The organism is Ruegeria sp. CDSA236, assembly GCF_059611285.1.
This window is the reverse complement of sequence record NZ_JBXWPG010000010.1, coordinates 114,491-166,725: the sequence shown is the minus strand read 5'-3', so window position 1 is coordinate 166,725 and position 52,235 is coordinate 114,491. Positions and strand designations below refer to the sequence as shown.

Sequence of the window (52,235 nt, the reverse complement as noted above, 5' to 3'; positions counted from 1 at the left end):
GTCTTGCCGTGGTCAACGTGCCCAATCGTGCCAATGTTGACGTGCGGCTTATTACGCTCAAACTTTTCCTTTGCCATTCCTCAGGCGCCCTTTTGTGCTTTGGGGGACCCTTGGTCCCGTGGTTACATCTGCGCGCGCGAGATATTGGGTTCAAAGGAGAAAATCAAGCACATCCTGCGGGAAATGCCGTTCTTTAAGCCGGATTTTGCGTTGCTTCACCTGAATCGAGTGGCTGGATCAGTTCGGGACGCCGGTCGAACCAACCGTTTTCCAAATGTTCCTCGGCCAACCATTCTTCGACTCGGTCCGCAACTTTCAGAGCCAGCCCGCTCATTTGCTCTTGTTTCGTCCGTTCATGACCCGACCCTTTCAGGGCACTGCCACCGGTTGTGTCTTCCAGCACCTGGAATTGCTTACCTTTGGCAAGAAATTCTTTCTTGTTCACGTCATAAACGTTGACCAGAACAATCGCAGTGCTCTTGGGGTTGTAGATCACCGGAATTCCGGGAGGGGCCAGCATGTAGCCCTCGAGGCTGATTCCGATGTCGTATTCCTGTGCGCCCGTATAGCGCCCAAGGCGGATGTCCACCGCGTTTTGAATGGCCGCAGTCCATTCGTCTGGCGTCGCATCCCGGCTTACCGGCCCCTGCACCGCCTTATCGGCAAAGGCATAGTTTACCCGCAACTTGAATTCGCCCAGCGACTCAGGCTCTTCGTAAACCTGCGTTTGGGTGCAGGCGCCCATCAGGGCCAATCCGGTGATCAGTGTCAATATGCGCAACATGTCTCGTCTCGATAGGCCTGTTTTTCTTTGATCTAACGCACCGATACGGCTTGTGCCAAGCCGTATCGGCATAAATCCTCTGTGACCGGGCCTGATCAGGAGAATTTAAAATCACGCGGGAAGCCGTATGGCGGCTTTTTCCCGACGCTGGCACGCTTGGCCAGCCATTGCGAAAGATCTGCCTCGTGCCGGGTCTTGTCGCCACCCATGGACCATTTCAGGCCCTCTTCCCAGTTGAAGGTGGTGATATCTGACAGCCCGCCGTCCAATTCCAGCGTCCCCTGCCGCCCGCGCGCCATATTGTATTTCTGCAGGCGAACGCCCTTGCCGCGGGTCATTTCAGGCAGTTCCTCGGTCGGGAAGACCAGAAACTTGCCGTTCTGAGAAACCACTGCAACGTGGTCACCTTCGATCGCCTTACAGATAATCGCTGTTTCGTCGCCTTTGACGTTCAGCACCTGTTTGCCGTTTCGGGTCTGTGCCAGCACGTCATCCTCGGGCACGGTGAAGCCGTTACCCGCATCCGAGGCCACCAGCAGCTTGCGCCCCGGTTTGTGGATCAGGATGTCGATTATCTGCGCCTCATTCGGCAGTTCGACCATCAGGCGCAGCGGCTCGCCCATACCCCGACCGCCGGGCAGATTCGCGGCGCTGATCGTATAGAATCGACCGTTCGAGGCAAAGACCAGCAGCCGATCGGTGGTTTCCGCATGGAAGATAAACCGTGGCCCATCGCCATCCTTGAACTTCAACTCGCGGTTCAGGTCGATATGGCCGGTCATGGCGCGAATCCAGCCCATCTGAGAGCAGACAACCGTGATCGGTTCGCGGTCGATCATCGCCTCAAGCGGGACCTCTTCGACCTGACCGGCTTCGGCAAACTGGGTGCGACGCGCGCCGCCCTCATAATCCTTGCCGAACGTTTTCTTGGTCTCTTTCAACTGCTCGGCGATGCTGGCCCATTGCAGGCTTTCGTCGGCTAGAAGATCTTCGAGATTGGCACGTTCCAACATCAGCTCATCGCGTTCGCGAACCAGCTCCATCTCTTCCAGACGACGCAAGCTGCGCAGACGCATGTTAAGAATTGCGTCGACCTGGACCTCGGACAGCTCGCCCTCGCCCCGTGTGGGCGAGACATAGTCGGCCTCATTGGTGGCGCGGACATGGTCGATGCCCCAGTCTTCGCGCATCAGCGCAGCCTTGGGGTCATCGTCATAGCGGATAATGTCGATCACGCGGTCAAGATTCAGGAAGGCAACGATAAAGCCCTCCAACACCTCCAGCCGATGGTCGATCTTGGCCATCCGGTGGCGCGACCGGCGCAGCAGAACCTCTTGCCGGTGATCAAGGAAGGCGCGAAGCACTTCTTTCATCGAGCAGACTTTGGGTGTCACCCCGTCGATCAGCACGTTCATGTTCAGGCTGAACCGCACCTCAAGGTCCGAGTTGCGATAGAGCATGCCCATCAGAACCTCGGGGTCCACATTCTTGGAACGCGGCTCAAGGATCAGGCGGATGTCATCGGCGGATTCGTCACGAACGTCGCCAAGGATCGGGATTTTCTTGGTCTGAATCAGCTCGGCGATCTTTTCGATCAGCTTCGATTTCTGAACCTGATAGGGAATCTCGGTGACGACGATCTGCCACTGACCGCGGCCCAGATCCTCGACCTCGAACTTACAGCGCAGGCGGAATGACCCGCGCCCGGTGCGATAGGCCTGCGCGATATTCGCAGGCGGTTCAACGATTACGCCGCCGGTTGGGAAATCCGGTCCGGGCACGTAGTTCAGAAGCGTATCGTCGCGCGCATCCGGCGTCTTGATCAGATGCAAACAGGCGTCACACAGTTCCGAGATGTTATGTGGCGGGATATTCGTCGCCATGCCCACCGCAATACCGCTGGAGCCATTGGCCAGCAGATTCGGAAATTGCGCGGGCAGAACCACCGGTTCGGTCAGCGTGCCGTCATAGTTGTCACGGAAATCGACAGCATCCTCGTTTAGACCCTCAAGCAGAGCCTCGGCCACGATGGTCATCCGAGCCTCGGTATAACGAGAGGCCGCCGGGTTATCGCCGTCGATATTGCCGAAATTCCCCTGCCCGTCGACCAGCGGATAACGCACGTTGAAATCCTGCGCCAAACGCGCCATCGCGTCATAAATCGCGGCATCGCCGTGCGGGTGATAGTTACCCATCACATCGCCCGAGATTTTCGCCGACTTACGGAACCCGCCCGTTGCACTGAGTCGCAACTCGCGCATCGCATAGAGGATTCGCCGATGCACCGGCTTCAAACCATCCCGTGCATCGGGCAAGGCCCGGTGCATGATGGTGGACAGCGCATAGGTCAGATAACGTTCACCAATCGCGCGGCGCAGCGGTTCGGCTACTTCGCCCCCGTTTTCGGGGGCCACCATATTGGGGTCGTCGATCGTATCATTCATAGATGATGTGATACGACGCAAGGGCGCGCGGGTAAAGCAAGCAAGACATATTTTACTGGGGACAAGTGGCGCTTTTTGCAACAGGGGGAGGCAACCCCCCGATTTCCCCCGTTTTTCGACTTGGGTCGCGAATTATGCTAGGATGTCTGACATTAGTCTGCTGCCTTTTTTTGTTTTGATTGATCGACCGGGGGATGCGCCATGACGCGCCTGATTGTAATGAGTTTCGCTGCACTTGGCTGGTGCTTTTACGTCATGAGTGGCGGGCCTAATTTCGAGCCGCGCGGTGTGCGGTCGGAACAGCCTGTGCGAGTCGCCTCGAAAGCGGCCCCCAAAAGCGTAGCACCGTCTCCGGCAAAAGAGCTTGTGACAAATGTCGCTATGCGCTCGCCGGTCGTGCGCGAGCGCCCGATTGATCCCCAGCCAGCAGTCGCAGCGATTGTCGCAGAACCTGCCAGTCTGGACACTTTCAACGCGCTTTCGGTGTTTGACGATCAGACTGCCAGCATCACGCTTGCGTCTCTGGAAGACGGTGTAACTGGCCTGAAGCAAATCACCAAGGACGTGCAGCCTGAACCCGCCGCCCAGCCTGAACCCAGGAAAGATATCCGGGAAATCTCCGGGACCCGCGTGAACATGCGTGACGGCCCTGGAACGATCTACCCGATTGTTGGCAAAGCGCGCATCGGCCAGAAGGTCGAGGTGCTAAGTGACTCGGGCACCGGATGGTTGCGACTGCGCGTGTTGCCGCAGCAACAGGTGGGGTGGATTTCGACCTCTTTGGTCAGAAAAACACCAGACTGACGTGGAGCAATGATTGTTCCCATACTCTGTGCACCCTAGCTTGGGGCTGGTTCAGAATCGGGAAAATCATGCAGAAAACCATTCTAATTACTGGCTGCTCATCGGGCATCGGACTGGATGCGGCGCATGGGATGCGCGCGCGGGGTTGGCGCGTGTTTGCCTCGTGCAAACAACAGCGCGATTGCGACCGGTTGCGGGCGCAGGGGTTTGAAAGCCCGCGCATTGATTATACCGACACGGCCAGCATATCGTCGGGTTTGAACGAAGTGTTGGAGGCCACCGGAGGCACCCTGGACGCGCTGTTCAACAATGGCGCACATGGCCTGCCCGGCGCGGTCGAGGACCTGCCGACCGAAGGCCTGCGTCAGATTTTCGAGGCGAACTTCTTTGGCTGGCACGAACTGACCAGACAGGTCATCCCGATAATGCGCAATCAAGGACACGGGCGAATCGTTCAGAACTCTTCGGTGCTGGGTCTGGTGGCCTATCCGTGGCGCGGCGCCTATGTGGCCACGAAATATGCAATCGAAGGGCTGACGGATACACTGCGCCTAGAACTGGCTGATACGGGGATCAAGGTCATTTTGATCGAACCCGGCCCGATCACATCTAAAATCCGCGAAAACTCGATCCCGTTCTTCGAGCGGTTCATCAACTGGCAAAACTCGGCCCTGCGCGAGCGTTATGAGTCCTCTTTGTTGAAAAGACTGTATGAATCGTCGGGGCCGGATCGGTTTGAACTGCCCGCATCAGCAGTTACGACCAAGCTGGCCCACGCCGTAGAATCCAAGCGCCCGCGCCCCCGATACTATGTGACAACACCTACATTTATCGCCGGTTGTTTGCGCCGCATCCTGTCGACACGTGCGATTGACCGCATCCTTGCAGGGGTCTGAGGCGAAATAACCCGTTCGCTTTTGGCACGCACGGGGCTAGATGATAGCCCTAGGCAAACAGAAACGCGGACGGTGTACTCATGGACCTAATGATGGTCATTTTGCTTTTGGCCATGGCGGCGGTTGTCGTCGTATTGGCGCTTGGCATCTCGAATTTTGGCAAAAGCGGCAGGGACGCGGCACTGAAAAGCAACAAGTATATGCGCCTGCGTATCCTGTTTCAGTTCATCGCCGTGATTCTGATCGTGCTTTACGTCTGGCTGCGCGGTCAGGGAGGTCAGTAAATGGTCGTATTGAACAAGATTTACACCCGCACCGGTGATGATGGCAAAACCGCTCTCGGCAATGGCGAACGCGTTGCCAAATACTCGGGCCGCGTGACCGCTTATGGCACCGTGGACGAGTTGAACGCCTTTGTCGGCGTCGCCCGGACCGAGGCAGATGGGGATGTCGAAGCTGCACTCGCCCGCATTCAGAATGACTTATTTGATCTGGGCGCAGATTTCTGTCGTCCCGATATGGAAAAGGATGCCGAAGCAGACTATCCGCCTCTGCGCATCGTGCCCTCGCAGATTGACCGGCTCGAGGTTGAAATCGACGCGATGAACGAAGCCTTGGAACCGCTGCGCAGTTTCATCCTGCCCGGTGGCTCGCGTCTTGCGGCGCATCTGCATGTATGTCGAACCGTATCTCGCCGGGCCGAACGGCTTGCGGTTGAGCTGACCAACATGGAGCCGGTCAACGAAACCGCAGTCAAGTACCTGAACCGTCTGAGCGACTGGTTCTTCGTCGCAGCCCGTTGTGCCAATGAAAACGGAACCGAAGATGTTCTGTGGGTTCCGGGCGCGAACCGCTGAAAGCGGCGTTGCGTCCAGTGGACGCGGCGGCGACCGGAAGGGCGAAGCCCCGGCCCGACGGGCGGGCGCAAACCGATAGCTTCCTGCCTTTTTGGGTGGGTGTGTGGTGCTTGGTCACGTCAAAAATAGCAAAACGCGACGTCCGTTGCAGATGACGTGACGATTTTGCCCTGTTGCCGCCTGAATTGAATCGCTATTCAAGCCCTCATGAACATTGGTGGAGTCGCGACGCGGCTTGCCGTTTTTTGTGAGGAGCTAGCGCAAAATGAAGGTACTCGTGCCTGTCAAACGCGTGATTGACTATAACGTTAAAGTTCGCGTCAAAGCGGATGGCAGCGGTGTCGATCTCGCCAATGTCAAAATGTCGATGAACCCGTTCGACGAAATTTCTGTCGAAGAGGCAATCCGTCTGAAAGAAGCCGGCAAGGCAGACGAAGTCGTCGTTGTTTCTATCGGCGTAAAACAAGCCCAGGAAACACTGCGCACTGCGCTGGCCATGGGCGCGGACCGTGCCATCCTGGTCATTGCTGCAGATGATGTCCATCAGGACATCGAACCCCTGGCCGTTGCCAAGATCCTGGCCAAAGTGGTCGAGGAAGAGCAGCCCGGTATCGTTCTGTGCGGCAAGCAGTCTATCGACAACGACATGAATGCAACTGGTCAGATGTTGTCAGCTCTTTTGGGCTGGTCACAAGGCACCTTTGCGTCCGACATCGACATCGACGGCGACAGCGCAAAGATCACTCGCGAAGTCGATGGTGGCATGCAAACCATCAGCGTCAAAATGCCGACAATCGTGACCGTGGACCTGCGCCTGAACGAGCCCCGTTACGCGTCGCTGCCCAACATCATGAAGGCGAAGAAAAAGCCGCTGGACGAGAAAACCGCCGCCGATTACGGCGTCGACGTCTCGCCGCGCCTGGAAGTCGTCAAAACCGAAGAACCACAGGCACGTGCCGCTGGCATCATCGTCGGCTCGGTAGACGAGCTTGTCGCGAAACTCAAAGAAGCGGGGGCTGTGTAATGGCTGTTCTTCTTCTCGCCGAAGTCAACAATGGTGAACTGGCGCTGGACGCAACCGCCAAAGCTGTAAACGCAGCAAATGCACTGGGTGATGTAACCGTTCTGGCCGCAGGCGGTTCCGCTGCTGCTGCCGGTGAAGCTGCCGCCAAGATCACCGGCGTCTCAAAGGTTCTGGTCGCCGAGGACGAATCGCTGGGCCATCGCCTGGCGGAATCCACTGCTGCGCTGATCGTAGGTCTGGCTGATGGTTACGAGCACATCGTTGCCCCCGCCACCACCGATGCCAAGAACGTTATGCCGCGCGTTGCCGCGCTGCTGGACGTCATGGTCATCTCGGACGCGTCCGGTGTCGTCGACGGCTCGACCTTCGAACGCCCAATCTATGCGGGCAACGCGATCCAGACCGTCAAATCTGTGGACGCCAAAAAAGTCGTCACTTTCCGAACCGCAAGTTTTGATGCTGCGGGCGAAGATGGCTCGGCAGCCGTTGAGACCATCTCGGTCGGCGAGAACCCCGGTCTATCGTCCTGGGTCGAAGACAAGGTAGCCACAAGCGACCGCCCCGAGCTGACTTCGGCTGGCGTTGTTGTGTCGGGTGGCCGTGGTGTCGGTTCTGAAGAGGACTTCAAGCTGATCGAAGGTCTCGCTGACAAGCTGGGGGCCGCAGTAGGCGCATCGCGCGCCGCAGTCGACTCGGGCTATGCTCCGAACGATTGGCAGGTGGGTCAGACCGGCAAGGTTGTTGCCCCGGATCTGTATGTCGCTGTCGGCATCTCGGGTGCGATTCAGCATCTGGCAGGTATGAAAGACTCGAAAATCATCGTGGCAATCAACAAAGACGAAGAAGCGCCGATCTTCCAGGTTGCCGATTACGGTCTGGTCGCCGACCTGTTCCAGGCCGTTCCGGAACTGACCGAGAAACTCGGCTGATCAACGGGCTAGACTTTTCCACGAAGAATCTTGCATTGGGCCCGCCATCGGCGGGCCCTTTTCATTGCAGGTTTCTGATCGGACCGACCAAGGCGTCAGCAATCGACCTGTGTGCCGCAGGACCTATCATATATTCCGCCATGGGCTGTTGCAGTGTTCCAAACAGCATATCTTCAAGCTCATCGGACTGCCCCGACACGCTGACCGTCACCTCAACGATCTCGGCGCTGAGAGGGCGCAGGGCCTCGATCATCTGTGGCGTGATCCGAATATCAGCACCGTGCTTGGGCTGATCACTTTCTGCCTCACGCAGGACCTGCAAATTCAACAAGACAACAGGCGCTTCAAGCGCCTCAACAAGCCCCCCAATGCGGTCGATCCAATTCCGTCGCAGCTCTTCTGTGATTACCTCGAACCGCGCATCATTGCGGCCCTGCAACAAAATCATCAGGTGATGTACGAAATGGACATCGGCAAAGTCGATCTCGGGATAGAGAGATTTCAGATCCTCTGTCGGAGCCAAAAAACGGTCGTTGCGTCGGGGATGAACCCGGTAGAATCGATTGGACTGCCCCAATATGTCGCTAAGCTGAACCAAGCAGAGCTCTGCTTGGTTCAGTAAACCCCTCAACTCCGTGTCATCGCACAGCGCATCTACACCGCAAAAAAGACTTCCGAAATTCAGGCATCGTCTGTCCAACCTCTCTTCGAGAACTGCCGCGAATGGCTGCTCGACGAATCGCCCGAATGTTTCGGTCCCACCTGCGCAGGCCACAAATGACGTCTCCAGCGAACGCATTGGCCCACGAAACCACAATCGTGACTCACCGTATTGGCACACGTCATGCTCGAGTCGCCCCGAGCCAGCTTGATGATAGCTCATATCACTCACCCAATTTTCACCCGGATGCCATCTTGCAGCCGCAAGTCTTGAGAATCTCCTAATGTGCGCATTTGAAGCAAAGTCGAACGGTCTGATCCCCTTGCCGCCCGCCCCGATCTGCCGATAGTGTCATCCTACCCCGTGGCACAGAGGCATCAAAAAATGGATGTAAAATCAGTCGGAGTGATTGGCGCAGGCCAAATGGGCAATGGTATCGCCCACGTACTGGCTTTGGCGGAATATGACGTTCTGCTGAACGACGTTAGCCAGGACGCGCTGAACAGCGCCATGGCGACGATTGAAGGAAATATGGCGCGCCAGGCATCGCGCGGAAAAATTTCGGATGAGGAGATGCAATCCGCGCTGAAACGCATCACGACTACAATGGAGCTGCCAAAGCTGGGCCAGACTGACCTGGTGATCGAGGCCGCAACCGAGCGTGAGACCGTCAAACAAGCCATTTTCGAAAGTTTGCTGCCACATCTGCAACCGCATACAATCCTGACGTCAAATACGTCATCTATTTCGATCACACGTCTGGCGAGCCGAACAGACCGGCCCGAACGCTTTATGGGTTTTCACTTCATGAACCCAGTTCCGGTGATGCAACTGGTTGAACTGATCCGGGGCATTGCTACGGATCAACCAACATTTGCTGCCTGTAAGGCCGTTGTAGACCGCCTGGGCAAAACCGCCGCCAGCGCCGAAGATTTCCCGGCTTTCATTGTCAACCGCATCCTGATGCCGATGATCAACGAGGCCGTATACACCCTGTATGAAGGCGTGGGGAATGTTCAGTCGATTGACCAATCGATGAAATTGGGCGCAAACCACCCGATGGGACCGCTAGAACTCGCTGACTTTATCGGCCTAGACACCTGTTTGGCCATTATGAACGTGCTGCATGATGGATTGGCCGATACCAAATATCGCCCTTGCCCGCTGTTAACGAAATATGTCGAAGCGGGCTGGCTGGGACGTAAAACGCAGCGTGGTTTTTATGACTATCGGGGCGATGCCCCGGTGCCGACCCGGTAAAGGCCACCGCCCGGAATTCATCCGGGCGCAGCCACGAGATTGTCCTGATCAGGTGAAATTGCAGGTCAGAGCTTGGTTGCCTGCCCCAGACCCAGCGTGTGTTTTCTGAGCCAAGCCATAAAGCCGCGCGGATCTCGTTCCAGCAGCTGCATATCCTCATCCGAGATCGGTTCTCCGATCACCGGGGATTGCGGTTTGTTGCAGGATCGAACGATCTCGTGCAGCAACAAACCCTGGCGCAGAATCGCAGAAAGCTTGTTGGCGATCTGGTAGGCACGCGAATTCCTGCCAGGGAAAAAGATCGGCAGGACCTGCGCGCCGGATCGACGGATCATTTTGGCCGTGAACACGTTCCACTCACGCTCGATCACCGGCCCGAACCAGTCATCCGAAGACATCACGACGCCTGAAGGGAACAAGGCCACAACACCCCCGTTTTTCAGATGCTCCATCGCATTGCCGCGCATCTCAAGCATCTTGGCCTGTGCCTCGGGATCGTGCGGGAAGGGCACCGGAATCATGAACGACGTCGCCGCTTCGTCCAAACCTGTCAGAACCGAACGGGTCAAGATCCGATAGTCGCTGCGGACCCTGCCGATCAGCTCTGCCAGAATCATGCCGTCGACCATGCCATGGGGATGGTTGGCTACGACGACCACGGGCCCCGTTTTCGGAATACGCGCGATCTGTTCCTCTGGCGTGGTCAGGTCGATGCCCATTATGTTAAGCGCACCTGCCCAGAACCGTTGGCCGCGGAATTGTTCATTCTGCTTCTCGAACTTGTTAACCATACCCAAAATGGTCAACTTACCCGTACACCATTCAATGGTGCGGATCGCTGTTGCAGTCCAAGGGTCGTCGAACGAGTTTGCGTAGGTCAGGGTTTTACGATCATAGATCTCGCCCTGGTCCTTGGTCCCATCCACCACCGGGCCTGTCTTGGTCTCGTGCGTTGTTTCCGCCAATTCCTGGTTATCCCGTTCTTCGTATCACGGCGGGTGCGGTCAGAAACCTTCTCCGAACTTGTCGTTCACCAGAGTCTCCAACGCATCAGCCAACGCCTCAGCATCCGGTCCGGACGTCTCGACGTCAATAGTCGTTCCACGAGACGCTGCCAACATCAAAAGACCCATAATGCTGTCGCCGGATGCGGAAAGCCCGTCTTTCGACACCTCGGCCTGAGCGTCGAACCCTTCTACCAACTCGACCAGCTTGGCCGAGGCGCGGGCATGCAGGCCCTTTTCATTGATAATTTTCAAGCTTCGGGTGGTCATTCTTTATCTGTCCGGTTCTCGTCAAACGTCACATTTTGCGCATTGATATACTTACGTCCAGCTTCCATTGCCTGCCGCACGGCTTCGCCAATCGGCAGGTGGCGGGATTTGGCCAGTTTTATCAACATGGGAAGATTTGCGCCGTAAAGGATACGGCGATCCTGCGGCGCGCAGGCACGCAGGCTGAGATTCGACGGGCTTCCGCCAAACAGATCGGTCACGACGACAACACCGTCACCAACATCGACACTGTCGGCGGCCGCACAGATTTCCGATTGCTTCGCTTCGCGATCATGATCGGCCTCGATCGAGATCGCGGCCAGGCCGGGCTGATTGCCGACCACATGCTGCATCGCGGCCAAATATTCTTTGGCCAGCCCACCATGTGCTACGAGTACGATCCCGATCAATCCGGCCTCACATTCAACGATCGTCTTTCCATTTCGCGATGCCTAACTGCCACCTGCTGCCCCCCCTCTGCAAGGGCCTTTGCAACCGCTTCGGCCATTGCAACCGATCTGTGTTGCCCTCCGGTACAGCCAAAGGCCACGGACAGGTAGGCTTTGCCCTCGGCCCGGTAGGCGGGCAACAACAAAGTCAGCAGGTCAACCACCCTTTCGAAGAAAGGCGCATAGTTCGCGTCGGTTTGAATATAGCTCGCCACATCCGAATTGCGACCATCTTCGGCCCGTAGCTCGGGACGCCAGTACGGGTTGGTGAGAAAACGGCAGTCAAAGACCATATCCAATCCGCGAGGCAAACCACGCTTATAGGAAAATGATTCGATGGTTACCGCCAGATGCCGCCCACCCTGAGGTGCAAACCAGCGCTCAACCTCTTCGCGCAGTTGGTGAACATTCAGTGGCGTGGTGTCGATCAACGTATCTGCGAGTTCACGAATTGGGGCCAGCGACTCTTTTTCCTGGCGCACTCCGGTTTCAGGACTCGCATCCGCAGACACCGGGTGACGTCTGCGGGTTTCCGAATACCTGCGCAGAAGGACTTCATCGCTGCAATCGAGATAAAGCGTGGTCAGGTCAACCTGTTCCATCCACCGAAGCTTAGCCAGCAATTCGATGACGCCAATCGTGGAAAAATCGCGGTTGCGTGCATCAATACCCAGCGCCATGGGACGGTCGGTTTTTGGCCCGTCTAATAGACGCAGTAAAAGACCCATGGGAAGGTTGTCGATGGCCTCGAACCCCAGATCCTCTAACACACGGATTGCGGTGGACCGGCCTGCGCCGGATGGGCCGGTGACAAGTACGATGCGTCTTTGGGTCGTCATTGATTGGGCCATTCCGGGTCTGCGCACCCGTTTTTCATCAGTAGCAAGAGCGCTGCTGGTAAATTGGAGACGCCAGCGCCCCGAAGCAAGGGAACAGTTTGCCTCAAGATAAGAATTGAACGGGGTTCTGGCAGGCGCTCGGGTTCTTCTTGCGCCATGTCCACCACAAAGCCAACCGGCACCGGCCCAACCGAGACTGCCCGTAACAGGCCAAGACCTCTTGCCTCGATCAGTCCACCGATATTTGGAGCCGCCTCTGCCAGGGCGAGATTGCCATCCATATACAACCGAACCCGATCGTCCGCGACCAGATCGGCCCCCAACGCCATCATCTGCAAAGACAGCGCTGACTTCCCGGTGCCCGAAGGTCCCACGATCAAAACGGCACGGTCTGCTACCGCGACGCAAGAGGCGTGAACGATGGCAGTATCATGGTGTTCAACAGAGGAGAGTGCGGACGTGCTCACCGCATCAAACCGGCAGGCCCACGACAAATCGCGCGCCTTGAGGGTCTGATGTTATGTCCGCTTCGGTCGGGCGGATATTTTCGGCCCAAATCACCCCGCCATGCGCCTCGACGATCTGCTTGGAAATTGCCAGACCCAACCCCGAATTATTGCCGAAATGCTCGGCTGGCCGCTGGGAATAGAATCTTTTGAACACTTTGGTCAGGGCTTGCTCGGGGATGCCTGGGCCGGTGTCTTCAACAACAACCAGAACCCGATCCTCGCGCCGGCGTACCCACACACGTATGGCATCGCTTTCTTCGCAGAAGGAAATCGCATTGGTGATCAGGTTTACGAACACCTGCGCCAATCGCGCCTCAAGCCCGGTCACGGTGATTGGTTCGGGCGGCAGATCAGTGATGTAATCGATTCCCTTGGCGCGCGCATCCTCGCCCAGATACTGACCGAGGTTTCCGATCAGGTTCAACAAATCAAATGGCTGCTCTTCCTCCTTGACCAATTCGGCGTCCAGGCGCGAGGCGTTCGAAATGTCGCTGACCAGACGATCCAGCCGACGGACATCATGTTCGATCACCCCCATCAGCTTGTCGCGCTGGTCGTCTCTTTTAACCATGCGCAACGTGCCCACAGCGGATTGAAGGCTGGCTAGGGGGTTTTTGATCTCATGCGCCACATCTGCCGCGAATTGTTCATTTGCATCAATCCGGTTGTACAGCGCTGTAACCATGCCGCGCAAAGCTCGGCTGAGTCGTCCAATTTCGTCCGGTCGCGCGCTCAGATCGGGGATGCGGATGCGGCCCGGGTTGACCCCCGCACCGCGGTCTTTGCCCATCTCGGCGGCGGATGCCAAGTCGGCCAACGGATTGGCGATGGTCGATGCAAGGACAAGGCTCAATCCGACTGACACCAAAAGCGCCACGACGAACATGCGCAGGATCCGCTCTTGATCACGGCGGGCCAATGCGTCGATTTCTCCGGCGGGACCGGCCATGGCAACCGCGCCAACGGGCTTTCCATCCAATTGGATCGGGGCCGCAGCAACGATAACCGTTTCGCCTGCGTCATCCTGAACCGCCTGAACCTGAATATGTCCGGTCAGCGCCTGTGGAATGATGGCCTGAACGCGTTGGGCCAAGGTTGGCGCTTCGCTGGCTTCATCTTGTTTGAACACTTTGGACAGCCCGGTCCAGACCGCGTTCAAGGCATCACTGATCAGTGTGCTTCCAGTCTGCGCATCAGCTTCTGAGCGCAGCATGACCGGCATCTCTGAGACCGCAGGCGCGCCGCGCGTCCAACCAATCAGCGTCCCTCGGGCATCGTAAACAAAGACTTCACCGCCGACCGGCAGGCTGAGACCAGCCAACGTATCTTTGACATCCAGGATGGCCGCGTCGCGGGTAATGCCAGTCACATTCTGTCGCAGCTGGGTTTCAAATACGTTGCTGACCAACTGCGCATCACCAACCAGGTTCCGGGCGGTCTGCTGCACCTGTTCTTCTCGCGAATTATCCAGATATAGCAATCCGGTGACCAGAATCACCAATGCAATCATGTTGAATGTGATGATCTTGCGCGCCAGAGGCGAGCCCCGCAGGGAAAACAGATTGCGGCGGCCGCGTGTGGCCCTGAGTTCGGCGGAATCGTCGCTCTGGGGGATGACCCAGTCATCCCCAAGAACGACGTCACCGTCGCGTAACTCGTTTTCTTGCTCAGTATCGCGCACGAGACCCAGTAACCCCTTAACTTAGGCCACGCTTATTCTTCGTTGTACCGATACCCAATACCATACAACGTTTCGATGGCCGAAAACTCCGGATCAGCAGCGCGCATCTTTTTGCGCAGACGCTTGATGTGGCTGTCGATCGTGCGGTCATCTACATAGACCTGATCGTCATAGGCAACATCCATCAGCTGATCGCGGCTTTTGACAAATCCCGGACGCTGCGCCAAGGCCTGCAGCAGCAGGAACTCGGTCACTGTCAAAGAGACATCCGATCCCTTCCAGCTCACCGCGTGGCGCAAGGGGTCCATCCGCAATTCGCCCCGTTCCATCACCTTGGCGTCGCCTGTGTTGGCAGCCACGGGATCACCCGAGGTCGCTTCCTGACGGCGCAGCAAGGCCCGTATCCGTTCTACCAGCAACCGTTGCGAAAAGGGCTTTTTGACATAATCATCAGCACCCATACGCAAACCCAGAACTTCGTCGATCTCGTCATCTTTCGAAGTCAGAAAGATCACCGGCATCTGAGTCTTCTGCCGCAGTCGCTGCAGCAAATCCATGCCATCCATACGCGGCATCTTGATATCCAGCACTGCCATATCGGGCAGCTTCTTGTTAAACGCATCCAGAGCAGCCTGCCCGTCGTTATACGTTTCTACCTCGAAACCCTCGGCTTCGAGCGTCATGGATACGGACGTCAGAATGTTCCTGTCGTCATCCACCAGTGCAATCTTTGACATCGGGTTAACCCCTATTCCTGCTCTCATACGAAACAATTCGCTTATTTGTAGGGCATTTTTGTCGTTTTTATGGCCGCGAATCAATCGCCATCTACGAATCGTGCGATTGTTGTCACACACATGCGGCAAAAAAGCCGTTAATGGTCTTCGAAAAGTGTCTGTATTTCCGGCAGAAAAAACATGGTGGCGCTAAACCTGAACTTGGTTGCGCTAACTGCGCCAAACCGTCCTGTTCACGCCCTAAACGACCATGATAAGACCCGCCCAATCGCCGGTTTTCCCGGTACACTGCCCCAAGAGCGCACCTTGGCCAATCTGCCGCCGCGCCGCCACAGGAGAAGACACACATGACATCTGGACGGGTGAACCCGCAATTCCGCCTCGAAGATCAGGGCATCGAGGGTCTGGGCAATGTCTATTACAACTTCATGGAACCGGCACTGATTGAAGAAGCCCTCAAGCGGGGTGAAGGTACACTTGGCAATGGCGGAGCTTTTCTTGTCAGTACCGGCAAGTTCACTGGCCGTTCTCCCAAGGACAAACATGTTGTCCGCACCGACAGTGTCGCCGATTCGATCTGGTGGGAAAACAACGCCGAGATGAGTCCCGAGGGTTTCGAAACGCTTTATGCCGATATGATCGAGCATATGAAGGGTCGTGACTATTTTGTGCAGGATCTGGTCGGTGGCGCCGACCCCGCTTATTCGATCAACGTGCGCATGGTCACCGAACTGGCATGGCACAATCTGTTCATCCGTCACTTGCTGCGCCGCCCGGATCGTGAAGACCTGGATGAGTTCATCGCGGATTTCACAATCATCAACTGTCCCAGCTTCCAGGCTGATCCGGCCAAGCACAACTGCCGTAGCGAGACAGTGATCGCACTGAACTTCGACCGCAAATTGATTCTGATCGGCGGCACAGAATATGCCGGCGAAAACAAGAAGTCCGTCTTCACCCTGCTGAATTACATGCTGCCCGAAAAAGGCGTGATGCCGATGCATTGCTCGGCGAACCACGCGGTCGGCAATCCCGTTGATACCGCAGTCTTCTTTGGCCTCTCGGGAACTGGCAAGACCACCCTGTCCGCTGATCCGGCCCGCACCTTGATTGGCGATGACGAACATGGATGGTCAGACCGTGGCACTTTCAACTTCGAGGGCGGGTGCTATGCCAAGACGATCAACCTGAACGCCGAGGCCGAACCCGAGATCTATGCAACCACCAGCAAATTCGGCACCGTGATCGAGAATATGGTTTTCGATCCCGAGACCAAGGAGCTGGATTTCGAAGATGACTCGCTGACCGCAAACATGCGTTGCGCCTATCCGCTCGAGTATATCTCCAATGCCTCGAAAAGCGCGTTGGGCGGGCATCCGAAGAACATCATCATGCTGACTTGTGACGCGTTTGGTGTTCTGCCCCCGATTGCGCGGCTGACCCCGGCTCAGGCGATGTACCACTTCCTGTCGGGCTTCACCTCGAAGGTTGCTGGCACAGAGCGCGGCGTGACCGAGCCCCAACCCACATTCTCGACATGCTTTGGCGCGCCGTTCATGCCGCGTCGCCCAGAAGTCTATGGCAACCTGCTGCGCGACAAGATCGCCCAGCACGGCGCGACCTGCTGGCTGGTGAATACCGGCTGGACTGGCGGCGCCTATGGCGTTGGCAGCCGGATGCCGATCCGTGCGACCCGCGGTTTGCTGACTGCCGCTCTGGATGGATCGCTTCGGGATGCGGAATTCCGCAAGGATGCGAATTTTGGCTTTGACGTACCGGTTTCCGTCCCCGGTGTCGCCGAAGTTCTGCTGGATCCGCGTCGCACCTGGGACGACCAGGCCGCTTTCGATAAACAGGCTGAGAAGCTGGTTCAGATGTTTGCTGAAAACTTTGAGCAGTATCTGCCGTTCATCGACGAAGACATCAAAGCCGTAGCAATCGGCTAATGTTGCAAAAGGGGGGCAAACCTTTCCCCTTTTTTCGGACAGCACATCTGTTGGCAATCGTCCTTATACGTCTAACGTAAGGTGTCCTTACAAATTCGTTGCCCGATTTGCCGGTTTAAGCTATCCAATGATGTCATTAAGACAAATTCGCCCGACGCAATCGCGCCGGGCGTTGTTTAAAAATACCTTGGGTAACTCAGCCGCGCACTCACATTCGCGAATTGAGGAACCTAATCAGATAGCAAGTGTATGCCAATGGGGATGAGTGTCAATATGAGACTTTCTGAACATTCAGATTTCAGTTCGTCTCATACCGCTGCTTTGTCGCAGCGCGTGACATGGGAAACGACAGGTAACGAAATGACTGAAATCTTGAAACTGACCGAACTGCGCAAACTGATGCAAAGCATGGAGCGCACGCTGGGGCTGGAACAACTCTCACCGGTAGAGCGCGATATCTATTACGCCGCCGAAGAACTGTCCAAAGCTGACCAGGAAGTTCGGACATTTGGGTTGATTGAACACACGCTTGTGCAAAGCGTCTCGCGCCCGACCTTTTTTCGTGCGCTGAAGTCGCTGGTGCAGAAGGGGTATTTGTCACAAAGCGGTAGCGCGAACCGTGGACGGTATGTTGTGCATGCGCCTAAGTAATAAAGCGTTTGATCTGCGCATTGCTGGCTGACCGCCGTGCGCAGATGGGCCTCTGAAACGTTCTTTGCCTCACTGGCCTACGTGATTGCCTCGTTCCTTACGTTCGAGGTTCTGATGCCACTGCAGAACGTATTCTTCCCCGAATATCCCAGCAAGGCCAGCTTGCTGTTTCTCCCGCATGGTGTGCGTGTGCTCTCTGCTTGGTTGTTGGGGTGGCGGGCGATTTTTGCGCTCTTGCCCGGTGTCTTTCTTGTCTTTGCCTTTCTCGGCGGAAGCGACGTCTTCCTGCCCAACCGTCTGGCCGCCATTGCAATCGCCGTCACAACCGTTCCTGCTGTATTTTACCTATGCAAATGGGTCGGCTTCGATCTGTTTCCCCACCCGGATCGCAAACCATGCTGGTCCTGCGTCATGGGGGTCGGGATCGTCACGTCAATATTGGTGTCCGTGCTGACCAATCTGGCTTTTGGCAGCGGTGGGTTGGAATATATCGCCTTCCTGATCGGCGATATCTCGGGCCTGTTCTTTCTGATGCTGGGGCTTTATTTCACGCTGCGCGCGATAGATCGGCGTGCCTAGCCCATCAGCCCGCGTCGCAACAGGTTCAGCCCTGCGATAAGCAGCACGAACAGGGTGATCTTGCGAAACAGCGCCTGATCTATGCGCGACTGCAGTTGCAACCCCACCCACATGCCCGCCAGCCCCGGCAGCACCAGAGCAGCCGAGAACGGAGCGGTTTCGGCGCGGAAAATCCCGGAGCCCATATGCGCGAACAGCAACGCCAACGCCCCCAAACCATAGATGACCCCCTGCACACGCATCTGCACCGCTTTCGGGGTGTTTAAGGCGGTCAGATAGGCAACGGTTGGTGGTCCCCAAATTCCAGACATCCCCCCGACAAAGCCTGCAACCGCGGCGATCATGGCCTCTATTCGGGCAGATGGGCTGGCCAATTTCAGACGCAGACCCAATACCTGGATCAATGCAAAGACTGTCACCGGGATGCCAATCATCAACAAAAAAGTTGATGCTGGCACAGCGCTGACCAACTGAGCACCAATCAGCAGAAACACCAACCCGACAACCAGAAATACACGGAACTGACGGATCGAGGACACGGCGGCCGGAACACCCCCGCGCAATGCCTGCACCCCATTTGTCACCAGGGTTGGCAGAATAAGCCCCGCGATCGCCATATCCGGCGAAAGGAACATGCTCAGCCCCGAGATCAGAACCATTGGCATGGCAAACCCGACCATGCCTTTGACCCAACCGGCAATGAAGGCAACCCCACAGGCCAGCAGCAGTTCTTGGGCAGAGAGCATAGAAAACAACGTCATGTCCCCCTGATATCACTCCTAACGGGTGCTGCACTGCAAAAATGATCAAGCAACTTTAGAACTTTTCAGTCGCATAATTCGTATTTTTGTTGCGCTGCACGTGCAGCATGATATGACCAGACAACTTTAGGAGAAAGCTGATTCATGGCCCATGACGGACAGGATATGACCCAGATGATTACATCCGCGATTTTGCCCGAGCTTCTAACGCTGACACGTGCGGCTCTGCCCGCCGTGGAGACCGTATTCGAACGCGCCCGCGAGTCGGTTCGCGCGATGGTGACAAAAGATGGTCGCGTGTCCGGCGCTCTGATCGAGGCCAATCAGACCGCCGCTCATGGGTTGGCATGGCTGGCGACATACAACCAGTCGCTGCTGCAAATGCAACGCTGGGCCGATGCTTTGGAGGCAGAAGGCAAATTCGGCGAGATCGAACAGCTGCTGCACCAAATCGCCTTTGGTGAATACTTGCATCAGGTCGCGGGCGGCATCCCAATGAACCAGGGCGAGATTTTGCGTCTTCAGGACATGGGTCTGGGCTGGGACGCGCTGTCCGGTTTCCAAAGCGCCGAAGTTCAGACACTGATGGCACAGGCCAATTCACAGGCCGCACGCGGTCGCTTGGTTGAACTGATGGAAGAACAGGCCGGTGCCACGATGTTCGGAACTTCGGGCTTGGACGAAGAACTGGAAATGATCCGCGACCAGTTCTGCCGCTATGCCCAGGAAAAAGTCGAACCAAACGCCCATGATTGGCACCTCAAGGATGAGCTGATCCCGATGGAGATCATCGAGGAACTTGCCGAGATGGGTGTATTTGGCCTGACCATCCCCGAAGAGTTCGGAGGGTTTGGCCTTTCCAAAGCCTCGATGTGCGTGGTGTCCGAAGAATTGTCGCGCGGCTATATCGGTGTCGGTTCGCTGGGCACCCGGTCCGAGATTGCGGCCGAGTTGATCATTGCCGGCGGAACGGATGAGCAGAAAGCCCAGTGGTTGCCCAAGATCGCCAGCGCCGAGATTCTGCCGACGGCTGTTTTCACCGAACCCAACACGGGCTCGGACCTGGGCAGCCTGCGCACCCGTGCGGTCAAGAATGCGGATGGTGATTACGAAATCACAGGCAACAAGACCTGGATCACCCATGCGGCGCGAACCCATGTGATGACTTTGCTGGCACGCACCAACTCTGACACCTCCGATCATCGCGGCCTGTCGATGTTCCTGGCGGAAAAGACGCCCGGCACGGACGACAACCCCTTCCCCACCCCCGGCATGACTGGCGGTGAGATTGAAGTGCTGGGTTACCGCGGCATGAAGGAATACGAGCTGGGCTTTGATGGCTTCAAGGTCAAGGGTGAGAACCTTTTGGGTGGCGAAGAAGGCAAGGGATTTAAACAGCTCATGGAAACCTTCGAATCCGCCCGCATCCAGACCGCAGCCCGCGCCATCGGTGTGGCCCAAAGCGCGCTGGACATCGCCATGCAATATGCGCAGGACCGCAAACAGTTCGGCAAGTCGCTGATCAACTTCCCCCGCGTGTCCGGCAAGCTGGCGATGATGGCCGTCGAGATCATGATCGCACGACAGCTGACCTATTTCTCGGCTTGGGAAAAAGACAACGGTCATCGCTGCGATCTTGAGGCCGGGATGGCCAAGCTGCTGGGCGCCCGCGTGGCCTGGGCTGCTGCCGATAACGGCCTGCAGATCCACGGCGGCAACGGCTTTGCACTGGAATACAAGATCAGTCGCGTGCTGTGTGACGCACGTATTCTCAATATTTTTGAAGGGGCTGCCGAAATTCAGGCACAGGTGATCGCGCGGCGTCTGCTGGGCTGACCTGTTAAAGCAATCCTGTTTCCCCAACTCGACCCGGCGCACGCGCCGGGTTTTTTTGCCCGCAATACTACAATCTTCTGTTCCCAGTATTATTATTGTTACCTGCCCTCATGTCCACGCTCGACCATGACCAGCCGCAGCACAAACTTCCCCCTATCACTGCGTCGATTATCCCGGTAGATCAGCGATTGATCACGAACCAGCGGCGAACACATGACCCGATCCATTCTTGTCCTTCTGGCCACGCTTGCGGCACTGGCCCTTGCCGGCTGTGCCACCCCTCAACCGACCGCAACGCAGAACGACATAGACGAGCTGGCGCTCGCCATCCGTTCTATGGGCCCTGAGGTTGATCCAGCCGAGGCACAGAAGGCGGCCACCATTGCCTATACCTATTCGCAGCGTCTGGCCCGAGAATGGCAGGTCACCGACCCGGCCATCATCCACAACGCCAAGGTCATTAACGGATTTCGTGAGCGCGGCCTGTGCAACGACTGGGCCGAAGCGATGACCAGCCGTTTAAGGGCAGAAAACTTCCGCACCCTGGAAATGCACTGGGCTACATCACCGCCAACGCCGCTGAGGATCATCCACCATTCCGCAGTGATCAGCGCAAAGGGCGACACGATGTTCGAAGGCATCATCCTTGACCCATGGCGCAACAGTGGCGCGCTGACATGGGCGCCAACGCGCGAAGATACGCGATACAACTGGCGTACCCGCATGGAGGTGCGCACCGCTTTGCTAAATGGAGAGCAACCCTACTGAGGTCAGGACGGGGTCTTACACTGGCTGATCCGTTCCGCCACCACGGGCAGCATCCGCGCAGCCACCAGCTTTGACCCTTCGGGCGTCAGATGCGTGTAATCGACATACAGCACCTTGTCTTTGTGGAGTGGACCGCCGATCTCGGCAATATCGGTGAAAGGCACATTGGCCTCTTCAAACAAAGCAGGGAAATCGACCCGCGCGCGATGCATCAGATCTTCGCGTCCCGGCTTGTACCAATCCCGCGTGAGCTGGGCGATTTCGCGGTCGGTCTCGCTTAGGACATTGGTGTCCTCATAGACGACCTCAGGCTGCAAAAAGACGTGATAGCAAAACCCGTGGTAATCGCCGAATGTTTCGATCAGCTTGTAATTGCGCAAAAATCCGACCTTTGCAGTCTGTGCAAGCTCAGCTGAAAAGTCTCTTTGCAAGGCGGTAACATCCCCATACGTGATATTTTTGGGGATTTCATAGCGGTCGAACAAGCCTTGCGTAAATTTCGAAGCCAGTTTGAAGGTATAGGAATACTGCGCCGGGTACCGCAGGAACGCATAGGCTGAAAAGAAGGGTTTGCGATCATTCAAGGCGTCAATCATGCGTGCGGACGAGTAAGCATAACTTTGGACCGGATTATCGACCCCAACATTGTAAAAATCATTGTGGCCATCCAGAAACACAATCATGTCCGGGCTGTACTCATATAGCGTCTCGTACAGGTACAACACATGTTGAAAACTGTGATACGCAACAACTCCGGCGTTGATCACCTCAATCGTCACACCGGGCATCTGATCGCCCAACCGCTCGCGCAGGTCCTGCTGCAGGAAATACGCAACCGTTTCCTGATTGGCGAGCGTTGGGTGGTCAGGATAAATACTGCCCTGCGATCCGATGGCATAAGCAGTTGAGCCACCCATCAGAAAAATGCGGAACGTGTCGTCGGGTTTTGGCTGTTCAATCAGCGTATCGTGGCGGAACCCTTGATCGGAATGGATACGCTGCCCGCCAGTATCAAATCCTCGCTGATAGTCTGGGTTCAGTTTGTGACCACGGATCGAAGAGTATAGATGTCGCTCTGCCGTATTGCCCAGCGTGTTGTCATACACATAAACCACGGTGAAATACGAAAGCAGTTCAACCAGCAGGAAGAGAAAGAGGGCATAGATCAAAATCATAAAAAACTTGGTTACAGGTCGCATCCGCCCCATGCCAACATCATCATTTCCGCTCACTACGAAGCTCCAATTCTATCAGGTCAAAATCAAATAAACCTGGCGTATATACCGGTGTAAAAATTCCACCTAACTGCCCAAATCTTAGGAAAGGCCCGTTATTCGCTTTCAATATGTCCAAGATGTTTTGCAAGTCAACGGTCACCATTGTATCCGATTCTTTACCTAGTCGGTTCAAAACAATGCGTCCAAGCCCAGGAAACTGTTCTTCGCTGAATTCAGGAATTCTGCCATGTTGCGTTACATAATGCTGCTTTCCCTTTCCGGATTACTCCAATGTCAGAAGGATGAAACCGTTGCGGCCTATGGCGCTGCCGAACGGGAATGGGCCCTGCAAGAGATCAACGGTCAGCCCTACAATGCCAGTGCCTTATTGCGATTTCTGGAAGAAGGCAAAGTAGCGGGCAACGCCCCCTGCAACAGCTACACGGGCAGGCTTAACGCGCCCTATCCATGGTTTGAGTTGACCGGCCTGACAGCAACCCGTGCCGCCTGTGCCGGGCTTGAGGCAGAAGGGATCTATTTCGCCGCCCTGCTTGCCATGACCCAATCCGAAGTATCAGGGAACCTGCTGATATTGCGCAATGAGGACGGGCAGGAAATGGTGTTCAAAGCTGCCGATTGATCTGATCAATAAACCGCGCCCGTGCGCCGGGCAGAGGGTTGTTCCCCAACGACGGAGCAACATGGTTCTCTAGAAAATGTCCGGTGGTCAACAATCCTTGCACCAATTCGGTATCCGGCGCGTCGCCCACGCCACGCAGGCAAGGCGGCAAGGGAAGCAACCTATCCACCCAGTCCCCTGCCCCATCAGCGCTGACCGCACGACCTGTTTTCGGAGAAACATAATCCAAACCTTCTGTTACCCCCGTCACGGCACAGCGTGTCAGGTCAAGGCCAAACCCCAGCTCTTCCAGCAGCGACAATTCCCACCGCAGATAGGCAAGCACCCAAATTTCATCCTGACCCAGCAGGTCCATCAACTGTTCGGTTTGTTTATAGATGCGCGGATGCGCTTCGCGCTCAGGCAAACAGAACGAGAGCAGGGCCACCACCGTATTCAATCCAGCCAGCGCAAGCCTACCCGAAAACGCCGCCGCCGCCCGCGACCGCAGGGGCTCGACCTGAAAAGTGCCGATATGCTCCTCGAGCCGTGCGCGCCAAAGCACATCTAATTGCGCCCCGGGCTGCAGGATCGGCGCAATCTTGCGGCTGGTTCCACCACGTACGACGCCGGCATGACGACCGTGGCCTTCGGTAAAGACCTCGATAATTGCCGCCGTTTCGCCATGGCGGCGTGAAGTCAGAAGTATGCCGTGGTCGCGCCAGTCCAAAGCGTGTCCAATCTTGTGGGTCAGTCCTGCCCGAGCAAAAGAACGCAAAGCCGGGACCACTGCAAGAGAGACCGGGAAATCGTCGACCTATTGTCAGAACGTGACCCCCGCGTGGATCAGGATACCCAGGACCATAAGAAGGTTCAGCACCATAGAAATGCCGTTGCCAACATAGATGGGCAACTTCTTGACGATCAGACCGTAGATGAACCAAAGCAAAGACAACGCCGCATAGAGCGACCACGTTAACAGCGATTGGCCCGACGCATGTTGAGAGTGGGTAAAGAAGAGCTTCACAAGCTGTGGAAGCGTGGCAAATGGGCCTAAAATGCCGACAAATACCATGAAGCCCTCGAAGTGCTTCATCACAAGACCAAGGTTTGACTTTATGAACTTCTGACCAATTGTTTCAGCCAACGTAAGACCTCTATCCTTGTCATAGGCTGCAACGACCCGTTTCCGCACCATCCGTTAAATACGCATACGAATAGCGAAAATGGACCATCTTACCAAGACCTATGACATAACTTTGGCAGAGGCCTGCACCGCGTCTGTGCTAGTACCGCTAATCCAGACCGTCCTCACCCAGCAAATGGCGCCCCTGCCGGTCTTCGACCTCTATCACCCAGAGGTCAGGGTCAAAGCTGCGCTGGCGTTGGATCGCCTCGTCCACATCGGCCTCGGGACCAGAGGAGAGTTCAACCCACTTGCGCTCACCGCTCATCAGATCAAAGCTGCGCTGAAAGGCTGTGGCCTGACCGTCCAACGTGTTGAGCTTGATCAAAACCGCGCCGGCTGTGTCGTCACCATGGGCCACAACAAAGGCCGGTATTTCCTGAAATCGCAACCGTGCCAGATAGGCGTGAACCCAGAAGTCTGCCGTCAGTCGCGTCATGCGTTTCCGTCTTTGAATTCCAGACCCATTTCCGAATAGCGCTCGGATTCCTCCAGCCAGTTTGGCCGGACTTTGACCTGCAGGAACAGGTGGATCTTGCGATCAAGGAACTCTTCCAGCTCGGCACGGGCCGCCTGACTGACGGCCTTGATGGTCTCGCCCTTTTTGCCCAGAACGATACCTTTATGGCCGTCGCGCATGACATAGATGATCTGGTCGATCTTTGCCGACCCGTCCTTGCGCTCTTCCCAATTCTCGGTCTCGACGGTCAGCTGATAGGGCAGTTCCTGATGCAGCCTCAGGGTCAGCTTTTCGCGTGTCATTTCCGCCGCAATCATACGCAATGGCAGATCAGCGATCTGGTCTTCGGGATACAGCCACGGGCTTTCGGGCAATTCGCCTGCCAGCCATTTACGCAGATCGTCAACCCCATGGCCTTTCTCGGCCGAGATCATGAAGGTCTCGGCAAACGCGTAGCGCGAATTGAGGTCGCTGGTCAGGGCCAGCAAAACTTCGGACTGCACCCTGTCGATCTTGTTGATGGCCAGCGCGACGGTGCGGCCCTGCCCGATCTCATTCAGACCTTCAAGGATGCGCTCTACGCCCTCGGTAATGCCACGATGCGCTTCGACCATCAGGACAACCACATCGGCATCCGCGGCCCCGCCCCATGCGGCGGCCACCATTGCCCGATCCAGACGGCGGCGCGGTTTGAAAAGGCCCGGCGTGTCCACAAAGACCAGCTGTGCATCACCTTCCATCGCCACGCCCCGGATGCGGGCGCGGGTCGTCTGAACCTTATGTGTCACGATCGAGACCTTGGCCCCGACCATGCGATTCAGAAGGGTGGATTTGCCTGCGTTGGGCTCTCCGATCAGGGCGATAAATCCGGCGCGTGTCGTCATCTGGGGTTTGATCCTGTTTGCAGATGGGCCTCCCTATCGCAGAAAGAGGCAGCGGACCAGAGCGATTTGCAGCTTTGGCACTTGCGTTCAGGATGGCATTGGGTGGGGTATGGTGAGCGACCCATCACCGGATAGGATCCGTGTTTGACCAATAGGCATTTCCGGCCAGCCCTCAGGAGACCGACTATTTTTACCCGGTAGACTAATTCTGCAAACGGTCCAGCAACGACTTGGCAGCCGCCTGTTCGGCCTGACGCTTTGACCCTGCTGTTGCCTGCTCTTCTGCCCCGTCCTGAAGACGCGCAGCAATGGTGAAGACCGGCGCATGGTCCGGGCCAGAGCGTCTGACTTCGACATAGCTGGGCGGTTTCTGGCCCCGTGCCTGCGCCCATTCCTGAAGCGCCGTTTTGGCGTCACGGGCGTCGGCCTCGACATCGTGGATGCGATCACCCCAGAGTTTTAGGATAACGGCGCTGGCGACCTCGAACCCGGCGTCGCGATAAACCGCAGCAATGACTGCCTCCATCGCGTCGCCAAGCAAAGCTTGTTTGCGCCGCCCTCCGGACAGCATTTCAGATCGGCCCAGTTTCAGTACAGCACCCAAATCAATCTGCAGCGCCACATCTGCACAGGCCTCTTTGCGCACAAGCGCATTGAACCGGGGTGCAAGCTGACCTTCGCTCGCTTTTTTGTCCGCCTCCAGCAAGGCCGTCGCCATCACCAGACCCAGCACCCGATCACCCAGAAATTCGAGCCGCTGGTTGTCCGGGCGTGTGGCGGACGAAACCGATCCATGGGTCAGCGAACGCACCAGCAGCTCGGGGTTGGCAAATTCATGCCCCAGACGTTTTTGAAACGCCTTTATTTCGGCGGAAAGCTTCAATTCACAGCCTTAAAGAAGCGGTCTCCGCGCCAGGTCCAGAAGAACAGCATCGACCGGCCAGCGGATGAGAACATGATACGATCTGCACGACCAATCAAGTTTTCATAGGGTACATATCCGACACCCCCGGCCGATTGCGGCAGGCGGCTGTCGCTGGAATTGTCGCGGTTATCGCCCATAAAGAAGTATTCGCCTTCGGGCACTGTATAGACGCCGGTATTGTCCGACCCCTGATTACCGATATTGAGCACATCATAGGACACCCCGTTGGGCAGGGTTTCGATCATGCGGGATTTCTCACACACGCCACCACGGCCAACCGGGCCGTTTTCACAGCGCGGGCGCAACCCTTGCGGACCTTGCGGCGCCGCGACCTCGGTGAAGACGCCATCGGGTTGCTGCGGAACCGGAGTACCGTTCAGGATGATCTGGCCCTCGATGATCTGGATACGATCGCCGGGCAGGCCGATCAGGCGTTTGATATAATCGCGGCCCGTTACCGGATGACGGAATACGATCACATCACCGCGCTCGGGATCGCCGGCCCAGATACGGGTGTTGTCATCACTTTGCATCCAGCCACAAACATCCTCGGCGTCGATATTGAGGCCGACGCTTGGAATAATCAGACTGGGGCAAGAGGCATAGGAATATCCATAGGCCATTTTGTTGACGAACAGGAAATCCCCGATCAACAAGGTCTGTTTCATCGACCCTGACGGAATCCAGAACGGCTGAAAGAACAGGGTACGGAAAACGCCCGCGATCAACAGCGCATAGACGATGGTTTTGATCGTCTCCCACACGGGATTTCCGGTTTTGACGTCCTCGGCCATACTGCTCTCCGGTCCTTGGTTTGTTGGGGTGCTACATGCGCGGCGCGGCGGGGTTAGTCAAGACAGAGCGCTGCGTTCGCGAATTGGGCGCGCCTCGATCACCACGAAGGCCTGCGCCCAGGGGTGGTCATCGGTTAGGGTGACGTGGATGATCGCCGCATGACCCTCGGGGGTCATATCGTTGAGCCGTTCCGCCGCCCAACCGGTCACATGCATCACTGGCTGGCCGGTTTTAAGGTTGGTGACAGCCATGTCCTTCCAGGAAATCCCCATACGAAGCCCGGTGCCCAGCGCCTTGGAGCACGCCTCTTTCGCGGCCCAGCGCTTGGCGTATGTGCCTGCTGTGTCGGCGCGGCGTTCGGCCTTGCGTTGTTCAGTGTCGGTAAAAACGCGGTTACGGAACCGGTCACCAAACCTGTCGAGCGTGCCCTGAATGCGGTCTATGTTTGCGAGGTCTGTGCCGATGCCTAGGATCATGACAACCGAACCGTCAAAATCTTGTAACTTGCCACCCCAAAGAACCCGGCAAAGGCAAAATCGAACCAGCGGCGGGCGCGGCGGTAGGCGCGGACTGTGCGTTCGGAAGAGAAAAGGAATGCATAGCTGATGAAAATGAGCAGCGAGCCCGCGTAAAGCAGGCCGAAATAGCCAAGCAGCATCGACAAGCTGGCGTCATTCGGGGCAACGATAGCGTAGATCGAGCCCCAGCTGAGGATCGCCTTGGGGTTGGTCAGGTGAATCGCCGCGCCTTTGGCAAAGATGGTGCGTAGCGAGCCGGTGACCGGGTTGCCCAACGCCATCTCATCCGATGACAGCGCCCGTTTCAGGGCCTTGAGCGCCAGCCAGCCCAGATAGGCTACACCAACATAGCGGATTACTTCGAACACCCAGACATTGGCCAGCATGATCGCCGACAGGCCCAGCGCGGCGGCGATGCCCCAGGCAGCGGACCCCGCACAGATGCCCAGTGCAAAGACCAGACCGGCGCGGCGGCCTTCGTTCATTGCAGTTCCGGCGATGCCCATGGTTGCCGGACCGGGTGAGCCTCCGGCCATCAGCCAGGCGATCCAGATTGCTATGAAACCCGAGGTTATCATCCCCGCGCCTCATCCATCAGGCGGCGCATTTCCTGAATGGCGGGGGTCATGCCCAAAAAGATCGATTCGCCAATCAGAAAGTGACCAATGTTCAACTCGCGCACCTCGGGGAAAGCGGCGACAGGTTTGACCGTGTCGTATGTCAGACCATGTCCGGCATGCACTTCGAGGCCAAGCGAATGGGCAAAGGTGGACATGTCGCGCAGGCCTTCCAGCTCTTGCGCTGCCTCATCCAGTTTGCCTTCGGCATGGGCGTCACAATAGGCGCCTGTGTGCAGTTCGATCACTTCGGCGCCGATGCGATGCGCGGCCTCGATCTGGCGACGGTCGGCGGCGATAAAGATCGACACGCGACAGCCCGCATCACGCAAAGGTGCAATGAAATGGGCCAGTTTGTTTTCTGCGCGCGCGACTTCCAGCCCGCCTTCGGTGGTCCGTTCCTCGCGCTTTTCGGGGACGATGCAGACCGCGTGCGGCTTATGGCGCAAAGCGATTTGTTGCATCTCGGGCGTGGCTGCCATTTCAAAATTCAGAGGTACCGAAAGAACCTCCATCAACCCGTCAATATCTGCGTCCGAAATATGCCTGCGATCTTCGCGCAGATGGGCAGTAATGCCATCTGCACCGGCTTGCTCGGCCAGCGTGGCCGCGCGCAAAGGGTCGGGATAGACCCCACCACGTGCATTCCGCACTGTGGCCACATGGTCGATATTCACACCGAGACGCAAACGGTTCTCAGACATCCTTTGATTCCTTTCCCAAATCCTGGCTCGAGCCTAGTTGGTTTGACTCTGGAACGGCAGCCTCGGATTCAGCCAGACGTTTGATTTCTTCAAACTTCTTTTTGATCCTGTCGCGACGCCGTTGCTGATAGGTGTGGACCAGCGGCAGGCTGAGATAGTAGCAAACCACCCCAGCCAGCAATCCGGGAAGAATGCCGCCAATCAGGTACGGAAAGAAAACCTCGTCGTAGAAAATTCCCAGCCCGTGCCAGTCAGCCACCCGGTCGGTGAATACTGCAATCAGGTTGTCTTTGAGATCACCGATCGCATTGGCAAACTTCCCCATAAGCCCATGGGTGTCGCCCTCTTCAAACTCGGTGCCCAACAGGAAATGCCCGGTCTGAAGGCAAACCACCCCGATGGGCACATAGGTCAATGGGTTTCCGAAAAACGTACCGCTGAGTGCAGCCAGCATATTGCCGTTGAACAATCGCGCAGCCAGGGCGGCAATGCCAAAATGCAGCCCGTAAAAAGGTGTAAAGGCCGCAAACACTCCAAACCCTACCCCGCGGGCGATGCGTTCAGGTGAATCCGGCAATCGCCGGACGCGGTGTTTCACATAGTGAAAGGCCCGGGTCCAGCCACCACGAGGATAGACGAATTCCGATGCGATCTGGACAGGCGAGCGTCGATCTCGGCGCTTGAATACCACTCCTGATCACCCCTTCTCAGCCAGCCGCAACTGCGGATTTAGCTCTGTCTCTGAAACGTTCAACCGCTGCAACATCGCTTTCGGCCTCAAGCATCAACATCAACGAATGCAACTGCTCAAGGTCGCGCAGTTCTACGTTGACCAGCAGGCGGTAAAAATCCGGTTTGCGATCCACAAATTCTAGGTTCGAGATATTGGCCTTTTTCTCGCCGATCAATGTACAAATGCGACCCAGCACACCTGCGTCATTGCCAATCGTAACATCAATCGTCGCCCCGTAGACAGCAGGGTGAGTACCCGAGTGCCAGTGCAGATCGACCCAGCGCTTGGGCTCGCTCTCGTATTCGCTCAGGCGATCACAGTCGATTGCATGCACGACAACACCTTTGCCGCGATAAGTGATCCCGACGATCCGTTCACCCGGCAATGGCTGGCAGCAAGGGGCGCGGTCAAACTTCTGCCCCGGCTCAAGACCGATCACGGCCCGGCGCATCGGAATGGCATCACCATCATCCTGCGTCAGTTCCGGGTAGACGGCGCTGACCACATCATGGGCAGTTAGTTCTGCACTGCCCAGGCGCGCCAGCAGCTCATGCCGGTCTTTCAGGCGTAGATGCTTGGCAGCAGTGTCCAGCGCCTTGTCGGTCGCTTTGCGCCCGACATGTTCAAATCCCGATCGCGCCAGTTCTTTGCCCAGCTTGATGAACCGCTCTCGGTCAACCTCGCGCAGGGCGCGACGAATGGCTGTACGGGCTTTGCCGGTGACGGCAATTTCCAACCACGTGACTTGGGGAGTCTGACCGTCAGCTGTTATGATATCCACCGACTGACCGTTTTTGATCCGGGTCCAAAGTGGCACGCGAATACCATCAACCTTGGCCCCTACACAGGCGTGCCCGATGCGCGTGTGGATGGCATAGGCAAAGTCAATCGGCGTCGCACCACGCGGCAGTTTCACCACGTCCCCCTTAGGCGTGAAACAAAAGACCTGGTCCGAATACATCTCGAGCTTGACTGCCTCGAGGAAATCCTCGTGATCCTCTTCGCTGTCGAATTGTTCAGTCAGGTTGGCGATCCACTTAGCCGGGTCGACGGCAAAGGGGTTTTCCGAACGCACGCCATCCCGATAGGACCAGTGCGCGGCCACGCCGGTTTCGGCGACATCATGCATCTGACGGGTGCGGATCTGAACCTCGACCCGCTTGCCGTCACGGCCTGAAACGGTGGTGTGGATCGACCGGTAACCGTTCGATTTCGGCTGACTGATATAATCCTTGAACCGCCCCGGCACGGCGCGCCAACGCTGGTGGATCGCGCCAAGGGTTCGATAGCAGTCTTCTTCGCTTTGCGTAATGATGCGGAACCCGTAAATGTCGGACAGACGCGAGAACCCCTGGTCCTTTTCCTGCATCTTACGCCAAATCGAATAGGGTTTCTTGGCACGGCCAAAAACCTCGGCTTCAATCCCGGCCTTTTCAAGTTCGTGCCGCATGTCGCCGGTGATCCGGTGGATCACGTCACCCGTTTCGCGCTGCAGCGTGATGAAGCGGCGGATGATGGACTGTCGGCCTTCAGAGTTGAGAACGCGGAAGGCGAGGTCTTCCAGCTCTTCCCGCATCCATTGCATACCCATACGGCCTGCAAGCGGCGCGTAGATATCCATCGTCTCGCGCGCTTTGACGATCTGCTTTTCGGGCCGCATCGCCTTGATTGTGCGCATATTGTGCAGACGGTCTGCCAGCTTGACCAGAATGACCCGCAAATCCTTGGACATCGCCATAAACAGCTTGCGGAAGTTCTCGGCCTGTTTGGTTTCGCGGCTGGACAGCTGAAGGTTTGTCAGTTTGGTGACCCCATCAACCAGCTTGGCGACTTCTTCGCCAAACAGCTCAGACACTTTGCCGTAATTGGCCTTGGTGTCTTCGATCGTATCGTGCAGCAGCGCCGTGATAATAGTCGCATCATCCAGACGCTGTTCGGTCAGGATGGCGGCAACGGCAACAGGGTGGGTGAAATAGGGCTCGCCAGAATGGCGGAATTGCCCTTCATGCATCTGCTTGCCGAACTCATACGCCTTGGCAATGCGGTCTGCATTCGTTTTTGGATTGTAGTTGCGGACCAGCGCAATCAGGTCTTCAGCAGAAATCATCCGGTCCGCACCTTCATTTGTGGGGATTACCCCTGGCCTTGAGCCTCCATCAGAGCGCGCAGCAGCTTTTCTTCGGACATGTCGTCATCCGCAGGCTTGTCTGTTTCCGCACCCATCAGCAGCGCCATCTGGTCTTCTTCGGGCTCGTCGACCTCGATTTGGGTCTGGTTGGCCTCGATCAGCCGCTCGCGCAGCTCGTCAGCGCTTTGAGTCTCGTCAGCGATCTCACGCAGAGAAACAACCGGGTTTTTGTCGTTGTCACGGTCAACGGTGATCGGACCACCGGCGGAAATCTCGCGCGCACGATGGGCGGCAAGCATCACCAGTTCAAACCGGTTCGGAACCTTGTCTACGCAATCTTCAACCGTCACGCGGGCCATGGGGCGCTCTCCGTTACTGAATCCATGTCAGGAAGAGGTTTATCTAAGGGCGAATCCCTGCCTTGACAAGCAGGAAATGCTGCAAATGCACCAATCATAACGGGGTAACTGCCGCAATATCGCCTGAAGGAAGCCCCGCAAGCATTTCCCTGACGGTCTGATCCAGTATTGGATGCCTCCAGTTCGGGGCAACATCCGCCATGGGAACAAGCACAAACGCACGATCCTGTACCCTTGGGTGCGGCAGGATCAACTGATCCGGCGCCTGCTGTTTCTGATCTTCGGGCGGCAGCGATAACCAGCTTTGAAAAACCTCGCGGTCGGGCAGAACCAGATCATCGTAACAGACCAGGTCCAGATCCAACGTCCGCATTCCCCAGCGCTGAATCCTCTCGCGCCCGTAATCATGTTCAATTCCATGCAATATCTGCAGCAACTCAGTGGGTGACCTTTCAGTCTCGATCAACACGGCCGCATTCACATAGTCAGGGCCCGCGCCCGCAGGAAAACAAGGGGTCGCATAAAAGCGGCTTTCAGCCCGAATCAACAGCCCCTGGCGCAAAATCGCGTCAATGGCATGCCGTAGCGTCAGATGGGGCTCAAAACCTCTCACTTTGAGATTTGCACCGAGGGCAAGCACTGCTTTTGAGGTGGTTTTGCGCATCCTACTCCCTATATTCGGCGAATTGCATACTTGCGATACACCATAAAACCCCTAATTATGGAGATATCAATGCGCTGTATTTTCCCAAGACTCACTCACGTAACACGCAGCGCGCTGATTTGTACCGGAAGGACCTATTTATGTTTTATAAAGACGAACGGCTAGCGCTGTTCATCGACGGCTCGAATCTTTATGCAGCCGCAAAAGCACTGGGGTTTGACATTGACTATAAACTGCTGCGCCAGGAATTCATGCGCCGCGGTAAGATGCTCAGAGCTTTCTATTACACAGCGCTACTTGAAAATGACGAGTATTCGCCCATCCGTCCACTGGTTGATTGGCTGCATTACAATGGCTTCACCATGGTTACGAAACCGGCAAAAGAATACACCGACAGCATGGGGCGTCGGAAAGTCAAAGGTAACATGGATATCGAACTGACCGTCGATGCCATGGAGCTTGCACCACGTGTAGACCATATCGTGCTGTTTTCCGGCGACGGAGATTTCCGCCCGCTGATCGCAAGCCTGCAACGTCAGGGGGTACGCGTTTCTGTGGTGTCGACCATCCGCAGCCAGCCACCCATGATCTCGGACGAATTGCGCCGCCAGGCCGACAACTTCATCGAGCTGGAAGATCTCCGCGACGTGATCGGTCGTCCGCCGCGCGAAATGCCGATGGAACCGCGCACCGTTGCCGCAGGCGGGTAGTAACTGGCCCCAAAGCAAACTCGGTTGAAAATTAGCGCGGTCAGGGGAAACCCTGGCCGCGCTTTTTAAACAAAGATCAGGTGCTGAAAACACCTATTGGCTAGCATTGAACCATGTCGGATCAATGACATTGTCCTGACTGGACCATGGCCGTGAAAAGACTTACCTGTGTCGGTAAGGAGAACGCGACATGACCAAGCCCCCCCTGACCCTCTATCTCGCCGCCCCGCGCGGGTTCTGTGCTGGTGTCGACAGGGCCATAAAGATTGTCGAGATGGCGCTGCAGAAATGGGGCGCCCCGGTTTATGTTCGGCACGAGATTGTCCATAACAAATTCGTGGTCGATGGACTGCGTGCCAAAGGTGCGATCTTTGTCGATGAACTGGAAGACTGCCCCGACGATCGCCCAGTGATATTCTCGGCGCACGGGGTTCCCAAATCGGTACCCGCGACGGCGGCGCAGCGCCAGATGGTCTATGTCGACGCCACCTGCCCGCTGGTCTCCAAAGTCCATGTCGAAGCACAGCGCCACGCCGAAGCCGGGCTGCAGATGATCATGATCGGACATAAGGGCCATCCCGAAACTATCGGAACGATGGGACAGCTACCGGAAGGAGAGGTTTTGCTGGTCGAAACGGTTGCAGACGTTGCAGACGTCCAGGTCCGCGACCCTGACAAACTGGCCTTTGTCACTCAGACGACCCTGTCGGTTGACGATACAAAGGATATCATTGCAGCGCTTCAGACCCGATTTCCATCTATCGTCGGCCCTCACAAAGAAGATATCTGTTACGCCACAACCAACCGGCAAGAAGCAGTCAAGGTTGTGGCCCGGAAGTCAGATGCCCTGCTGGTTGTGGGGGCGCCGAATTCATCTAACTCGCGCCGTTTGGTCGAGGTCGCGGCACGCGCAGGATGCAGCTATGCCCAACTGGTGCAGCGCGCGACCGATATCGATTGGCGCGCCCTCGAAGGTATCTCTTCGATCGCTCTGACAGCAGGCGCTTCTGCCCCCGAGGTTCTGATCAACGAAGTTATCGATGCGTTCCGCCAGCATTATGATGTGACGGTCGAGATGGTCGAAACAGCGACCGAGAATGTCGAATTCAAAGTCCCGCGCGTCCTGCGCCAACCCGCATGAGCGGCATACCAAGGGCGCCGCTGTTTCTGGGGTTGGCCGGGCTGATCCCCTTCATCTGGGGCGCTCTGACCTATCTGAACGACGATCTGAACGACTGGGGCCGACAGGCACTGGGCGCACGTTTTGTCGGTCCGTATATCCAGTTGTATTATGGGGCGATCATCCTCAGCTTTATGTCCGGCGTGCTGTGGGGGTTTTCCAGTAAAACCTCTGGCAGCAAGGCCGCGACCTGTTATGCGCTGTCCACATTACCCGCCCTGTGGGCCTTTCTGAAAACCGGCAGCGGGCCTGTCAGCACTGGCACAAATCTAATGTGGGGGTTTGGCGGGCTACTGGTGTTGGATGCCATCTTTTCGTATTGGCGGCTAACACCGGTCTGGTGGATGCGGTTGCGCATTTTGCTGACCGCAGTCGTATTGGCCTGCCTTGCCGTCGGAGTCTATCTGTGAGCGATCCCAAAACCATCAACGCCTATACCAACAACGTGGCCGAATACCTCAAGGTTCCTCTACCACCGGAGCAGCTGACATCGCGTCAGGAATTTGTCGATGCCGTCGGTCAGGGGCATGTGTTGGATCTGGGCTCGGGCCCCGGGTCAGACAGCGCGTTCTTTCTACGCCAGGGCCTGAGCGTGCATGCGCTGGATGCGACGCCCGCTTTTGTTGACTATGCGCGCGCCAATGGCGTGGACGCGCATCTGGGTACTTTCGACGACGTGACCGAAGTGGCCGCATATGACGGCATCTACGCCAGCTTCTCGCTGCTGCACGCGCCCCGCAAGGATTTCCCACGCCATTTGGCGGCCATCCACCGGGCGCTGAAACCGCAGGGCGTTTTTTTCCTGGGCCTCAAACTGGGCACGGGCGAACATCGCGATCATCTGGATCGCTATTATAGCTACTTCTCGCAGACCGAGATCGAGGAGGCCCTGGCAGATGCCGGCTTTACCATCGACGGGATTAGGACCGGGATCGGCAAAGGTCTGGCGGGTTCTTACGATGGCTTCATTCTGGTGCTGGCCCATGCCTGAGCTGTTTGCCTATACTGACGGTGCTTGTTCCGGTAATCCAGGCCCGGGTGGCTGGGGTGTGTTGCTGCGTGCAATGGACGGCGACACCGTCCTGAAACAGCGTGAACTGAGCGGCGGCGAAGCTGAAACCACCAACAACCGAATGGAACTTCTGGCCGCAATCAGCGCGCTTGAAACGCTCGAACGTGCCTCGAAAATCACCGTAATCACTGACAGCGCCTATGTGAAAAACGGCGTCACCGGCTGGATATTCGGTTGGAAAAAGAACGGCTGGAAAACCTCGAACAAAAAACCGGTCAAGAATGTCGACCTGTGGCAACGGCTGGATGAGGCGCAGGTGCGTCATGATGTGACCTGGGAATGGGTCAAGGGCCACGCGGGTCACCCGGAAAACGAAAAAGCCGACGAACTGGCCCGTGCAGGCATGGCCCCGTTCAAGCCCAAGAAGACGCAGCCATGAACGGTTTGGACCTGCTCGATTATGCCTCGGTTCTGGTTTTTGCGCTGACCGGCGCATTGGTCGCCAGTCGCGCGCAGCTTGATCTTGTAGGGTTTGCCTTTATCGCCTGCCTGACTGCCGTTGGCGGCGGCACGGTGCGTGACCTGCTGTTGGATCGGAATCCGGTGTTCTGGGTTGGCCAGCCCAGCTATGTCCTGATGGCCTGCAGTGCGGCGGTGCTTGTGTTCTTTACAGCCCATCTGGTCGAAAGCCGATATAACTGGCTGGTTTGGTTGGACAGTTTCGCCCTGTCCATCGCGGTCGCTGCCGGCACGGGCGTCGCATTATCCTTGGAGCAATCCGGCACGATCGTGGTGTTGATGGGTGTCACCACCGGATGCTTTGGCGGCCTGATGCGGGACGTGGTCTGCAACGAGGTTCCGCTGGTGCTGAAACAGGGTGAGCTTTATGTGTCCTGCGCCCTTGCAGGCTCGGTAGCGGCCGTTATTGCCAACCGGATGGGGTTCGAGGAGCTGACCGTGCTTGCCGCATGCGCCCTGATCTGCTGGGCATTGCGGGCAGGATCGCTGCTGTTCGGCTGGAGACTGCCGGTCTACAAAAGCCGCCCGCCACGCAGTCGCCCTTGACCAAGGCTTAGCGGCGCTTATAGGTCTGCCAGATCCAGATCACCAGAAGCGCCCCCAGCACAGCGCCGACAAACCCGGTCAGCCAGCCCATCATCGTGACCAATGCCCGCAGAAGAAACCCACCAACCAAGGCACCAATGATACCGATCAGCATGGTGGTGGGAATATCCGCCTCGATCCGCATCAGGCGGGTGGCCAGAAAACCCGCAGCGGCGCCGATGACGATCAGGGCGATGACGGGCATGTCACTTCCTCCAATGGGTCGGAACGATGATCAGCGCCCCGATCGAGGACAGCACTGCATCCAGACCGGGAGGGCCAAAGCTGATCCCAAACATGATGCGCACGAAATAGAACAGGAATGCACCGCCTACGCAGATGATGATCGACTGCAGAATGCCATTATGGGTAAAGCCGGATTTCTCGGACAGATAGCCGACAATCCCAGCAATAACGACAGTCCCCATCAGGATCATGAACATGGTGGCCTACTCCGATGACAGGCGGGTACCAACGGCAATCGGCCACCCCCGCAGAAAAGTTTCCCTATCCTGCGCCCCTTTACCCGCCCGTTGCAAGCGCAGCAGCTCAATCGCGTCATCGTCACAGGCAACCTTCAGTTGGTCGTCAAGAACCTCTCCTGCAACACCCTGCCCCTCGGCCAATTTGGAACCAAGCAGCTTGATCCGCTCGCCATTCATCTCGGTCCAGGCGCCGGGAAAGGGGGACAGGCCACGGATCTGACGGTCAATTTCGACCGCGGGTCTGGCCCAGTCAACACGCGCCTCAGCCTTGTCGATCTTGGCGGCATAGGTCACGCCGACGTCGGGTTGAGGCTCGGGCGTCAGGTTCGGCAGTTTGGACAGTGCCTCGACGATCAGAGAAGCGCCCATTTCAGACAGCCGGTCATGCAACTGCCCTGTGGTCTCCTGCGCACCAATGTCGGTGGCCCGCCGCAACAGGACTGGCCCGGTATCCAGACCAGCCTCCATCTGCATGATGCAAATACCAGTCTGCGCATCACCCGCCATGATCGCCCGATGGATCGGCGCGGCCCCGCGCCAGCGCGGCAGCAGGCTCGCGTGAATATTCAGGCATCCCTGCGATGGCGCATCCAGAATCGGTTGTGGCAACAACAGGCCATAGGCCACGACGACAGCCACATCCGCATTCAACGCGGCAAAGGCGTCCTGTTCTTCCGCCAATTTCAATGAGACCGGATGCCGAACGGTCAGTCCCAATGCCTCGGCCCGAGCATGAACGGGGGTTGGACGATCCTTTTTGCCCCTGCCCGCTGGGCGCGGAGGCTGGCAGTAGACGGCGGCAACCTCATGCCCCGCATCAATCAGCGCGTCCAGCACCGGAACCGAGAAATCGGGTGTCCCCATAAAGATCAGCCGCATGCCTACCCCAGCTTTTTAGCTTTGCGCAGCAGAATGTCTCGTTTGACCTTGCTGAGCCTGTCGAAATACATCTGCCCGTTTAGATGGTCGATCTGGTGCTGCACGCTAGTGGCTTCGATCCCGACAAAGTCACGACGGTCGATGATGCCTTTTTCGTTGAGAAACTTTACCGTCACAGCCCGGGGACGTTTCACCTTGGCCGACACGCCGGGCAAGTTTGGGCTGGCTTCTTCATGCTCGCGCAATTCGACCGATCTGTGCAGGATCTCAGGGTTTGCCAGCCGCACAGCCCGCCCCCGCTCGGTCGAGCCATCGACCACCGCCAGCCGCAGCATCACGCCGATCTGCGGTGCGGCAAGGCCGACGCCGGGCATCGCCTCCATCGTGTCGATCATGTCATCCCAGATGGCACGAACCTCGTCAGTAATTTCGGTGATATCTTCGGCTTTGGTCCGCAGACGCTTATCAGGCCATGGCAGGCAGGTACGAACGGTCATTCGCGCGCCTGCTCGCGTTTCAGCTTTTGCATTTTTCGGGTGATCATCTGGCGTTTCATAGGCTTAAGATAATCGATGAACAGCTTCCCGTTCAGGTGGTCAATCTCATGCTGGACACAGGTTGCCCAAAGGCCATCGAATGTTTCCCACTGCGCGTTACCATCACAATCGATCCAAGCCACGTCCACGACCTTTGGGCGCGTGACTTCGGCGAATTGTTCGGGGATCGAAAGACAACCTTCTTCATAGACATTCGTCTCGTCCGACGATGCGACCACTTCGGGGTTGAACATAATCAGCGGGCGTGGAGCCTCGCCCTCTTCCTTGACACAGTCCATAACGATCAGCCGGTCCAGCATCCCAATCTGAGGCGCTGCCAGCCCGATACCAGGCGCATCATACATCGTCTCAAGCATGTCATCAGCCAGCTGGCGCAATTCGTCCGTCAGATCCACTACGGGAGAGCAGATCTTTTTCAGGCGGGGGTCGGGATGGATCAGTATATTGCGTTTCATGAGGTTGATTTAGGCCATCACGCCCTAAGCCGCAACGCCCCCCTTGCACCTGCCGAATTTGCGGCTAGCTTTCATCCGGACAGATGGAGCAGATATGACATTCAACGACCTGATCGACCGCCGCGGCACTAATAGTTCGAAATGGGACAAGCTTGAAAAGCTGTATGGCCTTTCGCCAGATGACAGTCTGGCAATGTGGACGGCCGATTCCGACTATTCTACGGCGCCTTGTGTGATCGACGCTGTGCGTAACGCGGCGGATCACGGTGTTTTCGGATATTCCTGGATGCACCCGGACTACCTGAATTCCATCCAATGGTGGATGAAGAACCGCCACGGGTGGGAGATCGATTCTGATTGGATTCTGACGTCGCAGGGTCTGGGAAATGCGATTGCCCTCTGCCTCGATGTCTGGACCAGTCCGGGCGACGGAGTGGTCATCTTTACACCCGTCTACCATGAGTTTGCACATAAGGTGAACAAGTCGGGTCGGCGCGTGGTGGAATGCCCCTTGATGCGCGACGGCGACGGCTATGGCCTTGATCTGGAAGACGCGCAATCGCGGCTGGACGGAACCGAGAAGATGCTTTTGTGGTGCTCGCCTCAGAACCCCTCGGGCCGGGTCTGGACGCCAGAAGAATTGCGCGCAGTCGCGGCATTTGCGGAACGGAACAGCCTTATTCTGGTATCGGACGAGATTCACCACGATCTGGTCTATCCCGGCACGACCTTTGTTCCGATGGATGTCGCCGCGCCGGTTGCGCGGCCTTGGACGGTGACACTGACGGCAGCGTCCAAGACCTTCAACATCGCAGGTCAACGGACGGGGAATATGATCATTCCCGACCCGCACCTGCGCGCCGCGATGCGTCGCCGAATCCAGACACTGGATTATGATCCCAGCGCATTGGGAGTCGCAATGATCACCGCTGCCTATTCGACTGAAGGGGCCGCTTGGGTGGATGAACAGATCGCCCATCTTGATAGCAATCGAAAAATCTTTGACGCTGCAATCGCAGAAATCCCTGGCCTGTGGTCAATGCCCCTACAGGCAACCTATTTGGCTTGGATTGATTTCTCGGGCACCGGAATGGACCACGCAGAATTTACCCGACGTCTGCGCGAGGATGCAAAAATCGCCACCTCGCCCGGCCCCGGCTTTGGTGCGGGTGGAGAGACATTCGAGCGGTTCAATCTTGCGACGCAACGCGGGCGTGTCGAAGAGGCCAGCAAACGGCTGAAACACGCGTTTTCCGATCTGCAATAGCGGGATGCCCATCGGCAGACCCGATGGGCAAAAGCCTAGTCCTTGTTTCCAAGCAGCGCGATGGGCGCGTCCGGAGATCGATAGAAATCCAATGGGGCCTTGTCGGAGGCGGCCGTGCTGCGCTTGAATTCATAGCGCATTTCGCCTGCCTCACATTCATCGGCAATGATCAGGCATTGATATAAGTGACGCGCGCCATCGTAGATATCGACCAAACCGCGCAATCGAGGCGTGGTCGCGGCCTCTACGGTGAAGCCATCCTTCCACAATCGGAGAATTTTGTAGGTATTGTCGCCCAATTCGACACGAAGTCGGCTGGTTTTCTTCAGACTCGCGATTCGCGCAGCATCCAATTCGGCGCTGATTTCTTTGGAAACATAGGTACTCATATCAAAACTCCCCCGCAGCGGACTCTATTTTGGAACGTAGACTGTAAAAATCCAGTGAAGCCGATCACTCAACGCGGTCGAATCCAAACCTGTTGCACGGAAATCCCATTCCAACCTGTGCGAAAACGCAGGCACAATGCGCGGCGGCTCGCATAGGATCGGTTCCCTTCAAAGCGTATGTTCCGGGAAACCGCATTACGGAGGATCAAAGCATGGGCCTATTGGTCGACGGCAAATGGCACGATACATGGTATGATACCAAATCCACAGGCGGCGCCTTCAAGCGAAGCGCGGCGCAATTTCGCAACTGGTTGACCGCTGATGGCAGCGCCGGACCCTCGGGCACGGACGGCTTCAAAGCCGAACCTGACCGGTACCATCTTTATGTCAGCCATGCCTGCCCCTGGGCCCACAGGACACTGATATTCCGCGAACTGAAAGAGCTGTCCGATCTGATCCCGGTTTCGGTCGTACACCCCGACATGCTGAACAAGGGATGGACATTAGCAACCGACGAACACGGGGCGGCGGGCGACGTACTGTACGGAATGGACTATGCCCACCAAATCTATACCAAGGCTGACCCGACCTATTCGGGGCGCGTAACCGTTCCGATCCTGTGGGACAAGGAACAGGAAACCATCGTCTCGAACGAAAGCTCGGAAATCATCCGGATGTTCAACTCGGCCTTTGACGGGATCACTGGGAATACCGATGATTACTGGCCCGAGGCGATGCGTGACGAAATCGAACAGGTTAATGCCCGCATCTATTCCGACATCAATAACGGGGTCTACAAATCCGGCTTTGCCACCAGCCAGGCGGCATATGACGCAGCCGTTGGCCCGCTCTTTGACACGCTGGACTGGCTCGAAGACCGGCTGTCCACCAGCCGCTATCTGATGGGCGACCGCATCACCGAGGCCGACTGGCGGTTGTTCACCACGCTGATCCGGTTCGACCCGGTCTACCATCTGCATTTCAAATGCAACCGGCGGCGTCTGATCGACTATCCCAACCTGTGGGCCTATACCCGCGAGCTGTACCAGTGGCCGGGTGTTGCGCGAACCGTGAATTTAAACCATATCGTGCGCCACTATCACTACAGCCATGAGAGCATTAACCCGCACCGGATCATCCCGACGAACCCGATCCTGAACTATCTGGAGCCCCATGGGCGCGATCAGCGCCCCGCCGCGTAATGCTCAACCATCGCCGCCAGATCCTCTGGCGGCGTGCCGCTTTGCACATAAGCGCAGGCATTCGGGCTATGGGCAAAGATCGAGCCATCCGAAAAGAAAGTGGTGTTGGTCACGAAAATCACACGAGCCTCGGGCCTGCGATAGCTGGCAAAGTCTGCCACGGCCAAAGCGCTGCCGGTCTCCAGCACCAAATCCAGAACGATGATTTCAAACTCGGCCCCATACAGGGCGAGGATTGCATCCTCCTGACCGGCCACAAGCGTGACATCGGCACCCTGGCGTTCAAGATGCCTTTTCCAAACCCGACCTAAATCGGGGTTACTCTCAACAATCAATACATTCATTCTCAACAACCTCGGCACATATATGGTGAGTGGTGCCGACCCCTAAGGTTTGTGTTCACGCCAATTCATTAACAAAGTGTTAACCGAGCCGGAGCACGCCCCTGATCACGCGGATTTGCTTGTAAAACTGGCAAAAATCCGCTTGAAACAGGCAAAATTTGGTGATTCCGGCGAGGGGCCCGATGGCGCGCGAAAATAGAGATTTGAATCCGCGGGCCGCTCGGGACCATGGCGGTGGGCTGGATGGGGCCATGTCAGTTTATGGCGGCAAGCGAACCGATTGGATCGACCTGTCCACCGGAATCAATCCGGTTCCATGCGAAGTTGCCGGGCTCACCCCATCGGATTGGATGGAATTGCCCGACCATGGCGCATTTGAACGGCTGGCCGATGCGGCCCGCAGTTTCTGGTCAGTTCCCGAGGGAGCAGAGATCCTGCCTGCACCCGGCGCATCTGCTCTGATCGCCCGCATTCCTGCGTTGGCTGCAACCGGCCGGGTTCAGATTACCACTCCGACCTATAACGAACATGCCGCCGCCTTTGCCGCGCAGGGCTGGACGCTACAGAACTCCGGCCCAGTCGAGGCGCGCGTGATCGTGCACCCCAACAACCCAGATGGGCGCATCTGGAGCGTGAACGATGTGAATGCCCCCCTGACGATTATCGACGAGAGCTTTTGCGACGTCACGCCCGATGCCTCGCTGATCCATCTTGCCGACCGACCCGGAGTTATCGTGCTGAAAAGCTTTGGCAAGTTCTGGGGGCTGGCGGGGCTACGGCTGGGATTTGCCATCGCACGCTCCGATCTGATCGCACGTTTGAACGATCTGACCGGGCCTTGGGCGGTCTCAGGTCCCGCCTTGCGGATCGGAGAGCAAGCGTTGCGCGACACGGCTTGGGCTGACGAGGCCCGCCTGCTTTTGGCGGCCGATGCCGCTCGGATGGATCGGATGGTAACGCAGAAAGGCGCGCAGCTGATCGGCGGCACCAGCCTGTTCCGGCTCTATCAGGTCGACGACGCCAGTGCCTGGCAAGACCGTCTGGCCCGCGCACATATCTGGAGTCGTGTATTCCCCTATTCGCAAACCTATCTGCGCCTTGGCCTGCCACCGGCAGATGGCTGGGCGCGGCTTGAGGCGGCCTTGTGAGCACCGCCTTTATCCTGGTCTGCGCCATGTGTCTGGATGCGGCCCTGGGCGAGCCGGATTGGCTGTGGTCGCGCGTCGGGCACCCCGCCGTCATGATCGGTAAACTCATCGGGTGGCTTGACGACCGCCTGAACCATGGCTCGTACCGTCGCCTCAAGGGCATAGCTGTTGCCGCGCTGCTGGTCGCAGGTGCCGCTGGGCTTGGGGGGCTTCTGTCTTTGCTTGGCCCGATCATCGGCACCATTATCTGCGCTGTGCTGTTGGCACAAAAATCGCTGGTGGAACATGTCCGCGCTGTTGGCGAGGGTTTGCAGACCTCGCTGGTCGATGGGCGCGCGAAGGTCGCCATGATCGTGTCACGCGACACCAAGGACATGACCGAAGCACAGGTCGCCCGATCCGCGATCGAGAGCGCGGCTGAAAACCTCAGCGACGGAGTCATCGCGCCGGCCTTCTGGTTTCTGGTGGGTGGCCTGCCAGGGCTTCTGGTCTACAAGGCGATCAATACCGCCGACAGCATGGTCGGCTATCGCACGGATAAATACCGTGATTTCGGATGGGCAGCTGCGCGGTTGGACGATCTCCTCAACCTGATCCCCGCGCGACTGACCTTTCTGTTAATCGTCATCTTGTCAAACCAATGGGCCAGATGGGGCGAGATGGTCGGCGATGCGCGCCGCCATATCTCTCCCAATGCTGGCTGGCCCGAGGCGGCAATGGCACGCGCACTGAGCGTGGCCCTTGCCGGGCCGCGCAGTTATGACGGAAAGCTCCGTGATCTGGCCTGGGTCAACGGCGAGGCCCCGCGCGACATCGGCGCGCCAGAGGTTTTCCGCGCATGTGACATGCTTTGGAGGATATGGGGGCTTGCGCTTGGCCTCGTGTCAGTGTGGGTTGGGGTCAGCTTCATAATCTGACGGACCTGTCCATGCGTTTTCTTTCCGGCCTTGTTGCCGCCGCCTTGTTTGCTTCACCTGCGTTTGCCCAATGTGGCGGGGGTTTCAATTCCTTCGTGAAGGGGTTGAAGGCCGAAGCCGTTCAGCAAGGCTTTGACAAATCCACCGTCAATGCCTTCTTCAAAGGTGTGCAACAAGACAACGCGGTATTGAAAGCCGACCGGGCACAGGGCGTGTTCCAGAAACCGTTCATTGATTTTTCGCGACACCTGATTTCACAAAACCGGATCGACCGGGGTCAGGCCATGTCGCGCAAATACGACGCGGTGTTTGACCGGATCGAGCAACAATATGGTGTCTCGCGCGGGGTGCTGTTGGCATTTTGGGCGTTCGAAACGGATTACGGGTCGTTTCAGGGGGATTTCAACACCCGCAATGCGCTGGTGACACTGGCGCATGATTGCCGTCGTCCAGAATTGTTCCGGCCTCAGGTGTTCGCTGCGATTGAGCTGTACAGCCGGGGAAATTTCGACCCGGCCCGCACGTCAGGTGCCTGGGCTGGCGAGATTGGAATGGTGCAGATGCTGCCCCGAGACATTCTGGAAAACGGGGTCGATGGCGATGGTGACGGCAAGGTTTCGCTAAAGACCTCTGCGCCCGATGCGCTTATGTCGGGCGCCAAGATGCTGTCGCATCTGGGCTGGCAACCGGGGCAGCCTTGGCTGCAAGAGGTCACCGTACCCGCACGGATGGATTGGTCGCTATCGGGCCCGGGCAAACCGCGTTCGGTTTCTGACTGGCAGGCGATGGGCGTTCAGGCACGCAACGGGTCCCTCACCAACCTGCCCGCCTCGCTGATCCTACCGCAAGGGCATAACGGGCCTGCCTTTCTGGCCTATCCAAATTTTGATGTGTATTTCGAATGGAATCAGAGCTTTGTCTATGTGCTGACCGCAGCCTATTTCGGCACCCGGCTTGAAGGGGCGCAGGTCTATGACGCGGGCAACGCGGCCCAAGGCTTATCGGGTGCACAGATGAAGCAGCTGCAAAGCAAGCTGCAGGCGCGCGGCCATAATGTGGGCAAGATCGACGGGATTCTGGGCGCAGGGACCCGCGCGGCTGTCCAGTCAGAGCAAGCACGACTAGGCCTGCCTGCGGATGCCTGGCCAACGGCTGAGTTGTTGAACCGGCTCTAGTCGCTCTTCGATACGGCGATCTAGGCGACTTCGGCGTCCAAAGATCGCCCGTTCGGCTCAAACACATGCATCTGCAGCCTATCGCCGCGTGTTTCGATGGCGGTATTTGCCGGGATCTCGGCCCAATCGCCATTCTTCGCATCCAGCGGCTCAGACGCGATAATGATCCCATCATCGCAGGGCCTGTAATGCAGGCTGGGTGCGAAACGGTCCGAGGCATAGCGCGCAGCAAACAGGCGATCTCCATCGGACCAGCAGGCGGCAAAGCGCATATGGGGTAGGCTTCCTTTGGCGCGGGCAAGCACCTCGACACGGTGCACCGCACGCTCCATCGCGGCGATGGGTTCGGCGTCCAACCCTTCGCCATGGGCAATCAGAAAAATCGCCTCGCTTTCAGTTGCGCCAAGGCGATGATCGTACAGGTGGCTAGGTATCATCCCGTCAAGCTGTTGGCGGATACGGTCATGGCCGCCGGCCTGCCCGTTATGCATAAAGCTCCACTTACCACAGCCAAAGGGATGGCAGTTGTTCCGCGACGTGGCAGTCCCCGTTGAGGCACGTACATGCGCCAGGAACAGGTGCGATTTCGTGTGATGGGTCAACTGTTTCAGGTTGGCATCCGACCAAGCCGGGTTGGTGTCTTTGTAAAAACACGGCGTTTCGCGCCCGGAATACCAGGCCAACCCAAAACCATCCGCGTTGATCGGCGTTTTGCCAATCAGGGCGTTTCTGCTTTGATGCACCAGCGACTGTTCCTGGTCCATAACAAGTTCGTCCAGAAACCGTTTCGCACCCGCCCAAGCCAGAAATCTGCACATCGACCCGCCTCTTTTGATCCGTTGTTGATACGGGAACTTACAACAACGCGGGGTGAGATTTCGCCCCTGATCCCCATCTAATTTTGAAATATTACGATTAAATGACCACCAAAAACCCACATATTCAGATCAATTTCAATAGTTGCCGCGGTTTCTTGAATGTCACTCGGGCCGTACCGGGAAACGCTCTCCCTTTTCCGTGATCAGGATCAGGCGTCCAGCACTCAGGACATAAAGATCACATCGACCGAACCCGTTTCTGTATTGCACGCAGATACTGCCATCCTCCGCGATGGAATAGGTTCCGAACGCGGATTCTCCGCTGGCATAGGTATAGGAATAGGCCCCGCCAGCCGAGTATCGCGACTGCCCGTCATCATAAAAGGTCAGCGTCCGACCCGCCAGCGCCGTCAACTCTTGTTGGGTCAGAGGGACGTCATCGGGCTTGGTCGTCCATTCCGCGGCCCCTAAAGGGGTAGCAGTCAGTAGCGCGATGATCAGGAAACGGGTCATGGCAGCAGCCTAACCCAATTCTTACGAAACCGCTCATAACGTTGCAGTGAGAGGTCAGGCGACCATCTGTTCGGCTTTCTTCAGGTCGACCGAAACCAGTTGGCTGACACCCTGTTCTTGCATAGTGACGCCGAACAGACGATCCATCCGCGCCATGGTCACCGCGTGGTGGGTAATGATCAGGAACCGTGTGTCGGTCTGGCGGCACATCTCGTCCAGAAGGTCGCAGAACCGGGTCACGTTGGCATCATCCAGCGGCGCATCGACCTCGTCCAGAACACAGATCGGAGCCGGGTTCGCCAGAAAGACGCCAAAGATCAGGGCCGTCGCGGTCAGGGTCTGTTCACCGCCCGAAAGCAGGCTGAGCGTCGACAATTTCTTGCCCGGCGGCTGGCACATGATTTCAAGGCCGGCATCCAGCGGGTCGTCGCTTTCGACCATGACCAGATTGGCCTCGCCACCACCAAAGAGATGCTTGAACAACATGGCGAAGTTCGAATTCACCTGTTCAAACGCGGTCAGTAGCCGTTCGCGTCCTTCGCGGTTGAGGCTGGAGATGCCGCTGCGCAGCGCTTTGATCGCCTCTTCGAGATCGGCCTTTTCGCCGTTCAGCGTGTCGAATTCTTCCTGAACATCTTTGCTGTCCTCTTCGGCACGCAGGTTCACCGCGCCCATCGCATCGCGCTGGCGTTTGTGGCGGTTGACCTCGGCCTCAAGAGCATCGGCAGCCGGCATCTGGTCGGGATTCACATCCAGCTGGTTCAGCAACTGGTTCGGGGTTAGCTGTTGATCCTCAGCAATACGCTCGGCCGCTGCCGATACGGCCTCTTTGGCTGCATCACAGCGCGCCTCAGCGGCGGCGCGGCTTTCGCGCGCCTCCGAAGCCAGACGTTCCGCTTCGCGCTCAGCCAGCACAATCTCTCGCTGGCGGGCCTCGGCGGCAGCCAACTTGTCGGCGGCCTCGGCCCGGCGGGCTTCGGCAGTTTCGATCAATTCGTTCAACTCTTCACGCGCCTCGGCGATTTCGCCCGGAGCAGCCATCGCTTCGGATAGCTCTTCCTCGGAACTTTCCTTGCGCTCGGCCAGTTCCGAGATCCGCTTTTCGGCGCTGTCCAGGCGGTGCCGCCAACCGCTGAGGTCTTTGGTGACCTCTTGTGTACGGCGGGTACGGGCCTCGCCCTCGCGGCGCAGCTCGTCATGGGACGAGCGGTGAGTCAGCATCGTGATCCGCGCCGCCTCGACCGTCTGTTTGATGTCTTCGACCTGCGCGCGGGCATTGTCGAGATTGCCCAGACCGGTTAAGGCGCCCTCGGCCTCGCGCAGTTGGGCGCGGGCGGACATCGCATCCTCTTTGTGGCGATCAACGGCAAGCGCCAGCGTTTCCAGCCTGCCCTGCGCCAGATTGCGATCGGCCTCGGCCCTGCTGAGCAGACGCGCGGTTTCAGCCATGCGCTGATCGGCGGCGCGGCGTGCCTCGCGGGCGCGGCGGTCAGCCTCGGTCACGTCGGCCAGTTGTTGCGACAGCGTCTCGTGCGCGGCGCGGGCCCCGTCGGCCTGCGCCTCGGTCCGGGCCAGTTCCTGTTTCAGTGCCTCAAGTTTGTTGAGCTGTTCAAGCCGCAGGGCGGCCGCACTTGGCGCATCCTCGGCCCAGGCACGGAACCCGTCCCACCGCCACAGATCGCCGGAACGCGACACCAACCTTTGGCCCGGCTTCAACGATGCCTGCAACCGCGCGCCCTGATCCGCATCGACCAAACCAATCTGCGCGATCCGGCGGCTGAGGCGATCAGGACCGGATACATGCAAGGCCAATGGTTCGGCCCCATCGGGCAGCGATTGATCGGCATCGTAACCCGCCACCGGAACCCAGCCTGATGGCCCGTCGCCCTCGACCAACGGCGCCCTCAGATCGTCGGCAAGCGCAGCACCCAACGCCTTTTCATAGCCCGGTTCCACGCGCAGCATGTCGAGCACCTGCCCGCCTTCTGCGGTATCCCGTTCAACCAGCTTGGCCAGAGCTGTGGTCTCGGCGCGGATCGCACCCAGCTCACCTTCAGCTTCGGATCTTTTCGCACGCGCCTCGGCCTCGCGGCCCTGGGTTTCATTGCGTAACTCGTCAGCGGCGGCCAGTGCCTCTTCGGCGGCTTCAGAGGCCTCGCGAGCCTCTTCTTCACCCTCTTGCGCGGCCTCAAATGCCTCGGCGGCGCGGGTCAGGGCTGTTTTCGCCTCATCCACCGCTGCGCGGGCCTTTTCCTCTTCACCTTCCGACCTGGCCAGCGTTTTGCGGCTGTCGTCGACCAATCGCTGGCCGGACTGGTGGCGCGCAACCAGACGCGCCATATCCTCAGTCTCTTGTGACAAGTGGTCTTCGCGGTCTTGCAGGACAGAGGCCGCTTCGCGCGCGACCTCGGCTGCCTCGGCGACTTTTTCGTCGTGGCCATCGGCAGCTTTGGCCAATTCACGAGCTTCCCATTCCAGCCGTTCGATCATCTGCCCCGCATCGCGGTTCAGCCCGGCCTCGCGCTCGATATCGTTACCAAGCTGCTGAATGCGATTGGTCAATGTCTCAATCGTCTGACGGGCGCGGGTTTCCTGATCCGACAGCTGATCGCGCTGCACCTGTTGGCGCTGCAGGACGGCGGCGGCAATGGCCTCTTCCTCGCGCAGGGGCGGCAGGGTTTCTTCGATTTCGGCCCGATTGGCGACGGCAGAGCGTGCTTCGGCTTCGGCGCGCGACGCCTCGGTCAGGCGTTCGCGCAGCTTTTCCTCGGCCTGCTGGCGGGCCATGTCGGCCTCTTTCCAGCGACGATAGAGCAACATGCCTTCGGCTTGGCGCAGCTGCTCTCCGATTTCGCGATAGCGGGCGGCCTGACGCGCCTGACGGGCCAGCTGCGCCAGCTGTCCGCCCAGCTGTTCCAGCACGTCATCCACACGGGTCAGGTTGGCCTCGGTACCCTTCAGCTTCAACTCGGCCTCGTGTCGGCGCTGATAGAGGCCCGAAATTCCGGCCGCCTCTTCCAGAATGCGGCGGCGAGAGCGGGGTTTGGCGTTAATCAGTTCGGCAATGCGGTTCTGTCCGACCAGCGCCGGAGAATGTGCACCCGTTGACGCGTCGGCGAACAACATCTGCACATCACGCGCCCGCACATCCTTGCCATTGGTCTTATAGGCGCTGCCGACATCTCGGGTGATGCGGCGGACAATCTCAAGCTGGTCGCTGTCATTGAAACCCGAGGGCGCGAGCCGCTCGGAGTTGTCCATGGTCAACACAACTTCGGCAAAATTGCGGGCCGGCCGCGTGGCAGCCCCGGCGAAAATCACATCTTCCATCGCGCCACCGCGCATGGACTTGGGTCGGTTTTCCCCCATCACCCAACGCAGAGCTTCCAGCAGATTGGATTTGCCACAACCATTAGGCCCCACAACACCGGTCAACCCATCCGCGATAATCAGATCGGTCGGATCAACAAAGCTTTTGAAGCCGGTGAGTTTGAGTTTGCTAAAGCGCAAAGGCAATGGGTCCCGTGATTCCTATACCTTCGAAGTCTGCGCAACGGATTGGGGGTGAGTCAACGGAGTCGCGCAGGATATGGGATATATGGCCCACTTATCCACAACATCTTGCCTAAATCCGCAAGAAAAAGCGCGATTCAGTAGGCTGCACACTCAAAGACCTGATAGCCGTCGCCGTCACCAAGGTCTTGAAACAGCCCGGTATCAACGCATTCGTAATTCGGGACTGAAACCGCCGTCAGCAGCAACCGCTTGCCCATGGCGCGGTCACAACCCAAAACGCCAACGGTCACGGCCGCGTCGCCCAGGACATCCAGTATCGGGCATCCCGAGACCTGAGCCATCGCCATGGCCGCTCGTTCGCGGATCGGGCCAAGACGCGGAGCGTATTCCGAATTAACCCGAACGGCTTCGGCCAGATCTCCGCGCACGCGAACATCAAATACGCTGCCATTCACAGCGATACGCGTCGCCTGAACATCGCGAAAGTGAGGGGTCCCGGCCGAACATGCTGCCAGCATCAGAAAAGACAAAATCCGGATCATATCCGCATCATTGCCAAAACTGGTTAACAGAACCTTTCCTTCGCTCAGGCCCTAAGTACTATTCCCAAGCGGCGAATACCTTCGCGGATCGTATCCTCATCCGAGTTCGAGAAACTCAACCGGATCGTATTGGCGCCCGAGCCATCTGCGAAAAAGGCTCGACCCGGTACAAAGGCCAGTTTCACTGTGTCGAGCGCACGGGCCAGCAGGTCTGCCCCGTTCATACCAGTAGGCAGAGTCACCCAGATGAACATACCACCCTGGGGATGCGTCCACTGAACGCCATCGGGCATGTTCTGTTGTAACGCATCCAGCATCGCATCGCGTCTGGCACCATAGGTCTGGCGCAAAAGCGGGATGTGCGTGTCAAAATGCGCGCGGGCAACCTGCTCAACCGCCATCTGGTTCAACGTGGGCGAATGCAAATCCGCCGCCTGCTTGACCAATACCAGTTGCGAGATAATGGGCTTGGCAGCCACCACCCAACCAACGCGCAAACCCGGAGACAGCGTTTTCGAGAAGCT

The 52,235-nt window shown here is 57.6% G+C and carries 62 protein-coding genes (1 of these 62 cut by a window edge); 25 read left to right on the top strand and 37 right to left on the bottom strand.

The features are described from left to right. Positions 1–197, top strand: a 197-nt coding sequence (locus AC2FLB_RS16135) for a hypothetical protein (protein ID WP_496692212.1), incomplete at its 5' end; no start/stop codon positions are given. Here the strand turns inward: AC2FLB_RS16135 and AC2FLB_RS16130 are convergent. Together AC2FLB_RS16130 and parC are read right to left on the bottom strand one after the other, a co-directional pair. Then, on the bottom strand, positions 194–784 hold the full coding sequence (locus AC2FLB_RS16130) for a hypothetical protein (RefSeq protein ID WP_496678806.1): 591 nt from the start codon (positions 782–784) through the stop codon (positions 194–196). The genes AC2FLB_RS16135 and AC2FLB_RS16130 overlap by 4 nt on opposite strands. Before the next feature lie 95 nt (positions 785–879). Next, positions 880–3,228, bottom strand: a complete 2,349-nt coding sequence (gene parC / locus AC2FLB_RS16125) for a DNA topoisomerase IV subunit A (protein ID WP_496709637.1) — start codon at positions 3,226–3,228, stop codon at positions 880–882. Positions 3,229–3,429: 201 nt separating this feature from the next. On the opposite strand from parC, the gene AC2FLB_RS16120 reads away from it, so the two are divergent. From AC2FLB_RS16120 to AC2FLB_RS16095, 6 genes are all read left to right on the top strand, one after another. Beyond that, complete coding sequence (locus AC2FLB_RS16120) at positions 3,430–4,032, top strand: SH3 domain-containing protein (protein WP_496692211.1); 603 nt, start codon at positions 3,430–3,432, stop codon at positions 4,030–4,032. A 68-nt stretch (positions 4,033–4,100) separates the two neighbouring features. Beyond that, positions 4,101–4,928: an SDR family NAD(P)-dependent oxidoreductase gene (locus tag AC2FLB_RS16115; RefSeq protein ID WP_496692210.1), complete on the top strand. Its 828-nt coding sequence runs from the start codon at positions 4,101–4,103 to the stop codon at positions 4,926–4,928. A gap of 80 nt (positions 4,929–5,008) precedes the next feature. Continuing rightward, positions 5,009–5,212: a twin transmembrane helix small protein gene (locus tag AC2FLB_RS16110; RefSeq protein ID WP_142639289.1), complete on the top strand. Its 204-nt coding sequence runs from the start codon at positions 5,009–5,011 to the stop codon at positions 5,210–5,212. Continuing rightward, positions 5,213–5,785: a cob(I)yrinic acid a,c-diamide adenosyltransferase gene (locus tag AC2FLB_RS16105; protein ID WP_281973486.1), complete on the top strand. Its 573-nt coding sequence runs from the start codon at positions 5,213–5,215 to the stop codon at positions 5,783–5,785. 265 nt (positions 5,786–6,050) lie between these two features. Then, complete coding sequence (locus tag AC2FLB_RS16100) at positions 6,051–6,809, top strand: electron transfer flavoprotein subunit beta/FixA family protein (RefSeq protein WP_271951297.1); 759 nt, start codon at positions 6,051–6,053, stop codon at positions 6,807–6,809. Further along, positions 6,809–7,738, top strand: a complete 930-nt coding sequence (locus AC2FLB_RS16095) for an electron transfer flavoprotein subunit alpha/FixB family protein (protein ID WP_496709636.1) — start codon at positions 6,809–6,811, stop codon at positions 7,736–7,738. The genes AC2FLB_RS16100 and AC2FLB_RS16095 overlap by 1 nt, the downstream gene beginning before the upstream one ends. Before the next feature lie 61 nt (positions 7,739–7,799). On the opposite strand, the gene AC2FLB_RS16090 is transcribed toward AC2FLB_RS16095, so the two are convergent. Then, the gene (locus AC2FLB_RS16090; protein ID WP_496692209.1) at positions 7,800–8,621 is read right to left on the bottom strand and encodes a DUF6473 family protein; all 822 of its coding nucleotides are present in this window, start codon (positions 8,619–8,621) and stop codon (positions 7,800–7,802) included. 162 nt (positions 8,622–8,783) lie between these two features. On the opposite strand from AC2FLB_RS16090, the gene AC2FLB_RS16085 reads away from it, so the two are divergent. Further along, the gene (locus AC2FLB_RS16085; RefSeq protein ID WP_496709635.1) at positions 8,784–9,659 is read left to right on the top strand and encodes a 3-hydroxybutyryl-CoA dehydrogenase; all 876 of its coding nucleotides are present in this window, start codon (positions 8,784–8,786) and stop codon (positions 9,657–9,659) included. A 65-nt stretch (positions 9,660–9,724) separates the two neighbouring features. Here the strand turns inward: AC2FLB_RS16085 and AC2FLB_RS16080 are convergent, their stop codons facing one another. The 7 genes from AC2FLB_RS16080 to AC2FLB_RS16050 are packed head-to-tail and all read right to left on the bottom strand — an operon-like array spanning position 9,725 to position 15,148. Next, on the bottom strand, positions 9,725–10,624 hold the full coding sequence (locus AC2FLB_RS16080; protein WP_271951305.1) for a lysophospholipid acyltransferase family protein: 900 nt from the start codon (positions 10,622–10,624) through the stop codon (positions 9,725–9,727). A 39-nt stretch (positions 10,625–10,663) separates the two neighbouring features. Then, a complete protein-coding gene (locus tag AC2FLB_RS16075) occupies positions 10,664–10,933 on the bottom strand; it encodes an HPr family phosphocarrier protein (protein ID WP_142639277.1) in 270 nt (89 codons plus the stop codon). Continuing rightward, positions 10,930–11,343, bottom strand: a complete 414-nt coding sequence (locus AC2FLB_RS16070; RefSeq protein WP_142639275.1) for a PTS sugar transporter subunit IIA — start codon at positions 11,341–11,343, stop codon at positions 10,930–10,932. The genes AC2FLB_RS16075 and AC2FLB_RS16070 overlap by 4 nt, the downstream gene beginning before the upstream one ends. Further along, positions 11,340–12,233, bottom strand: a complete 894-nt coding sequence (rapZ, locus tag AC2FLB_RS16065; RefSeq protein ID WP_496709634.1) for an RNase adapter RapZ — start codon at positions 12,231–12,233, stop codon at positions 11,340–11,342. Before rapZ ends, AC2FLB_RS16070 begins: the two co-directional genes overlap by 4 nt. Continuing rightward, on the bottom strand, positions 12,218–12,688 hold the full coding sequence (locus tag AC2FLB_RS16060) for an HPr kinase/phosphorylase (protein WP_496707234.1): 471 nt from the start codon (positions 12,686–12,688) through the stop codon (positions 12,218–12,220). Before AC2FLB_RS16060 ends, rapZ begins: the two co-directional genes overlap by 16 nt. Before the next feature lie 4 nt (positions 12,689–12,692). Beyond that, positions 12,693–14,411 (bottom strand): sensor histidine kinase, encoded by a 1,719-nt coding sequence (locus tag AC2FLB_RS16055; protein ID WP_281995882.1) that lies wholly within the window; start codon positions 14,409–14,411, stop codon positions 12,693–12,695. 32 nt (positions 14,412–14,443) lie between these two features. Then, positions 14,444–15,148, bottom strand: a complete 705-nt coding sequence (locus AC2FLB_RS16050; protein WP_142639269.1) for a response regulator transcription factor — start codon at positions 15,146–15,148, stop codon at positions 14,444–14,446. Positions 15,149–15,495: 347 nt separating this feature from the next. Between AC2FLB_RS16050 and AC2FLB_RS16045 the strand changes: the two genes are divergently transcribed. The 3 genes from AC2FLB_RS16045 (at position 15,496) to AC2FLB_RS16035 (ending at position 18,324) form a co-directional block, all read left to right on the top strand. Beyond that, positions 15,496–17,094 (top strand): phosphoenolpyruvate carboxykinase, encoded by a 1,599-nt coding sequence (locus AC2FLB_RS16045; protein ID WP_142639267.1) that lies wholly within the window; start codon positions 15,496–15,498, stop codon positions 17,092–17,094. 273 nt (positions 17,095–17,367) lie between these two features. Beyond that, complete coding sequence (locus AC2FLB_RS16040) at positions 17,368–17,745, top strand: hypothetical protein (protein ID WP_246097302.1); 378 nt, start codon at positions 17,368–17,370, stop codon at positions 17,743–17,745. A gap of 36 nt (positions 17,746–17,781) precedes the next feature. Then, entirely contained in the window at positions 17,782–18,324 is a 543-nt protein-coding gene (locus tag AC2FLB_RS16035; protein WP_496698419.1) for a hypothetical protein, read from the top strand. Here AC2FLB_RS16035 and AC2FLB_RS16030 read toward each other — a convergent pair. After that, entirely contained in the window at positions 18,321–19,085 is a 765-nt protein-coding gene (locus tag AC2FLB_RS16030) for a sulfite exporter TauE/SafE family protein (RefSeq protein ID WP_496692203.1), read from the bottom strand. The genes AC2FLB_RS16035 and AC2FLB_RS16030 overlap by 4 nt on opposite strands. Positions 19,086–19,229: 144 nt before the next feature. On the opposite strand from AC2FLB_RS16030, the gene AC2FLB_RS16025 reads away from it, so the two are divergent. Both AC2FLB_RS16025 and AC2FLB_RS16020 read left to right on the top strand, forming a co-directional pair. Beyond that, positions 19,230–20,921 (top strand): acyl-CoA dehydrogenase family protein, encoded by a 1,692-nt coding sequence (locus AC2FLB_RS16025; protein ID WP_496709633.1) that lies wholly within the window; start codon positions 19,230–19,232, stop codon positions 20,919–20,921. A gap of 213 nt (positions 20,922–21,134) precedes the next feature. Further along, complete coding sequence (locus AC2FLB_RS16020) at positions 21,135–21,689, top strand: hypothetical protein (RefSeq protein WP_496709632.1); 555 nt, start codon at positions 21,135–21,137, stop codon at positions 21,687–21,689. A 2-nt stretch (positions 21,690–21,691) separates the two neighbouring features. Here the strand turns inward: AC2FLB_RS16020 and AC2FLB_RS16015 are convergent, their stop codons facing one another. Next, complete coding sequence (locus AC2FLB_RS16015) at positions 21,692–22,921, bottom strand: SGNH/GDSL hydrolase family protein (protein ID WP_496678791.1); 1,230 nt, start codon at positions 22,919–22,921, stop codon at positions 21,692–21,694. A 232-nt stretch (positions 22,922–23,153) separates the two neighbouring features. On the opposite strand from AC2FLB_RS16015, the gene AC2FLB_RS16010 reads away from it, so the two are divergent. Further along, positions 23,154–23,546: an META domain-containing protein gene (locus AC2FLB_RS16010; protein ID WP_142639257.1), complete on the top strand. Its 393-nt coding sequence runs from the start codon at positions 23,154–23,156 to the stop codon at positions 23,544–23,546. Here AC2FLB_RS16010 and recO read toward each other — a convergent pair. From recO to folK, 13 genes are all read right to left on the bottom strand, one after another. Further along, complete coding sequence (gene recO / locus AC2FLB_RS16005) at positions 23,530–24,255, bottom strand: DNA repair protein RecO (RefSeq protein WP_496709641.1); 726 nt, start codon at positions 24,253–24,255, stop codon at positions 23,530–23,532. The genes AC2FLB_RS16010 and recO overlap by 17 nt on opposite strands. 93 nt (positions 24,256–24,348) lie before the next feature. Then, positions 24,349–24,672: a SemiSWEET transporter gene (locus tag AC2FLB_RS16000; protein ID WP_271951337.1), complete on the bottom strand. Its 324-nt coding sequence runs from the start codon at positions 24,670–24,672 to the stop codon at positions 24,349–24,351. Positions 24,673–24,820: 148 nt separating this feature from the next. Further along, positions 24,821–25,150 carry a DUF1491 family protein gene (locus tag AC2FLB_RS15995; RefSeq protein ID WP_496690317.1) on the bottom strand — a complete coding sequence of 110 codons (330 nt, stop codon included), beginning with the start codon at positions 25,148–25,150 and terminating at the stop codon, positions 24,821–24,823. Continuing rightward, positions 25,147–26,055 carry a GTPase Era gene (gene era, locus AC2FLB_RS15990; protein ID WP_271951341.1) on the bottom strand — a complete coding sequence of 303 codons (909 nt, stop codon included), beginning with the start codon at positions 26,053–26,055 and terminating at the stop codon, positions 25,147–25,149. The genes AC2FLB_RS15995 and era overlap by 4 nt, the downstream gene beginning before the upstream one ends. A gap of 202 nt (positions 26,056–26,257) precedes the next feature. Continuing rightward, positions 26,258–26,938: a ribonuclease III gene (gene rnc, locus AC2FLB_RS15985; protein ID WP_271951343.1), complete on the bottom strand. Its 681-nt coding sequence runs from the start codon at positions 26,936–26,938 to the stop codon at positions 26,258–26,260. Next, on the bottom strand, positions 26,935–27,774 hold the full coding sequence (lepB, locus tag AC2FLB_RS15980; RefSeq protein WP_271951346.1) for a signal peptidase I: 840 nt from the start codon (positions 27,772–27,774) through the stop codon (positions 26,935–26,937). Before lepB ends, rnc begins: the two co-directional genes overlap by 4 nt. A gap of 57 nt (positions 27,775–27,831) precedes the next feature. Then, positions 27,832–28,251 carry a holo-ACP synthase gene (acpS, locus tag AC2FLB_RS15975; protein ID WP_142639245.1) on the bottom strand — a complete coding sequence of 140 codons (420 nt, stop codon included), beginning with the start codon at positions 28,249–28,251 and terminating at the stop codon, positions 27,832–27,834. After that, complete coding sequence (locus AC2FLB_RS15970) at positions 28,248–28,871, bottom strand: LysE family translocator (RefSeq protein ID WP_271951355.1); 624 nt, start codon at positions 28,869–28,871, stop codon at positions 28,248–28,250. The genes acpS and AC2FLB_RS15970 overlap by 4 nt, the downstream gene beginning before the upstream one ends. After that, a complete protein-coding gene (locus AC2FLB_RS15965) occupies positions 28,868–29,614 on the bottom strand; it encodes a pyridoxine 5'-phosphate synthase (RefSeq protein WP_496709631.1) in 747 nt (248 codons plus the stop codon). The genes AC2FLB_RS15970 and AC2FLB_RS15965 overlap by 4 nt, the downstream gene beginning before the upstream one ends. Next, the gene (locus AC2FLB_RS15960; RefSeq protein WP_142639238.1) at positions 29,607–30,305 is read right to left on the bottom strand and encodes a DUF2062 domain-containing protein; all 699 of its coding nucleotides are present in this window, start codon (positions 30,303–30,305) and stop codon (positions 29,607–29,609) included. Before AC2FLB_RS15960 ends, AC2FLB_RS15965 begins: the two co-directional genes overlap by 8 nt. Before the next feature lie 16 nt (positions 30,306–30,321). Further along, positions 30,322–32,454, bottom strand: a complete 2,133-nt coding sequence (locus AC2FLB_RS15955) for a RelA/SpoT family protein (RefSeq protein ID WP_496709630.1) — start codon at positions 32,452–32,454, stop codon at positions 30,322–30,324. Between the two features lie 26 nt (positions 32,455–32,480). Beyond that, positions 32,481–32,834, bottom strand: a complete 354-nt coding sequence (gene rpoZ, locus AC2FLB_RS15950; RefSeq protein ID WP_142639234.1) for a DNA-directed RNA polymerase subunit omega — start codon at positions 32,832–32,834, stop codon at positions 32,481–32,483. 94 nt (positions 32,835–32,928) lie between these two features. Next, complete coding sequence (gene folK / locus AC2FLB_RS15945) at positions 32,929–33,498, bottom strand: 2-amino-4-hydroxy-6-hydroxymethyldihydropteridine diphosphokinase (protein WP_496709629.1); 570 nt, start codon at positions 33,496–33,498, stop codon at positions 32,929–32,931. 140 nt (positions 33,499–33,638) lie between these two features. Here folK and AC2FLB_RS15940 point away from each other — a divergent pair, with 140 nt between their 5' ends. The 6 genes from AC2FLB_RS15940 (at position 33,639) to AC2FLB_RS15915 (ending at position 37,465) form a co-directional block, all read left to right on the top strand. Beyond that, positions 33,639–34,208 carry a LabA-like NYN domain-containing protein gene (locus AC2FLB_RS15940; RefSeq protein WP_142639223.1) on the top strand — a complete coding sequence of 190 codons (570 nt, stop codon included), beginning with the start codon at positions 33,639–33,641 and terminating at the stop codon, positions 34,206–34,208. A 190-nt stretch (positions 34,209–34,398) separates the two neighbouring features. After that, positions 34,399–35,349, top strand: coding sequence for a 4-hydroxy-3-methylbut-2-enyl diphosphate reductase (gene ispH / locus AC2FLB_RS15935; RefSeq protein WP_271951367.1), 951 nt, complete (start codon positions 34,399–34,401; stop codon positions 35,347–35,349). After that, on the top strand, positions 35,346–35,798 hold the full coding sequence (locus AC2FLB_RS15930; protein WP_282022242.1) for a DUF3429 domain-containing protein: 453 nt from the start codon (positions 35,346–35,348) through the stop codon (positions 35,796–35,798). Before ispH ends, AC2FLB_RS15930 begins: the two co-directional genes overlap by 4 nt. After that, positions 35,795–36,379 (top strand): class I SAM-dependent DNA methyltransferase, encoded by a 585-nt coding sequence (locus tag AC2FLB_RS15925; RefSeq protein WP_496709628.1) that lies wholly within the window; start codon positions 35,795–35,797, stop codon positions 36,377–36,379. Before AC2FLB_RS15930 ends, AC2FLB_RS15925 begins: the two co-directional genes overlap by 4 nt. Continuing rightward, positions 36,372–36,839, top strand: coding sequence for a ribonuclease HI (gene rnhA / locus AC2FLB_RS15920; protein WP_496692195.1), 468 nt, complete (start codon positions 36,372–36,374; stop codon positions 36,837–36,839). The genes AC2FLB_RS15925 and rnhA overlap by 8 nt, the downstream gene beginning before the upstream one ends. Beyond that, the gene (locus AC2FLB_RS15915; RefSeq protein WP_496709627.1) at positions 36,836–37,465 is read left to right on the top strand and encodes a trimeric intracellular cation channel family protein; all 630 of its coding nucleotides are present in this window, start codon (positions 36,836–36,838) and stop codon (positions 37,463–37,465) included. The genes rnhA and AC2FLB_RS15915 overlap by 4 nt, the downstream gene beginning before the upstream one ends. Positions 37,466–37,472: 7 nt before the next feature. On the opposite strand, the gene AC2FLB_RS15910 is transcribed toward AC2FLB_RS15915, so the two are convergent. Genes AC2FLB_RS15910 through def (AC2FLB_RS15890) form a run of 5 tightly spaced genes read right to left on the bottom strand, consistent with a single transcriptional unit; the run spans position 37,473 to position 39,880 of the window. After that, positions 37,473–37,709, bottom strand: coding sequence for a GlsB/YeaQ/YmgE family stress response membrane protein (locus AC2FLB_RS15910; protein WP_496709626.1), 237 nt, complete (start codon positions 37,707–37,709; stop codon positions 37,473–37,475). Position 37,710: 1 nt separating this feature from the next. Next, a complete protein-coding gene (locus AC2FLB_RS15905; RefSeq protein ID WP_282022238.1) occupies positions 37,711–37,947 on the bottom strand; it encodes a hypothetical protein in 237 nt (78 codons plus the stop codon). A 6-nt stretch (positions 37,948–37,953) separates the two neighbouring features. Then, positions 37,954–38,868, bottom strand: a complete 915-nt coding sequence (fmt, locus tag AC2FLB_RS15900; protein ID WP_496709625.1) for a methionyl-tRNA formyltransferase — start codon at positions 38,866–38,868, stop codon at positions 37,954–37,956. Between the two features lie 2 nt (positions 38,869–38,870). Further along, positions 38,871–39,365, bottom strand: a complete 495-nt coding sequence (gene def / locus AC2FLB_RS15895; RefSeq protein ID WP_496709624.1) for a peptide deformylase — start codon at positions 39,363–39,365, stop codon at positions 38,871–38,873. Beyond that, a complete protein-coding gene (gene def, locus AC2FLB_RS15890) occupies positions 39,362–39,880 on the bottom strand; it encodes a peptide deformylase (RefSeq protein ID WP_496709623.1) in 519 nt (172 codons plus the stop codon). Before def (AC2FLB_RS15890) ends, def (AC2FLB_RS15895) begins: the two co-directional genes overlap by 4 nt. Before the next feature lie 94 nt (positions 39,881–39,974). Here def (AC2FLB_RS15890) and AC2FLB_RS15885 point away from each other — a divergent pair, with 94 nt between their 5' ends. Then, a complete protein-coding gene (locus AC2FLB_RS15885) occupies positions 39,975–41,147 on the top strand; it encodes a MalY/PatB family protein (protein WP_496709622.1) in 1,173 nt (390 codons plus the stop codon). A gap of 35 nt (positions 41,148–41,182) precedes the next feature. Here AC2FLB_RS15885 and AC2FLB_RS15880 read toward each other — a convergent pair whose 3' ends face one another. Next, positions 41,183–41,536, bottom strand: coding sequence for a hypothetical protein (locus AC2FLB_RS15880; protein WP_142639206.1), 354 nt, complete (start codon positions 41,534–41,536; stop codon positions 41,183–41,185). Between the two features lie 212 nt (positions 41,537–41,748). On the opposite strand from AC2FLB_RS15880, the gene AC2FLB_RS15875 reads away from it, so the two are divergent. After that, positions 41,749–42,738 carry a glutathione S-transferase family protein gene (locus AC2FLB_RS15875; RefSeq protein WP_496709621.1) on the top strand — a complete coding sequence of 330 codons (990 nt, stop codon included), beginning with the start codon at positions 41,749–41,751 and terminating at the stop codon, positions 42,736–42,738. Here AC2FLB_RS15875 and AC2FLB_RS15870 read toward each other — a convergent pair. After that, on the bottom strand, positions 42,720–43,082 hold the full coding sequence (locus tag AC2FLB_RS15870; RefSeq protein ID WP_271951393.1) for a response regulator transcription factor: 363 nt from the start codon (positions 43,080–43,082) through the stop codon (positions 42,720–42,722). The two genes, AC2FLB_RS15875 and AC2FLB_RS15870, sit on opposite strands and share 19 nt — an antisense overlap. Before the next feature lie 182 nt (positions 43,083–43,264). Between AC2FLB_RS15870 and AC2FLB_RS15865 the strand changes: the two genes are divergently transcribed. From AC2FLB_RS15865 to AC2FLB_RS15855, 3 genes are read left to right on the top strand one after another with little or no spacing between them, the layout of a single operon-like run. Further along, positions 43,265–44,230, top strand: a complete 966-nt coding sequence (locus AC2FLB_RS15865; RefSeq protein WP_496709620.1) for a threonine-phosphate decarboxylase — start codon at positions 43,265–43,267, stop codon at positions 44,228–44,230. Beyond that, on the top strand, positions 44,227–45,147 hold the full coding sequence (cbiB, locus tag AC2FLB_RS15860; RefSeq protein WP_496709619.1) for an adenosylcobinamide-phosphate synthase CbiB: 921 nt from the start codon (positions 44,227–44,229) through the stop codon (positions 45,145–45,147). Before AC2FLB_RS15865 ends, cbiB begins: the two co-directional genes overlap by 4 nt. Before the next feature lie 11 nt (positions 45,148–45,158). Further along, a complete protein-coding gene (locus AC2FLB_RS15855) occupies positions 45,159–46,322 on the top strand; it encodes a lytic murein transglycosylase (protein ID WP_496692185.1) in 1,164 nt (387 codons plus the stop codon). Between the two features lie 20 nt (positions 46,323–46,342). Here the strand turns inward: AC2FLB_RS15855 and AC2FLB_RS15850 are convergent, their stop codons facing one another. The 5 genes from AC2FLB_RS15850 to AC2FLB_RS15830 all read right to left on the bottom strand — a co-directional run. After that, on the bottom strand, positions 46,343–47,140 hold the full coding sequence (locus tag AC2FLB_RS15850; protein ID WP_271951405.1) for a class II glutamine amidotransferase: 798 nt from the start codon (positions 47,138–47,140) through the stop codon (positions 46,343–46,345). A gap of 162 nt (positions 47,141–47,302) precedes the next feature. Beyond that, a complete protein-coding gene (locus AC2FLB_RS15845) occupies positions 47,303–47,653 on the bottom strand; it encodes a hypothetical protein (RefSeq protein ID WP_281973514.1) in 351 nt (116 codons plus the stop codon). 54 nt (positions 47,654–47,707) lie between these two features. Further along, complete coding sequence (locus AC2FLB_RS15840) at positions 47,708–51,163, bottom strand: chromosome segregation SMC family protein (RefSeq protein ID WP_496709618.1); 3,456 nt, start codon at positions 51,161–51,163, stop codon at positions 47,708–47,710. A 140-nt stretch (positions 51,164–51,303) separates the two neighbouring features. Then, complete coding sequence (locus AC2FLB_RS15835) at positions 51,304–51,711, bottom strand: hypothetical protein (RefSeq protein WP_496709617.1); 408 nt, start codon at positions 51,709–51,711, stop codon at positions 51,304–51,306. Between the two features lie 44 nt (positions 51,712–51,755). Then, positions 51,756–52,235: the 3' end of an aminotransferase-like domain-containing protein gene (locus tag AC2FLB_RS15830; protein WP_496709616.1), read on the bottom strand. It continues 711 nt past the right edge of the window; only the last 480 of its 1,191 coding nucleotides appear in the window; its start codon lies off the right edge, out of view; its stop codon occupies positions 51,756–51,758.

Excerpts from the sequence above, each read along its gene's own strand:
- def (WP_496709624.1), bottom strand. The coding sequence starts at position 39,365 with ATGACCGTTCGTACCTGCCTGCCATGGCCTGATAAGCGTCTGCGGACC.
- era (WP_271951341.1), bottom strand. The coding sequence starts at position 26,055 with ATGACGACACGCGCCGGATTTATCGCCCTGATCGGAGAGCCCAACGCA.
- def (WP_496709623.1), bottom strand. The coding sequence starts at position 39,880 with ATGAAACGCAATATACTGATCCATCCCGACCCCCGCCTGAAAAAGATC.
- AC2FLB_RS15855 (WP_496692185.1), top strand. The coding sequence starts at position 45,159 with ATGCGTTTTCTTTCCGGCCTTGTTGCCGCCGCCTTGTTTGCTTCACCT.
- AC2FLB_RS15965 (WP_496709631.1), bottom strand. The coding sequence starts at position 29,614 with ATGTCTGAGAACCGTTTGCGTCTCGGTGTGAATATCGACCATGTGGCC.
- AC2FLB_RS16025 (WP_496709633.1), top strand. The coding sequence starts at position 19,230 with ATGGCCCATGACGGACAGGATATGACCCAGATGATTACATCCGCGATT.
- AC2FLB_RS15835 (WP_496709617.1), bottom strand. The coding sequence starts at position 51,711 with ATGATCCGGATTTTGTCTTTTCTGATGCTGGCAGCATGTTCGGCCGGG.
- AC2FLB_RS16085 (WP_496709635.1), top strand. The coding sequence starts at position 8,784 with ATGGATGTAAAATCAGTCGGAGTGATTGGCGCAGGCCAAATGGGCAAT.
- rapZ (WP_496709634.1), bottom strand. The coding sequence starts at position 12,233 with ATGGCCCAATCAATGACGACCCAAAGACGCATCGTACTTGTCACCGGC.
- AC2FLB_RS15845 (WP_281973514.1), bottom strand. The coding sequence starts at position 47,653 with ATGACCCGTTTCCTGATCATCGCGCTACTGACTGCTACCCCTTTAGGG.
- rpoZ (WP_142639234.1), bottom strand. The coding sequence starts at position 32,834 with ATGGCCCGCGTGACGGTTGAAGATTGCGTAGACAAGGTTCCGAACCGG.
- lepB (WP_271951346.1), bottom strand. The coding sequence starts at position 27,774 with ATGGCCGAGGACGTCAAAACCGGAAATCCCGTGTGGGAGACGATCAAA.
- fmt (WP_496709625.1), bottom strand. The coding sequence starts at position 38,868 with ATGCGGCTGATCTTTATGGGGACACCCGATTTCTCGGTTCCGGTGCTG.
- AC2FLB_RS15865 (WP_496709620.1), top strand. The coding sequence starts at position 43,265 with ATGGCGCGCGAAAATAGAGATTTGAATCCGCGGGCCGCTCGGGACCAT.
- AC2FLB_RS15970 (WP_271951355.1), bottom strand. The coding sequence starts at position 28,871 with ATGATAACCTCGGGTTTCATAGCAATCTGGATCGCCTGGCTGATGGCC.
- AC2FLB_RS15940 (WP_142639223.1), top strand. The coding sequence starts at position 33,639 with ATGTTTTATAAAGACGAACGGCTAGCGCTGTTCATCGACGGCTCGAAT.
- AC2FLB_RS16095 (WP_496709636.1), top strand. The coding sequence starts at position 6,809 with ATGGCTGTTCTTCTTCTCGCCGAAGTCAACAATGGTGAACTGGCGCTG.
- AC2FLB_RS16090 (WP_496692209.1), bottom strand. The coding sequence starts at position 8,621 with ATGAGCTATCATCAAGCTGGCTCGGGGCGACTCGAGCATGACGTGTGC.
- AC2FLB_RS16010 (WP_142639257.1), top strand. The coding sequence starts at position 23,154 with ATGTTGCGTTACATAATGCTGCTTTCCCTTTCCGGATTACTCCAATGT.
- AC2FLB_RS15875 (WP_496709621.1), top strand. The coding sequence starts at position 41,749 with ATGGGCCTATTGGTCGACGGCAAATGGCACGATACATGGTATGATACC.
- AC2FLB_RS15995 (WP_496690317.1), bottom strand. The coding sequence starts at position 25,150 with ATGACGCGACTGACGGCAGACTTCTGGGTTCACGCCTATCTGGCACGG.
- AC2FLB_RS15930 (WP_282022242.1), top strand. The coding sequence starts at position 35,346 with ATGAGCGGCATACCAAGGGCGCCGCTGTTTCTGGGGTTGGCCGGGCTG.
- AC2FLB_RS16030 (WP_496692203.1), bottom strand. The coding sequence starts at position 19,085 with ATGACGTTGTTTTCTATGCTCTCTGCCCAAGAACTGCTGCTGGCCTGT.
- folK (WP_496709629.1), bottom strand. The coding sequence starts at position 33,498 with ATGCGCAAAACCACCTCAAAAGCAGTGCTTGCCCTCGGTGCAAATCTC.
- acpS (WP_142639245.1), bottom strand. The coding sequence starts at position 28,251 with ATGATCCTAGGCATCGGCACAGACCTCGCAAACATAGACCGCATTCAG.
- AC2FLB_RS15905 (WP_282022238.1), bottom strand. The coding sequence starts at position 37,947 with ATGTTCATGATCCTGATGGGGACTGTCGTTATTGCTGGGATTGTCGGC.
- AC2FLB_RS15880 (WP_142639206.1), bottom strand. The coding sequence starts at position 41,536 with ATGAGTACCTATGTTTCCAAAGAAATCAGCGCCGAATTGGATGCTGCG.
- parC (WP_496709637.1), bottom strand. The coding sequence starts at position 3,228 with ATGAATGATACGATCGACGACCCCAATATGGTGGCCCCCGAAAACGGG.
- AC2FLB_RS16040 (WP_246097302.1), top strand. The coding sequence starts at position 17,368 with ATGAGACTTTCTGAACATTCAGATTTCAGTTCGTCTCATACCGCTGCT.
- AC2FLB_RS15850 (WP_271951405.1), bottom strand. The coding sequence starts at position 47,140 with ATGTGCAGATTTCTGGCTTGGGCGGGTGCGAAACGGTTTCTGGACGAA.
- ispH (WP_271951367.1), top strand. The coding sequence starts at position 34,399 with ATGACCAAGCCCCCCCTGACCCTCTATCTCGCCGCCCCGCGCGGGTTC.
- AC2FLB_RS16020 (WP_496709632.1), top strand. The coding sequence starts at position 21,135 with ATGACCCGATCCATTCTTGTCCTTCTGGCCACGCTTGCGGCACTGGCC.
- AC2FLB_RS16115 (WP_496692210.1), top strand. The coding sequence starts at position 4,101 with ATGCAGAAAACCATTCTAATTACTGGCTGCTCATCGGGCATCGGACTG.
- AC2FLB_RS15870 (WP_271951393.1), bottom strand. The coding sequence starts at position 43,082 with ATGAATGTATTGATTGTTGAGAGTAACCCCGATTTAGGTCGGGTTTGG.
- AC2FLB_RS15955 (WP_496709630.1), bottom strand. The coding sequence starts at position 32,454 with ATGATTTCTGCTGAAGACCTGATTGCGCTGGTCCGCAACTACAATCCA.
- AC2FLB_RS16130 (WP_496678806.1), bottom strand. The coding sequence starts at position 784 with ATGTTGCGCATATTGACACTGATCACCGGATTGGCCCTGATGGGCGCC.
- AC2FLB_RS15885 (WP_496709622.1), top strand. The coding sequence starts at position 39,975 with ATGACATTCAACGACCTGATCGACCGCCGCGGCACTAATAGTTCGAAA.
- AC2FLB_RS16110 (WP_142639289.1), top strand. The coding sequence starts at position 5,009 with ATGGACCTAATGATGGTCATTTTGCTTTTGGCCATGGCGGCGGTTGTC.
- AC2FLB_RS16045 (WP_142639267.1), top strand. The coding sequence starts at position 15,496 with ATGACATCTGGACGGGTGAACCCGCAATTCCGCCTCGAAGATCAGGGC.
- AC2FLB_RS15915 (WP_496709627.1), top strand. The coding sequence starts at position 36,836 with ATGAACGGTTTGGACCTGCTCGATTATGCCTCGGTTCTGGTTTTTGCG.
- AC2FLB_RS16105 (WP_281973486.1), top strand. The coding sequence starts at position 5,213 with ATGGTCGTATTGAACAAGATTTACACCCGCACCGGTGATGATGGCAAA.
- AC2FLB_RS15910 (WP_496709626.1), bottom strand. The coding sequence starts at position 37,709 with ATGCCCGTCATCGCCCTGATCGTCATCGGCGCCGCTGCGGGTTTTCTG.
- AC2FLB_RS16100 (WP_271951297.1), top strand. The coding sequence starts at position 6,051 with ATGAAGGTACTCGTGCCTGTCAAACGCGTGATTGACTATAACGTTAAA.
- AC2FLB_RS16075 (WP_142639277.1), bottom strand. The coding sequence starts at position 10,933 with ATGACCACCCGAAGCTTGAAAATTATCAATGAAAAGGGCCTGCATGCC.
- AC2FLB_RS16120 (WP_496692211.1), top strand. The coding sequence starts at position 3,430 with ATGACGCGCCTGATTGTAATGAGTTTCGCTGCACTTGGCTGGTGCTTT.
- rnhA (WP_496692195.1), top strand. The coding sequence starts at position 36,372 with ATGCCTGAGCTGTTTGCCTATACTGACGGTGCTTGTTCCGGTAATCCA.
- AC2FLB_RS16050 (WP_142639269.1), bottom strand. The coding sequence starts at position 15,148 with ATGTCAAAGATTGCACTGGTGGATGACGACAGGAACATTCTGACGTCC.